This window comes from Brasilonema octagenarum UFV-OR1 (assembly GCF_963888615.1).
GTDB lineage: Bacteria > Cyanobacteriota > Cyanobacteriia > Cyanobacteriales > Nostocaceae > Brasilonema > Brasilonema sennae.
Genome location: NZ_CAWPKW010000050.1, coordinates 1 through 57,671 on the forward strand (window position 1 = coordinate 1; position 57,671 = coordinate 57,671).

General features: G+C 43.3%; 45 protein-coding genes (1 of these 45 running past the window's edge). 15 read left to right on the forward strand and 30 right to left on the reverse strand.

Annotated elements, in window-relative coordinates; translation table 11 throughout:
* The first annotated feature begins 224 nt into the window (after nt 1-224).
* From AC5590_RS03395 to AC5590_RS03410, 4 genes are all read left to right on the forward strand, one after another.
* Nucleotides 225-1,253: a hypothetical protein gene (locus tag AC5590_RS03395; RefSeq protein WP_169263028.1), complete on the forward strand. Its 1,029-nt coding sequence runs from the start codon at nt 225-227 to the stop codon at nt 1,251-1,253.
* Nucleotides 1,254-1,725: 472 nt separating this feature from the next.
* On the forward strand, nt 1,726-2,550 hold the full coding sequence (locus tag AC5590_RS03400; RefSeq protein WP_169263029.1) for a CheR family methyltransferase: 825 nt from the start codon (nt 1,726-1,728) through the stop codon (nt 2,548-2,550).
* A gap of 54 nt (nt 2,551-2,604) precedes the next feature.
* Nucleotides 2,605-3,189 carry a chemotaxis protein CheB gene (locus AC5590_RS03405; protein WP_169263030.1) on the forward strand — a complete coding sequence of 195 codons (585 nt, stop codon included), beginning with the start codon at nt 2,605-2,607 and terminating at the stop codon, nt 3,187-3,189.
* A gap of 164 nt (nt 3,190-3,353) precedes the next feature.
* Nucleotides 3,354-5,171: an ATP-binding response regulator gene (locus AC5590_RS03410; protein WP_169263104.1), complete on the forward strand. Its 1,818-nt coding sequence runs from the start codon at nt 3,354-3,356 to the stop codon at nt 5,169-5,171.
* On the opposite strand, the gene ald is transcribed toward AC5590_RS03410, so the two are convergent.
* The gene (ald, locus tag AC5590_RS03415; RefSeq protein WP_169263031.1) at nt 5,129-6,220 is read right to left on the reverse strand and encodes an alanine dehydrogenase; all 1,092 of its coding nucleotides are present in this window, start codon (nt 6,218-6,220) and stop codon (nt 5,129-5,131) included. The two genes, AC5590_RS03410 and ald, sit on opposite strands and share 43 nt — an antisense overlap.
* A 426-nt stretch (nt 6,221-6,646) precedes the next feature.
* Here ald and AC5590_RS03420 point away from each other — a divergent pair, with 426 nt between their 5' ends.
* The 3 genes from AC5590_RS03420 to AC5590_RS03430 all read left to right on the forward strand — a co-directional run bounded on the left by AC5590_RS03420 (nt 6,647) and on the right by AC5590_RS03430 (nt 8,617).
* Entirely contained in the window at nt 6,647-6,811 is a 165-nt protein-coding gene (locus tag AC5590_RS03420; RefSeq protein ID WP_171978102.1) for a CAB/ELIP/HLIP family chlorophyll-binding protein, read from the forward strand.
* 238 nt (nt 6,812-7,049) lie between these two features.
* Complete coding sequence (locus AC5590_RS03425) at nt 7,050-7,346, forward strand: hypothetical protein (protein WP_169263105.1); 297 nt, start codon at nt 7,050-7,052, stop codon at nt 7,344-7,346.
* A 161-nt stretch (nt 7,347-7,507) separates the two neighbouring features.
* Complete coding sequence (locus AC5590_RS03430) at nt 7,508-8,617, forward strand: WD40 repeat domain-containing protein (RefSeq protein ID WP_169263033.1); 1,110 nt, start codon at nt 7,508-7,510, stop codon at nt 8,615-8,617.
* A gap of 107 nt (nt 8,618-8,724) precedes the next feature.
* Here AC5590_RS03430 and AC5590_RS03435 read toward each other — a convergent pair whose 3' ends face one another.
* The 15 genes from AC5590_RS03435 to tyrA all read right to left on the reverse strand — a co-directional run bounded on the left by AC5590_RS03435 (nt 8,725) and on the right by tyrA (nt 26,723).
* Nucleotides 8,725-10,638 (reverse strand): RodZ family helix-turn-helix domain-containing protein, encoded by a 1,914-nt coding sequence (locus AC5590_RS03435; protein WP_169263034.1) that lies wholly within the window; start codon nt 10,636-10,638, stop codon nt 8,725-8,727.
* 192 nt (nt 10,639-10,830) lie between these two features.
* On the reverse strand, nt 10,831-11,361 hold the full coding sequence (locus AC5590_RS03440; protein WP_169263035.1) for a hypothetical protein: 531 nt from the start codon (nt 11,359-11,361) through the stop codon (nt 10,831-10,833).
* 190 nt (nt 11,362-11,551) lie between these two features.
* Nucleotides 11,552-12,283 carry a hypothetical protein gene (locus tag AC5590_RS03445; protein WP_169263036.1) on the reverse strand — a complete coding sequence of 244 codons (732 nt, stop codon included), beginning with the start codon at nt 12,281-12,283 and terminating at the stop codon, nt 11,552-11,554.
* Between the two features lie 493 nt (nt 12,284-12,776).
* Nucleotides 12,777-13,856, reverse strand: a complete 1,080-nt coding sequence (aroF, locus tag AC5590_RS03450) for a 3-deoxy-7-phosphoheptulonate synthase (RefSeq protein ID WP_169263037.1) — start codon at nt 13,854-13,856, stop codon at nt 12,777-12,779.
* A 207-nt stretch (nt 13,857-14,063) separates the two neighbouring features.
* Nucleotides 14,064-15,305, reverse strand: a complete 1,242-nt coding sequence (gene trpB, locus AC5590_RS03455) for a tryptophan synthase subunit beta (protein ID WP_171975391.1) — start codon at nt 15,303-15,305, stop codon at nt 14,064-14,066.
* A gap of 79 nt (nt 15,306-15,384) precedes the next feature.
* Nucleotides 15,385-16,212, reverse strand: a complete 828-nt coding sequence (gene trpA / locus AC5590_RS03460) for a tryptophan synthase subunit alpha (RefSeq protein WP_169263038.1) — start codon at nt 16,210-16,212, stop codon at nt 15,385-15,387.
* A 58-nt stretch (nt 16,213-16,270) separates the two neighbouring features.
* On the reverse strand, nt 16,271-17,230 hold the full coding sequence (locus AC5590_RS03465) for a zinc-binding dehydrogenase (RefSeq protein ID WP_169263039.1): 960 nt from the start codon (nt 17,228-17,230) through the stop codon (nt 16,271-16,273).
* 32 nt (nt 17,231-17,262) lie between these two features.
* Nucleotides 17,263-18,099, reverse strand: coding sequence for an indole-3-glycerol phosphate synthase TrpC (gene trpC / locus AC5590_RS03470; RefSeq protein ID WP_169263107.1), 837 nt, complete (start codon nt 18,097-18,099; stop codon nt 17,263-17,265).
* 28 nt (nt 18,100-18,127) lie between these two features.
* On the reverse strand, nt 18,128-20,326 hold the full coding sequence (locus AC5590_RS03475; RefSeq protein WP_169263040.1) for an anthranilate synthase: 2,199 nt from the start codon (nt 20,324-20,326) through the stop codon (nt 18,128-18,130).
* A 513-nt stretch (nt 20,327-20,839) separates the two neighbouring features.
* Nucleotides 20,840-22,210: an alkaline phosphatase family protein gene (locus AC5590_RS03480; RefSeq protein ID WP_169263041.1), complete on the reverse strand. Its 1,371-nt coding sequence runs from the start codon at nt 22,208-22,210 to the stop codon at nt 20,840-20,842.
* A 38-nt stretch (nt 22,211-22,248) separates the two neighbouring features.
* Nucleotides 22,249-23,502: a metabolite traffic protein EboE gene (eboE, locus tag AC5590_RS03485; protein ID WP_169263042.1), complete on the reverse strand. Its 1,254-nt coding sequence runs from the start codon at nt 23,500-23,502 to the stop codon at nt 22,249-22,251.
* 124 nt (nt 23,503-23,626) lie between these two features.
* Nucleotides 23,627-24,865: a 3-dehydroquinate synthase gene (locus AC5590_RS03490; RefSeq protein WP_169263043.1), complete on the reverse strand. Its 1,239-nt coding sequence runs from the start codon at nt 24,863-24,865 to the stop codon at nt 23,627-23,629.
* A complete protein-coding gene (locus tag AC5590_RS03495) occupies nt 24,859-25,338 on the reverse strand; it encodes a DsbA family protein (protein WP_169263027.1) in 480 nt (159 codons plus the stop codon). Before AC5590_RS03495 ends, AC5590_RS03490 begins: the two co-directional genes overlap by 7 nt.
* 4 nt (nt 25,339-25,342) lie before the next feature.
* Nucleotides 25,343-25,432, reverse strand: a complete 90-nt coding sequence (locus AC5590_RS03500) for a hypothetical protein (protein WP_256379334.1) — start codon at nt 25,430-25,432, stop codon at nt 25,343-25,345.
* Nucleotides 25,433-25,436: 4 nt separating this feature from the next.
* A complete protein-coding gene (gene tyrA, locus AC5590_RS03505) occupies nt 25,437-26,723 on the reverse strand; it encodes a bifunctional chorismate mutase/prephenate dehydrogenase (protein ID WP_248277117.1) in 1,287 nt (428 codons plus the stop codon).
* Between the two features lie 94 nt (nt 26,724-26,817).
* Here tyrA and AC5590_RS03510 point away from each other — a divergent pair, with 94 nt between their 5' ends.
* A complete protein-coding gene (locus AC5590_RS03510; RefSeq protein ID WP_282453038.1) occupies nt 26,818-26,946 on the forward strand; it encodes a hypothetical protein in 129 nt (42 codons plus the stop codon).
* Between the two features lie 13 nt (nt 26,947-26,959).
* On the opposite strand, the gene AC5590_RS03515 is transcribed toward AC5590_RS03510, so the two are convergent.
* From AC5590_RS03515 to scyA, 10 genes are all read right to left on the reverse strand, one after another.
* The gene (locus tag AC5590_RS03515) at nt 26,960-28,255 is read right to left on the reverse strand and encodes a glycosyltransferase family 4 protein (RefSeq protein ID WP_169263044.1); all 1,296 of its coding nucleotides are present in this window, start codon (nt 28,253-28,255) and stop codon (nt 26,960-26,962) included.
* Between the two features lie 169 nt (nt 28,256-28,424).
* Entirely contained in the window at nt 28,425-29,339 is a 915-nt protein-coding gene (gene eboC, locus AC5590_RS03520) for a UbiA-like protein EboC (protein ID WP_169263045.1), read from the reverse strand.
* A 33-nt stretch (nt 29,340-29,372) separates the two neighbouring features.
* Nucleotides 29,373-30,299: a TatD family hydrolase gene (locus AC5590_RS03525; RefSeq protein WP_248277118.1), complete on the reverse strand. Its 927-nt coding sequence runs from the start codon at nt 30,297-30,299 to the stop codon at nt 29,373-29,375.
* A 46-nt stretch (nt 30,300-30,345) separates the two neighbouring features.
* A complete protein-coding gene (locus AC5590_RS03530; protein WP_169263046.1) occupies nt 30,346-31,239 on the reverse strand; it encodes an EboA family metabolite traffic protein in 894 nt (297 codons plus the stop codon).
* Nucleotides 31,240-31,358: 119 nt separating this feature from the next.
* Nucleotides 31,359-32,558 carry a scytonemin biosynthesis PEP-CTERM protein ScyF gene (scyF, locus tag AC5590_RS03535; protein WP_169263047.1) on the reverse strand — a complete coding sequence of 400 codons (1,200 nt, stop codon included), beginning with the start codon at nt 32,556-32,558 and terminating at the stop codon, nt 31,359-31,361.
* Nucleotides 32,559-32,735: 177 nt separating this feature from the next.
* On the reverse strand, nt 32,736-34,100 hold the full coding sequence (locus tag AC5590_RS03540; protein ID WP_169263048.1) for a ScyD/ScyE family protein: 1,365 nt from the start codon (nt 34,098-34,100) through the stop codon (nt 32,736-32,738).
* 244 nt (nt 34,101-34,344) lie between these two features.
* Entirely contained in the window at nt 34,345-35,457 is a 1,113-nt protein-coding gene (locus AC5590_RS03545) for a ScyD/ScyE family protein (RefSeq protein ID WP_169263049.1), read from the reverse strand.
* Between the two features lie 167 nt (nt 35,458-35,624).
* Nucleotides 35,625-36,581, reverse strand: a complete 957-nt coding sequence (gene scyC / locus AC5590_RS03550) for a scytonemin biosynthesis cyclase/decarboxylase ScyC (protein ID WP_169263050.1) — start codon at nt 36,579-36,581, stop codon at nt 35,625-35,627.
* Between the two features lie 11 nt (nt 36,582-36,592).
* Entirely contained in the window at nt 36,593-37,651 is a 1,059-nt protein-coding gene (scyB, locus tag AC5590_RS03555; RefSeq protein WP_169263110.1) for a tryptophan dehydrogenase ScyB, read from the reverse strand.
* 252 nt (nt 37,652-37,903) lie between these two features.
* A complete protein-coding gene (gene scyA / locus AC5590_RS03560) occupies nt 37,904-39,775 on the reverse strand; it encodes a scytonemin biosynthesis protein ScyA (RefSeq protein ID WP_169263051.1) in 1,872 nt (623 codons plus the stop codon).
* 1,318 nt (nt 39,776-41,093) lie between these two features.
* Between scyA and AC5590_RS03565 the strand changes: the two genes are divergently transcribed.
* The 4 genes from AC5590_RS03565 to AC5590_RS03580 all read left to right on the forward strand — a co-directional run bounded on the left by AC5590_RS03565 (nt 41,094) and on the right by AC5590_RS03580 (nt 47,389).
* Entirely contained in the window at nt 41,094-43,070 is a 1,977-nt protein-coding gene (locus AC5590_RS03565; RefSeq protein ID WP_169263052.1) for a scytonemin biosynthesis sensor histidine kinase, read from the forward strand.
* A gap of 36 nt (nt 43,071-43,106) precedes the next feature.
* Nucleotides 43,107-43,958 carry a response regulator transcription factor gene (locus tag AC5590_RS03570; protein ID WP_169263053.1) on the forward strand — a complete coding sequence of 284 codons (852 nt, stop codon included), beginning with the start codon at nt 43,107-43,109 and terminating at the stop codon, nt 43,956-43,958.
* A gap of 486 nt (nt 43,959-44,444) precedes the next feature.
* The gene (locus AC5590_RS03575) at nt 44,445-47,006 is read left to right on the forward strand and encodes a phytase (protein WP_370460525.1); all 2,562 of its coding nucleotides are present in this window, start codon (nt 44,445-44,447) and stop codon (nt 47,004-47,006) included.
* 167 nt (nt 47,007-47,173) lie between these two features.
* Nucleotides 47,174-47,389, forward strand: coding sequence for a transposase (locus AC5590_RS03580; protein WP_169263055.1), 216 nt, complete (start codon nt 47,174-47,176; stop codon nt 47,387-47,389).
* A gap of 68 nt (nt 47,390-47,457) precedes the next feature.
* On the opposite strand, the gene crtR is transcribed toward AC5590_RS03580, so the two are convergent.
* Nucleotides 47,458-48,360, reverse strand: coding sequence for a beta-carotene hydroxylase (gene crtR / locus AC5590_RS03585; protein ID WP_169263056.1), 903 nt, complete (start codon nt 48,358-48,360; stop codon nt 47,458-47,460).
* A 286-nt stretch (nt 48,361-48,646) separates the two neighbouring features.
* Here crtR and pyk point away from each other — a divergent pair, with 286 nt between their 5' ends.
* On the forward strand, nt 48,647-50,413 hold the full coding sequence (gene pyk / locus AC5590_RS03590) for a pyruvate kinase (protein ID WP_169263057.1): 1,767 nt from the start codon (nt 48,647-48,649) through the stop codon (nt 50,411-50,413).
* Nucleotides 50,414-50,436: 23 nt separating this feature from the next.
* Here the strand turns inward: pyk and AC5590_RS03595 are convergent, their stop codons facing one another.
* A complete protein-coding gene (locus AC5590_RS03595) occupies nt 50,437-53,976 on the reverse strand; it encodes a WD40 domain-containing protein (protein ID WP_169263058.1) in 3,540 nt (1,179 codons plus the stop codon).
* A gap of 289 nt (nt 53,977-54,265) precedes the next feature.
* Here AC5590_RS03595 and AC5590_RS03600 point away from each other — a divergent pair, with 289 nt between their 5' ends.
* Together AC5590_RS03600 and AC5590_RS03605 are read left to right on the forward strand one after the other, a co-directional pair.
* Nucleotides 54,266-54,499, forward strand: coding sequence for a hypothetical protein (locus AC5590_RS03600; protein ID WP_169263059.1), 234 nt, complete (start codon nt 54,266-54,268; stop codon nt 54,497-54,499).
* The gene (locus AC5590_RS03605; RefSeq protein WP_169263060.1) at nt 54,492-54,665 is read left to right on the forward strand and encodes a hypothetical protein; all 174 of its coding nucleotides are present in this window, start codon (nt 54,492-54,494) and stop codon (nt 54,663-54,665) included. Before AC5590_RS03600 ends, AC5590_RS03605 begins: the two co-directional genes overlap by 8 nt.
* A gap of 51 nt (nt 54,666-54,716) precedes the next feature.
* Here AC5590_RS03605 and AC5590_RS03610 read toward each other — a convergent pair whose 3' ends face one another.
* Complete coding sequence (locus AC5590_RS03610; protein WP_169263061.1) at nt 54,717-56,150, reverse strand: AAA-like domain-containing protein; 1,434 nt, start codon at nt 56,148-56,150, stop codon at nt 54,717-54,719.
* A gap of 499 nt (nt 56,151-56,649) precedes the next feature.
* A protein-coding gene (locus AC5590_RS03615; protein WP_169263062.1) for a glycosyltransferase family 4 protein crosses the window boundary here: on the reverse strand, nt 56,650-57,671 show its 3' portion. Its footprint extends 73 nt past the window's final position; the window shows 1,022 of its 1,095 coding nt (coding positions 74-1,095); the start codon falls outside the window, past its right edge; the stop codon is at nt 56,650-56,652.

The window sequence follows — 57,671 nt, forward strand, 5'->3', positions numbered from 1 at the left end:
CCGTAGGTATCTGGCGTTGGGGTTCCCCCCGTTGTAGCACCTGGCGTGAGGGATGCCCGATAGGGCAGGGTGAGGTTTCGAGGAAATTTCGAGTCATGCGATGACTTGTGTGTACACCGTAGGCTCCTTGCTCCCTGTTCCCTGTTCCTTGATATAAATAATATTACTGACAAACATAGTTAAAAAAAGTAGTATAAAGTATTGCTACTTAGAAAGAACTGTGTATGAGAAATTTCTTCATGGCTGCTGCTGGAGGAGTGTTCCTTGCGTTTGCAGTAATAAGTCAAGCGTTGGGAGCAACAGTGACACCAAAACTGGGATCAGATTTCTCTAATTTTTATTCAATAACAGATCTCGGTTCTATCGAACAAATTCCACCTGCTTATGGTGGAATAACATTTCAACCAGGAGAACCCAATACACTGTTAGTCAGCGGTTTGGCTGATACCCCGGATGCAGGAATTTATGCAGTTGAAGTCAGCCGTGATAGTAACAACCACATCACTGGTTTTGGTATCCCATCCTTTTTGACACAAGCCCCCGGAATCAGCACAGGAGGAATTGATGCTGGTTTAGCTTATAGCCCCAAAGCTGATGTGTTGTTCTATACCTCCTATCCTGACAACAGCATTGGTCAAATAAAGCCTGGTAGCAGTAGTCCTAATAAACAAATTGATCTAAACACTCTTGGCTTTGCTGCTTCCACAGGTGCATTAAACTTTGTCCCTGAAGGATTTGCTGGAGCTGGTCGGCTTAAAATTACTTCTTATACGAGTAATATCTTTTATGACACAACTATCACTCCAGATAGCTCAGGTACATATGATATCGCTACGCCCACCAGAAGTGTTCAGCTTGATGGTGGACTGGATGGTTTTTTCTACGTAAAAGCAGGAAATCCTGGGTTTTTTGAAGATAGTCTGGTAATTGAAGAATATGATAACAGCAGCGTTTCTGCTTATACGATAGATGGAAATGGAGATGCGATCGCCAACACCCGTCGAAATTTTATCACCGGACTTGGCTTTCACTCGCCAACATCTCTAACTGGAGTGATGGGAGCAACTATTGATCCGGTGACGGGAGACTTTATATTCTCTACATTTTTTGAAGGAGACCCTTCAGCAAGTAAAATATATGCAGTGACAAGAGGAACCAAATCAACTTCAGTCCCTGAACCTCAAGGCGTAACTTTATTGGTGAGTATGTTCGTTTTAAGTTTAGGCTTACTCCGGGATAAAATAAAAAATTAAAAAAGAATTCACCAAGTCAGAATGGGCTGCGCTTTTGCACTCTACACGAGTCAGAATCCATTAAATGGGGATTGAAACCGCAGGGGAAACGCACCTTAAACCCCTTTACTCAATCGAGCATCCCACAGAATTCATGCCCTCATTCTGGGTTATGACTCCTGAGTTGTTTGTGTTAAATTTCAAATTCTTAACTGTGTCTTGAAATCTCACTGAACCAAAATCTAAAGCGCATAGTTATTTGCTATTCTGTTGATTTGATACACTTTTTTAGTTATTTATATATCGTGCTTTTTATATCATCATAATAATGATTTTAAAGAAAAGATATTCGATGTAAATCCTATAGAATTTTTACTCAGTTAGGTACACTATTATCAGTTATCAGTTATCAGTTACCAGTTACCAGTGATCAATTGTTCACTGTTAAGCGTTCCCTAGCTCAACTAGAACAAAGCAAACCGGATTCCTATATATGCTTAGAGAGCAGCTTGAAGATATTGAAATTCAATTGTTATTAGAAGGCATACATCGTTATTACGGATTTGATTTTAGGAATTATGCCTTAGCCTCACTCAAACGACGAATTTGGAAAATTATTCGAGCCGAAAGTTTAACCAGTATTTCTGGACTGCAAGAAAAAGTTCTCCATGATCCCGAATGTATGGAGAGATTTCTGTGTAGCCTCTCGGTTAATGTAACGACTATGTTTCGTGACCCCAACTTTTTTTTGATGTTTCGGAAAAAAGTTGTACCAATCTTACGAACTTATCCTTTCATTCGCGTTTGGCATGCGGGATGTTCTAGTGGTGAAGAAGTTTATTCTCTGGCAATTTTACTCCAGGAAGAGGGACTTTATCATCGTTGTAGATTGTATGCAACTGATATCAATGAGATGGTTTTAAAAAAAGCGAAAGCTGGAATTTATCCATTAGATGCAATGCAATATTATACTCAAAATTATTTGCAAGCAGGTGGAAAAAAAGCTTTCTCCGAATATTATACATCAGCCTATGAACATGCTATTTTTTCTTCGTATCTTAAAGAGAACATAATTTTTTCACAACATAATTTAGTCATAGATAATTCTTTCAACGAATTTAACATTATTTTATGTCGAAATGTATTAATTTACTTTAATACATTTTTACAACAACGAGTCTTTAATCTTTTTCATGAAAGCCTTGTTCAGTTCGGTATTTTGGGTTTAGGACGCCAGGAAACAATGAAGTTCACTCCGCATGAACAAGACTATGAGCAATTAGAAGGTGGAGAAAAGTTTTACCGTAGAATTCGATAGTTGTTGATAATTGCCATAAACTACTAATTATTAACGAGTTATCACTCACGACTCATGACAATTCAATTCATTGCTATTGGTACATCCTTAGGAGGGTTAGAAGCCCTTGAAGTTTTACTCGCTGGATTGCCAAAAAACTTCCCAGTACCTGTAGCTATTGTTCAGCATCGTCACAAATCTTCAGATGATAAATTGAGAGTCGCGTTACAGGAGTACAGTGCTTTAGTTGTCACCGAGCCGCAAGATAAAGAAGAAATTGTGCCTGGTTACATATATCTAGCTCCAGCAGATTATCATTTGATGATAGAAGTAACAAGTGATGCGGTTCGTGAGCCAAGCTTTTCCTTATGTGTGGATGCTGCTGTGACTTATGCACGCCCGTCAATAGATGTGCTATTTGAAACCGCAGCCGATACTTATGCCGAAAGGTTAATTGCAGTTCTCTTGACAGGAGCTAATCATGATGGAATGCAAGGGATGAGAAAAATTAAAGCACGGGGCGGCAAAACTGTGGTGCAGGAACCTTCAACAGCAGCTTGTCCAATAATGCCTGAAGCGGCGATCGCCGCTGGAGTTGCAGATAAAGTTCTACCTTTGGCAGATATTGCCCCTTACTTAGTTAAAATGTGTAATTTTTGAGAAAGTCCTTGGCTAATTCTTCATACAAAAAGCTCTTAACTGCAGTCAGAAGGAATAACTAAATTTCTAACTTAAGATAGTGTCAATAAAATAAGCGCAAACGTCACAGTCAATAGGAAGACGTGAAAACGTTTTCATCTATTTCCCAAAGCATACAGATAGAAATGCCATTTGAACCGAAAGTTAACGTTTTGTTGGTAGATGACCATCCAGAAAATTTATTAGCCTTAGAGGCGATTTTAGGTAGTCAGCGTCAAAATGTGGTGAGGGCTACATCCGGCGCACAAGCACTGCGATGTTTGCTTAATCAGGACTTCGCGGTGATTCTGCTGGATGTGCAAATGCCTGACATGGATGGGTTCGAGACAGCTGCCCTAATTCGACAGCGAGAGCGATCGCGCCATACACCAATTATTTTTTTGACTGCATTTAGCACGAGTGATAACATGGTGTTTAAAGGATATTCTGTTGGTGCTGTAGACTACCTGTTCAAACCCATTCATGCAGAAATTTTAAAATCCAAGGTAGCCGCATTTGTTGATCTGTTTCAAAAAACTGTCGAAGTCAAGCGACAAGCGGCACAATTGGCACAGATGAATACCGAACTGAGAAAGCGCGAAGAGATGTTTCGCTCTTTGAGTGCTTGCTCGCCTGTAGGCATTTTTCTCACAGATACATTAGGTAAATGCACTTATATTAATCCACGATATCAAGCTATCTATGGGATGACACTGGAGGAGAGTTTAGGCGAGGGTTGGACACAAACAATTCATCCTGAAGATAGAGGGCGAGTGATTGCTGATTGGTATAATATATCAGAGCGACGACAGGAATACACAGCAGAATTTCGCATACTCACCTCGACAGGAATTCAGCGTTGGGTTCATATGTCCTCGTCGGCGATGCTTTCGGATCAAAGCGAAGTTATTGGATATATCGGCACGATAGAAGATATTACAGAGCGCAAACAAGCACAAGAAGAACACATTAACTTCATCCGCGAACAAGCAGCCCGACAAGAAGCTGAAACAGCAAACCGCCTTAAAGATGAGTTTTTAGCGACTCTTTCCCATGAACTTCGTACACCTTTAACTTCAATATTAGGTTGGTCTAAACTGCTGCGTCAGCGAAAGATGGATGAAAAAGCCATTACACGCGCTCTAGAAACGATTGAACGCAACGCTACTTTGCAGGCACAACTTATAGACGATATTCTAGATGTCTCACGGATTATGCGTGGCAAACTAAAGCTCAATCTCTGTCAACTTAATTTAACATCTGTGATTGCAACTGTTGTAGATAGCGTACGCTTAGAAGCTGAGAAAAAAAATATTCAACTTGAGTATATTATTGAACACACTAACACACAGAACGAGGCAACAAGAAACACTATAGGAGATAGGGAAAATTTTCCCTCACTCTCTTCATCCCCAGAGGGGACTGCAAACTCCTCCACCTCTTTTGTCGTTTGTGGTGATCCAAACCGCTTACAGCAAATAGCTTGGAATTTACTGAGTAATGCCCTCAAGTTCACACCCAAAGACGGAAGAGTAGAGGTACGATTGTTACTCAGTGCTGAATCTTCCTCAGAAACACTTCAACCTCAGCAACACCACTCATCTGCGGCTAAAAGCTCCTTAGCACTTATTCGGGTGAGCGATACAGGTAGTGGTATCAGCCCAGATTTTCTTCCCTATGTTTTTGAGCGCTTTCGTCAAGCTGATGGTAGCATCACCAGACACCAAGGTGGATTGGGACTAGGACTAGCAATTGTACGTTCTCTGGTGGAAATGCATCGGGGAAGCGTTCATGCCGAAAGTCCAGGACTAGGACAAGGAGCCACTTTTACTGTGAAGCTACCGCTCATGGGTACTGGGAAAACGACAGAACAAGAGGAAGAAAAAGAAAATCAGGAGGGGACTACTAAACTCATAACCAACTACACGACTAAGTCAGAAAATACCTCTTGTAGTGCAGGGTGAACTAAGAGATGGTCTTGTACGTTCACACCTTTGGCTAATGCTTGGTTGTTTGTCAGTGCTTTTATCCCTGAATTTGCTAACTGCAAAACATAGGGTAAAGTGCTGTTATTTAATGCTTGGGTTGAAGTCCAAGGTACTGCCCCCGGCATGTTAGGAACACCATAATGCACCACACCCTCTTCGAGATAAACAGGATGAGTATGGGATGTGGGGTGTACAGTTTCCACGCAACCGCCTTGATCAACAGCAACATCGACTATCACAGAACCAGGATGCATTTGTTTTACTAAGTTGCGGGACACAAGGATGGGTGCTTTACGTCCTGGTATTAAAACAGCACCGATGAGCAAGTCGGCATCTTTGAGCGCAGCTTCAATATGGGCGGAGTTGCTGTAAAGCAGTTCGACTCTGGAACCAAACAAGGTTTCCAGATACGCGAGGCGCTCAACATTAACATCGAGAATTTGGACAGCAGCGCCCATACCCACAGCAATTTTCGCCGCTTCTGTACCAACAACACCGCCACCTAGAATCACGACTTTGCCTGGTTTAACTCCAGGTACACCGCCTAGCAAAACTCCTCTACCACCTTGCTGACGCTCTAGAAATCTTGCCCCAAATTGTACGGATAACCGACCTGCAATAATACTCATGGGACTCAGCAAAGGTAATTTGTTGTTCCCTGGTTGTTCTACAGTTTCATAGGCGATCGCCGTTACACCGCAATCAATCAGATGTTCGGTTAACTTTCGGTCAGCTGCTAAATGCAGATATGTAAACAAAATTTGCCCCTTCTGCAAAAACTTATACTCTGCAGACAATGGCTCTTTTACTTTGACAACAAGTTCGCACTTCCAAGCTTCGTCAGTGGTGGTGACTATTTTCGCGCCAGCGCTAATGTAGTCATCATCTGTAAATCCCGCCCCGATACCGGCTTGAGTCTCTACGAAAACTCTATGACCATTTTCTTGTAAGACTCGCACACTAGAAGGACTTAAGCCAACTCGAAACTCTAGGTCTTTTGTTTCTTTAGGAATACCAATTTCCATTTATCGCCTCTTATGAATTTTTGTATAGCTATAGTTTGTCAGTCTCATTCATTTTCTGTTGAATCAGAAACTACGAATTTTATAACTCGTATTGAAGTCGAAAGTATTGAAGTGCAAAGACTACACTCAGCTTTGAGAACACAGCGCTGTTTCACCCTCGAACAGAGGATACCTTTACAAGGGATTAACCTTTGGCACTCTACACTTGACTACTCTGGACAACTTAACTCTCTGTGATACCACCACTGTAGTTCAAACTTTTGCTCTTGACGATTACGAAACTGCTTCTACAATAAACTAAGATAAGAATCGTAAATAATTGTAAACAGTGACAATCCTGTAAAATAGCTCAGTTGTGTTGTTACTCAAATATCCAGTTTCAGATATCCACTTAAAAGTTCATTTGCCAAAAAGAGGTTTTCAATGATGATACAGCCAAGCGTAACTCCTAAGTTGGAAGAGCCGAAGTTCGGGTTTAATGAATATGCTGAGCGTTTGAATGGTCGAGCTGCAATGATTGGCTTCCTAATCATGGTGGTAATAGAATATGTTACCAACCAAGGAGTCTTATCATGGCTCGGTCTTAAGTAGGATTTTACCAACTTAGAAGTGACTCTTGTACCACAAAAATGACCAGAAGCTCAAACCAGCTGAATATCGCGGCTGGTTTTGACTTAATAAAACCTTTAATTGGGCGTTAATGGTAGTAGAACTGAACCGAACTATAATGAAATTGAGGCTCTATCACAAAAGCGTCAATCGCTAGCTTAGGTGCTCTCAAAAAATATAAATATATATGTAAAGGTGAACAGGAACAAAAAAGCTTGTGATGAATGCTGTATTTCCTCGTTTTTTGAAGTCAAGCTACCGTAAAGAACCAATTATCAGTGTATTGATTACAATGGGAGTCATAGATGCATTGATTGGTGGATTAGACGATAGGTGGTCGTTGTTTGCTTTTGGCTTAGGGACAACAGGAGTGGCGCTAGCCTACAAATGGTGGCGGATTCAACAACGCCGCCCCTTACCTGATGAACCTGTTGTACAACATTACCTGCCTGAGCGATCGTCAAGTCCTGCTTTACCGATGCTGAGTGTTTCTAAGAAAAAGCCACCATATCGGTAGATTTTGGCTCTGAAATTTGAGTCATGATATTTATTATTGATTGTTGCTAAAAACAAATAAATATGGTATGCTTTGCTACCTATGCGCCAGTATGATCATTGATGGGCGGAAGTTTACCGCCTGTCAATATGGTACAGGCTGTCTTGAGATATTTAAAATATATGAATAATCACAATAAATTCCTCTTGCAAATCCAAAATGCAAAGCTTTATGGGCGTATAAATGAATTTCAGTCTCAAATAACCAGTGCCAAGAATTTTGTGACACTCATGAGTGTAGCAGGTGCCGTTGCCATCACTTCGCTGATCCAAGTACCATCTGCAATCCCTGTTGAGTTTAAAGTGACACCAGTAGCTCAACCGACGACTAGTGTTGCGAATCCACAACTTCTTTACACATTCATACAGCATACCGGACCTATTAAATCTCTCGCCTTCACTCCAGATAGCCGAATTCTTCTTAGTGGTGGCAATGATAATGAAGGCATAATTCGCTTATGGGATACAATAACTGGCAGAAGGCTTGGAATTATTGATAGAGCACAAAAAGCTGCAGTAGAATCTATCGTGATTTCGCCAGATGGTCAAACTCTTGCCAGTTGCAGTGATGACAACACTATTAACCTTTGGAACCTCAAAAGCCGCAAATTTACTCGCTCCTTTGTGGAACATACAAGCAATGTACTATCTTTAGCTGTAACTCCAAATGGTAAAGTTCTTGTCAGTGGCGCATTAGATGGTATTCGGATGTGGGATTTGCTACAACAGCGCCCACTTGCGATTTTGACACGTTTTGATAACTCGATTAATACAGTGGCGATTAGTCCTGATGGTCAGACGCTGGCGAGTGGTGATAATATTGGCGTGATTAAGCTATGGGATTTGAGTAGTGGAAGATTAATCCGCACAATTCCAGGGGCGCATTATAATACAGTCACTAAAATAGTTTTTACTCCAGATGGAAGGACGTTTGTCAGTGCGAGTCGCGATCGCACAATTAAAGTCTGGAATGTTACCACTGGACAATCTGTTCGCACCCTGACAGGAGACAACAACTGGGTAAATGATATCGCCATCAACCCAAACGGACAAACTCTTGCCAGTGCTGCCAAAGATGGAATTAAGCTGTGGAATTTAACAACAGGCGAGTTGATAACCACACTTTATGGACATTCCGACTGGGCTAGCGTTGTAGCCTTTAGTCCTGATGGAACAAAGCTTGCTACTGGTGGATTTGATACAAGAGTTAATGTTTGGTTAGTTAGTCAGTAAATAACACAAAGGTTCAACCATCAAAACTCAAAAAAGCTTTGATGGTTGAACTTCGGGGCTACTTGTTGGCGATCGCTTCGTTACTGGATAGCGACAGATCGCGTTACTTAGGTGTTATTGGCACCAGAGTAGAAGAGTTGATTATATGTCTTGAGGCCAGATTCTCCAAGGTTACCTGTTAAGGGTTGGAAAGCATCCGCGAATTTGGTGAAGAGGGAATTAACTAGATTATCACCAGCGTCTTTGATTCCCATCGACAATACCAAATTATCTAACTTACCGAGAAACTCACCAGCCGCAGTGTTGGATTTGTCAATAATCACAGACCAATTGCCATCACCAATAACTAGGCTGTTGCTGGTGAAGACATGGTTACCAGTACCAATGATTGTGTTATTACTACCGAAGTCCCAGTTACCGTTACCAATGGTTGTGTTGTTATTTCCGAAATCCCAGTTACCATTACCAAGAGTTACGTTGTCACTGGTTGACTCCCAGTACCAGTTGCCATTACCAATGGTTCTGTTGTTTTGACTAGACTCTAAATGCCAGTTGCCATTACCAATTGTTGCGTTGTTTTTAGTGGAGTCCCAATTCCAGTTAGCATTACCTACGCTTACATTGGATTGTCCATAGTTCCAGTTGGCATTACCTATGACAGCGTTGTTACTACCAAAGTCCTTATTGCCATAACCAATGGGTATGCCACCTTCAGGAGTATTAAAAATGTTGTCAGTGCCACTGAAGGGCAACAGACCACCAAGGACAGTGTACAAGACATCGGTGGGTGGTTGAACAGCCTGAGATCCACCTTGAGTGGCACTACCAGCAAATACGTTGCTGTACGGATCACCATTACTAATGTTTTGAGTACCAGTATTAATACTAGTATTTGCACTCAGTATGTCATTTTTATAGAGCGTCAATAAATCGGAAGGTGATTTCAGAGGCGTATTGTTACCACTGAACAGTTTTTTACCTGTAGCGGAGTTGACTGTTTTGGTGAAGTTTAATAGGTCATCTTGGACAATCCTTAAGATGTCGGAGGGTGAGCTACTTCCGCCAGCGCCTTTTAAGTCCTGACCAAAGAGGACTTGCACAATATCTATAGATGGTTGCTGAGGTATACTGCCAGGAGCAATAGCTGTGTTATTAGTAGGTACAAGCGGGTTGCTACCACCAGCAACCGAGGTACCAGCACTAGCACCCGAAGTACCAGACGCACTTGGCAAGGTCTGACTGTAGACGGATGTCAGCAGACTCTCAGCTGATTTAGGTATAGGGAAATTTGTACCATAAGCCTGTTTCAAGTAATCCAGAGCTGGCGCACTGGTAGTACTGAAGGGATTGTTTCCACCAGCAAATGGGTTTCCACCACTGGAAGAAATAGTAATGCCACTCTGAGATATTTTGTAACTCAGTTTGTCGATGACTGAGTCAACCAACTGCTCGACAGTAAAATTTATCGCTTTTGAAAATCTTTCCGGTGTGTTTTCTTTACCGATGATCCATTGACCCTCACCAACAACTACGTTGCCAAGACTAGCGAAAGGTTGACCGCCACCACCAGCATACGGATTGTTTGCAGCACCAGCAAAGGTGTTGGTGCTGCCAGATCCTAAGCCGGTACTACTTGAGTTGCTAGTACCTAAGATGCTACCAAACGGGTTGCTGCTACCACCAACAGCGCTAGTACCTGAGCTGCTAGCAAACAAGTTGCTGCTGCTGGCTAAGGTGTCAGTACCACTTGCAGATGAGTTGCTGTTACTGATTGGAGCCAGACTGGTAGAAGTAGGAGCAGAAGTGCTTGCAGTAGGAGCAGAAGTGCTAGCAGAATAAGTGTCAACCGGTAGGGAAGTGTCAACCGGTAGGGAAGTGTCAACCACTAGGGAACTGCCACCACTAGTTAGGGAATCTGAAACTGGTGGTACACTACCAGTCGAGTAGTTGCTAACACCAGCTAGATCAGTAACTGAGGGAAAAACTGAATTGGTGTCAGGATTAAGGGTAGAAGTTGTCATAAAAAATAATCCTCCTAATTTTTAGGACTCAAACCTGGTAAAAAGTGGGAAATTAAATACATAAAGCCTGCCTTATTGCTTTAGTCTTTGGTTTTTTAAGTGCAGGCTATTTATTGGCTAGTAGATCTTGGAATGTTGTTGGGTTGATCCTTTTACCGGTCAACCCAACATTTTTGACTTCAAACTGGGACGTTAAACAATCGGAGGGGTAGTACTAGCGATCGCATTGTTTCCAGAGTTCAATGAATCAATAGCTTGACTCAAAGTTGTGATGTCATTCGCGAACAGTTGCAAGACTTCAGTTGATGATAGCGGAAGCTGACTGCCGACACCAGAATTCTGATTAGCAAGGTTGTCAGAGCTTAAGATATCAGCTTTTACCTGCTTCCAAATCTCAGAACGCAAAGGAAACACACTGCTACTATCAGTCACTGGACTGCTACCACTTAACACACTGCCACTACCAGTAACTATGTCGTTACCACTAGATGCACTGGCATTGCCATTTAAGAAGGGTGAGTCGCTGCCATAAACTGCATTCACCAAATCAACTACAGGTGCCAGAGGCTGATCGTCACTTGCATCGGCTTTGTCACTTCTATATTGGTTGACAATGTCAGTAAAGGTTGAGGTGTTTGTCCGGATCTTCTCCAAAAAATTGGATGATAACTGCGGAAAAACACTGTCACTACTAGCAGCAGAGTTAGTGTTAGAAGTTGCCATAACTAAAAATCCTCCTATCGTTAGAACAAAAATGTTGTTGAACTAGGAAAACTAAAGAAAGCAAGCTAGATCGGTCTCTAAGTTTCTTCTTTGGTTTCGTCACAGGAGATTAGTTTGGCTAGTAGGTCTTGGAATCATGTTGGGTTGCCTTAGGTATTGGTTAACCCAACAATTTTTTTAAGGTGAAACTCTAAGCAAACGGGATGGCACCACCACCAAACTGGTTGCCACCACCAAAGCTGCCGATGCTGCTAACATCAAAGCCGCCGCTGCCACCACCAAAGCCGCCGATGCTGTTAGGATCAAAGCCGCCAAACTGGTTGCCACCACCAAAGCCGCCAATGCTGCCACCACCGCCAGACGGGATGCTGTTAACATCAAAGCCGTCGGTGCTGCCGCCACCATTTACAGGTGATGTGCTACCCAAGCCGGAAACCTGGTTGACAACATTATTCGTCAGCTGCCATGACAACACATCTGTACTTTCGGTAGTAGGACCATTCGCCACGTATTGATCAATCAGGATTCTGTTCTGAAACGACAACGAATTGGTTGCGCTTGCAAAATCGATGCCACCTTGGCTGCCGCCACTGAACCCGCCAGCACTGCCACCAGAGGGAGCACCAGTCAACACGTCAGTGCCACCGCCACCAGAGGGAGCACTGCCACCACTAGTGCCAATAGCAGCCCAAGGGTTGCTACCACCAGTAAGCGGGCTACCAGAGGCATTCGGGTTACCAAAGTTAGTAAAGGGACTACCGCCACCAGCACCACTGGGAGCGCCACCGATGCTACCACCACCAGTAGCATTGCCAAAGCCTTGTAATACGTTCTCAGTAGAAGTGACTTCACTCAATCGACCCCAGGGAGATTGTTGCAGTACACTCCCGAGATCACCATTATTATTGTTATCAGTTGCCATTAAAGAGAATCCTCCTACTTATACGTTAAAAATTACGCAACCACAGGCATATAAAATCAGCAAAAAATAAGCCTGTTTTTTTAATTTTTTATTGCTCTGTTATTGCCAAAACTAGTAATTATTTATCTGGGCATTACAAATCAAGAATGGCTTTGTTTCGGAAATTCTCCAACGAATGTAGAGATCACTTAAGGAAAACTGTAATTAACGCTACTGTCTATACAAAAATAAGCAATTTTCATAAATTTATCAATCAAAATTCTTTTGATTGATTTGTCAATTTTTTAGATTTCTCTCTTTTCTTTTTCGTTTCATAAAATATAAAAAATATCAACAAAAAAATATATCGTTGGAAAGATGTTAAATACCAAAGATTAGATGTTTTTATGAGCAAGGTTAAAGGAAAAGAGGGAAAGGATGAATTTTTCCCTTTCCCCCTAACTCAAAAGTATTGGTACCTCTGTTACAAACACAAAATACTACACCCTACTTCCTACACCTGTCCTAAAGCTACTAAACTACGTTGATCGGGTATAGACCAACGATCAACGACTTTACCCAAAACTGACAATTCCTGAACCAATCTGTCAAACTTTTCAGGAGTCAGGGACTGAGGTCCGTCAGATAGAGCTTTAGCAGGATTTGGGTGAACTTCAATCATCAATGAATCTGCACCTGCTGCTAAAGCTGCCATTGCCATCGGTGTAACATACTCTGATTTTCCTGTACCATGACTAGGGTCAATCATGATGGGTAAATGTGTTAGCTGTCTCAACACAGGAATCACTGATAAATCTAGAGTGTTACGAACATATTTGGAATCAAAAGTTCTAATACCTCGTTCGCAAAGAATTACATTTGGGTTTCCTGCTGCCAGAATATATTCTGCTGCCATGAGCCACTCATCAATCGTGGCGGACATCCCGCGTTTGATCAGCACAGGCTTATCTTGAGCGCCCACTTTCTTTAGCAAGGAAAAGTTTTGCATGTTTCTGGCTCCTATCTGAATCACGTCAGCAACCCTAGCCAGTGCTGGTAAATCAGCAGCATCCATAAGTTCTGTGATGATCCCCAAACCAGTAGCTTCACGAGCTGCTGCTAACAAATCTAGAGCACTCTCACCATGTCCTTGAAATGCATAAGGCGAGGAGCGAGGTTTGTAAGCCCCGCCACGCAGAAACTTGGCTCCAGCCGCCTTAACGCGCTTTGCCGTTTCCACAATCATTTCTTCATTTTCAACAGAGCAAGGTCCAGCAACCAACACAACGGGATGTTCTTCACCGATGTGGACAGGACCATTTGGTGTGGGAACAACAACCTCACTGGCTTCTCCATGACGGAATTCTCGACTGACGCGCTTGAAAGGTTTCTGAATTCGTAGTACTTGCTCAATCCAAGGACTGTTATTCTGTATCTGCATTGGATCTAGGGTGGCAGTTTCACCAATTAAGCCTAAAACCACTTTGTTTTGTCCGACGCTTTTTTCTACAGTGACGCCCCAAGTGTTATGCAATTCTTGGCTGATGCGAGTAACTTCATCAGCAGGTGTACCATTTTTGACGACAATGATCATGGATTTTGGTTCTCTACTTTTTTTATATAAAGTAATAAGAGTTGCTACTGAAAAATAACCGCGTCTGGGATTTAGAACTTACGCACGAGTTACGAAAGAATAAGACTGTGAGATTGCTTGCTTGCTTCGCAACGGGTGCAACTACGTTTCCCTTACGTAAGTCCTGAAATTGTTATTTATCAATAGTCCCTAATATTTGGACAAAGACTAAGAATTCAGGATTTTAGCAACAGTTTGCACATCCTTGTCGCCTCTGCCTGAGCAGTTTATGACAATCCGAGGACTACCATCTAACTGAGGACACAGCTTTGCTAAATAGGCGATCGCATGAGCGGTTTCCAAAGCTGGAATAATCCCTTCTAGTTGAGACAAAAGCTGCAACGCCTCCAAAGCTTCAGAATCGCTGACGCTGTAGTACTCCGCGCGACCAAGTTCCTTGAGATAGCTATGCTCAGGACCAACGCCTGGATAGTCCAAACCAGCACTAATCGAATGTGCTTCGATAACCTGACCATCATCATCTTGCAGTACATAGCTCATAGCGCCGTGCAACACGCCGATTCGTCCCAGTGTTAAAGTTGCTGCGTGCTTCTGGGTGTCAACACCTTCACCCGCTGCTTCAACTCCAATCAGGCGTACAGATGGCTCATCGACAAACTCATGGAACAGCCCAATCGCGTTGGAACCACCGCCAACACAAGCCAAGAGAATATCAGGTATTCCTCCCCATTTTTCTTGAGACTGAGCGCGAGTTTCTTTGCCAATCACAGCGTGGAAATCGCGTACTATCATCGGGTACGGATGGGGACCTGCAACAGAACCGAGGATGTAGTGAGTCGTTTCCACGTTTGTCACCCAGTCCCGAATCGCCTCGGAGGTTGCATCTTTGAGTGTTCCAGTACCCGCCTCCACTGGACGGACTTCAGCCCCCATCAGTTTCATCCGAAACACATTCAGGGCTTGGCGTTGCATATCCTGGACGCCCATGTAAATCACGCATTGTAGACCAAAGCGAGCGCACACGGTCGCAGTTGCTACCCCATGTTGACCAGCTCCGGTTTCAGCGATAATGCGCTGCTTACCCATGCGCTTTGCCAGCAACACCTGACCTAAAGCGTTATTAATTTTGTGAGCGCCTGTATGATTTAAATCTTCCCGCTTGAGATAGATTTGTGGTCCTGTGCCATCACTGTGAGCGTAGTGTGTAGTGAGACGCTCGGCAAAATATAAGGGAGTGGAGCGTCCCACATAGTCTTTGAGTAAATTTTGTAACTCTGCTTGGAAGCTTGGCTCGTTGCAGTATTGCTCATATGCTGTTTCCAATTCACTTAATGCGGGCATTAAGGTTTCAGGAACATACTTACCGCCGAACTTTCCGAATCTCCCCAAGGAGTCGGGTCTTGCAGTCGCCAATTCAACTTTATTATTGATATCTGAGATGCTAACCACTGGATATAACCTCTTACGTTCTAGTAACTTTTCACGAGTCTTAACAATAGTTAACAGTTATCAACTGCTCGATAACTGTTCACTGTATTGAACCTACTGTTTGAAGAGACGGTTGGGCAATTGCGGCTTTCAATTCTTGACAAAGTTGTTCAACAGCTTGCAGTCCTTCTGTGGGACTACCATTTGCTAATCTTTGAACAAATGCACTACCAACAATGACACCATCTGCGCCCCAATCGCTTACCTGACGCGCCTGTTCTGGTCCAGAGATGCCAAAGCCAACACCAATCGGTTTATCAGTTATGCTTCGCATCTGGCTTAGTAAGGTTTTGACGCGATCTTGTAGTTGGGAGCGAACACCAGTCACACCAGTCACACTCACAAGGTAGATAAATCCTTGGGATTGCTTGGCGATCGCCTCAATCCGCTCTTGAGAACTGGTAGGAGCGACAAGTAAAATCACTTCTATGCCAAATTCTGCGCCTGTGTTAATTAGATATTCTGCTTCTTCTAAAGGCAAGTCTGGTACGACTAATCCCCGTACTCCAACCTTAGCGAGTTGCGCCAGAAACGACTCAACACCCCGATTGAGAATCGGGTTGTAGTAAGTGAATAAAATGATCGGTGCTTGCAAGCTTGGACTCACATCGGCAACAATCTCTAACACATGCTCTAACTTAGTTCCCTTGTGCAACGCACGAGTAGCAGCCGCTTGGATCACAGGACCATCTGCTAGTGGATCAGAGTAAGGAACACCGAGTTCAATAAAGTCAGCACCATTGCTGTCTAAGATGCGTAAAGCTTCTTTTGTGGTTTGTAAGTCAGGATCTCCAGCTGTTATGAAGGGAATTAAAGCGCGCTGATTGCGGTCTCTTAAAGATTGAAAACGTTGGGAAATGGAACTCATCAGAATAATGCACCTACGTAATGAGTATTGGTTTAGTAGTCAGTGTTGCGCTCGCCTACTACGAGTCAGCAACTTGCACAACAATCTTACCGCGTACACCTTCGCCCCCTTGCTCAAATCTTTGATGAGCTTGGGCAATTTGACTTAGAGGAAACGTCATTCCAACCACAGGTTTAATTTGACCCCGTTCAATGAGCTTTCTCAAAGCTTCGAGTTTCGGGCGGGCATTTTCTAAGTGTACAAAGTGAACTGTAATATTTTTGAAAATAGCTGGGTTAAGGTCACCCTGTACGCCTGTGACTGTCACAGCGCGACCCTCAACTTTGGTTACTGTTAGGCTTTGGGCTAAAACTTCGCCTGGTACGGTAGAAAAAGTCACATCAACTCCTTCACCACCCGTTTCTTTCAAGATAATGTCGATAAAGTTTTCATTGCGGTAGTCAATAACTCTATCTGCACCGATAGACTTCACCAAATCAAAATCATAACTGCCGCAGGTTGTGTAAACATAAGCACCTGCTGCTTTGGCAATTTGGATAGCGAAGCAGCCTACACCCCCTCCACCACCATGAATCAGTATGGTTTCGCCTACTTTAAGACTTGCTCTATCGAACAAAGCAGCCCATGCTGTACCGCCCGCCACCGGGACACTAGCCGCTTCTGTATGCAATAAATTTGCGGGTTTTTTGGTAAGAATCGACTCATTAGTGACATGATATTCAGTATTTGCACCCTGACCATCCATAAGTCCTATGGCGTAATAGACTTCGTCACCGACCTGAAAATCTCTGACGTTTTCTCCAGTCGCCTCAACGACTCCTGAAACGTCGTAGCCGAGAATTGCGGGTAGTTTTATCATAGGTCCAAACAGTCCTTGGCGTAGTCCACAATCAGCAGGATTAACTGATGTTGCATAAACCTTGACCAAAACTTCGTTTTTACCTGGTATCGGCTTATCCACCTCGCGCTGAGCAAAAACTTCTGGACCTCCGAAGCCTGTTATCACCATAGCTTTCATGCCCGTTTTTCCTTTGTCACTACTGTGACGTGCTAGGAGTTGAGCAGACTACGCACAGCCTGCTGTAGATCAGCTTGTTTGACTAACGACTCTCCTACCAAAACGGCACGAACACCCGCTTGGGCAACAAATGATAAATCAGCAGGAGTATATAAACCAGACTCACTGACTATGGTAATACCAAAGCTTTGCAATTTTGAGCGTCGCTGTTCTACAAGTTGCTGAGTGAGTCTGATATCCACTGTAAAATCTTCTAGATTGCGATTATTGATCCCTACTAAGCGCAGATCGTCAAGTTTTAGGACTCGATCCAGTTCAGCTAAGGTATGAACTTCTACCAAAGCTTTCATTCCTAAATCGTGAATGACGCGCAAAAAGTCTTGAAGTGCTTCATCGCTAAGGATGGCAGCAATCAGCAGTACAGCGTCTGCGCCTGCAACCCGTGCATAATAGATTTGGTAGATATCGATGATAAACTCTTTACACAGTAGTGGGAGTGCAACTTGCTGTCTGATATTACGCAGGTTATCAAAACTGCCTTGAAAGAACTTAGAGTCAGTCAAAACAGATAGACAAGCTGCACCACCTTGCTCATAAGCTTGGGCGATCGCCACTGGATCAAAGTCAGCCCGGAGAACTCCACGACTCGGCGAAGCTTTCTTAACCTCTGCAATCAGGCTAGGTTGATGGGGATTTTGCTTTAAAGCCGTTAGGAAATCTCGTACACTCGGAGCAGCATTTAACTGCTGTTGCAAGGTCGCTAGTGGCAGTTCTTGCCGCATTTGTGCGACCTCTTGCTTCTTGTACGACACAATCTCTTCGAGAATGTGGCGTGGACGGACATTTGTAGTAGCAACTGAGTTACTCATATGCTGCTTACCAGATGAGGGAGTAATTTTAACCAATGACTATTGACTCTTGAGTTTGGGTGTATGCACGCACTACGTTTTGAATGATTGCCAGACCAAGTTCTCCTGCCAGAGTCATAATGGATTCTGGATGAAATTGCACAGCTGCTATAGGAAGTGTTTGATGCTCTATTGCCATGATCACATGGTCATTAGAAATGGCTGTTACGTTCAGTTGTGCTGGCAATTTTTCCGGTAAGGCAAACAAGGAATGGTATCTACCTACAGAAAATGATTCTGGCAAACCCTTGAACAGGACAGAATTTGAATCGTTGACAAAAATCCGTGAAGACTTGCCATGTTGAGGATAGTTGAGAACTCCCAGTTCTCCACCAAACGATTCAACAATGCCTTGCAGTCCTAGACAGACTCCAAAAAGCGGAATTTGCCGACGTAAGCAAGCCTGGACAGTTTCTGGAACACGAAAATCATTCGGTCTACCAGGACCAGGAGATAGAACAACTAAGTCTGGACGTTCTGTGTCAAACAGCGATTCTGAGAAACCATGACGTAGTGTTGTGACTGTTGCACCCGTTTGGCGGATGTAATTTGCGAGTGTGTGAACAAATGAATCTTCGTAGTCGATGAGTAAGATGCGCTTACTAGGTTCAACATCTTGGATGCAGGCGCTCAATTTTGTTAGCTGAGATTCTTCTGATTTTTTTTCCTGCTTCGCGCGACGAATTGTCTCAAATAAAGCCGCAGCTTTAGTCATTGTTTCTTGTTCTTCTGCTGATGGCAAGGAGTCATAAAGAATTGTAGCGCCAACTCTCACCTCGGCGATTGAGTCTTTTAACCTAATTGTCCGCAAAATCAATCCGGTGTTAAAATCGCCGTTGAAGTTTAAGTAACCAACAGCTCCACCATACCAACGTCGAGCACTCCGCTCATGGTTTTCGATAAACTGGATTGCTGAGCGTTTGGGTGCGCCTGTGACTGTGACTGCCCAAGTATGGCTCAAAAAGGCATCCAAAGCATCAAATTCTGGTCTTAATAATCCCTCTACATGATCCACTGTGTGAATCAAGTGGCTATACAATTCTATTTGACGACGACCAATCACTTGTACTGAGCCTGGTTCGCAAATCCGTGATTTGTCATTACGATCCACGTCTGTACACATGGTCAGTTCAGCTTCTTCCTTACCAGAGTTGAGGAGTTGACGAATCTGCTCAGCATCATCTATAGCATCTTGTCCTCGGGTAATTGTCCCACTGATTGGGCAAGTCTCTACACGCCTACCTTCGACTCGCACAAACATTTCTGGAGATGCACCGATCAGATACTCTCCACCTAAGTTAAATATAAACCCATAGGGACTGGGATTGATTTGCTGTAGTGTTTGGAATAGTTTGCTCGGTGGTTCTTCACAGGATTCAAAAAAGCTTTGGCTGGGAACAACTTCAAATAAGTCTCCCCGACGAAAGTAATCTAGTGCGACTTTTACTTGATTTGCATACTCTCCTGATTTATGGTCAGAAGCTAGAACGGGAACATGCTGCTCTCCTTTATAATCAACCGAGTCACCTGTTCGTGGAAGATTTTTGGTACTGCCATGCGCTGTTTCAAAGTCGTACTGTATACGGTATGAACGTTGCGAGTAGTAGTCAACAATCAGTAGTTCATCTGGTAGATACAGTACTAAATCCCGTTGATCTGTGGGACGCTCTAAACGCCTGGGAATGGGTTCAAACTGGAATACCAAATCATATCCAAATGCTCCATACAGTCCTAAATGCTCGTCTTCATCACTAGAGAAAGTATGGAGGATATCGCGGATAAGTGTAAATGCAGAAGGTTGCTTACTGCGCTCTTCTTCTACAAATAGTTGCAGCGCTGGCTTGACAAAACCCTTGATGTGATCATTCTCTAATTCAACCTCTTGAAGTTGAGAATGCGCCGACAATCGCGTAAAAAGAACTGGTAGAAGCACTTTGCCTCTATTGTTGAGCGCTCTTAGCGTGAAAGTGTTCTCACGTGTTGTCACCTCCAGTGGTGGATTGACAAATCCAATCGCCCACCTTTTATATCTCCCTGGATACTCGTAGCTACTTTTGAGCAAACCTCCACGCTGAGAGTCCAGGTGAAACAAAATTTCGTCCAGAGTTGTGTCCGTTTGTACTTCACTGATTGAGCGAAATATATTTATACCGCCAACAGTTGTATAGGAGTGAGAATCAACAATCATGCGCTATTTCTCTGAAGTAGTCATCAGTCAAAAGTCAAAAGTCCAAATTTTGACTGATGACTTATGGCTATTGTGTATTGAAGCTATGTCAATGAGCTATTTTAATGCTACAAAAATAAGACAAAATCTGAAGAGCAAAAAATAGCATAGACAACTTGTCCCTAAGTGTATGTTATTGTATTTCTCTATTCAAATAAAAAATAATCAAAAGAAAACGAACAGAGAAACCTGTTACAATACGAAATTAAATTTTATTAGGTAACAAGCTTATACTGTCAACTTTTTAGTGGTAACTACCTAGTGTCAACAGTCAAAACCTCAAGCAAAGTTTTAGATTTGAATGCTACTTGGTATGAGATTAGCCTATCTAAATGTTTAGGGATGAGATATGAACAATTTTTGGATAGATGTGTCAAATTTTTGGCTTATACTATCGTTAATAGATTTAATTGCTAAAAGTATAAAAGTGTATTCTGTCGCTTCTACCCAAAGTTAGAAAAATTTTGAAAGTTTTTATTGAAGGTGTTTAAGAATTAAGTGACAAACATCTCTGGCGGCTATTGATTCAGACTCCAGCAAGTCAGTTTGGCGAGTCATAAATAATGGTCTATTGGCAGGAGGAGCAGTTACACTACCATGAGAACCACGCACTAGAGTAGCTTCTAAGGGAATAACATCCATTAAGTAGCGAAAACCAAGCTGTTTTTTCAGCAGTTTTAAACCAATTTTGAACTGGGGAAATTTGATATCCGGATCAATGAATAATTCCACAGGATCATAACCAGGCTTACGATGAATATCAACTGTTCTGGCAAAATCAGGGGCACGATTGTCATCAAGCCAGTAGTAGTATGTAAACCAAGCGTCTGAGTTTGCGATCGCCACTAATTCTCCTGACCTTGAGTGATTCAAACCGTAAGCTGGCTTTTCGTCTTCGCCTAAAACTTGAGCAACACCCTGGGTGTCTTCTAAGAGCGATCGCACTTTAGGAATATAAAACGGGTCATTCACATAAACATGAGCAATTTGATGGTCTGCTACGGCAAAAGCCTTACTTGATCCGGGGTCAAGCAGTTCTCGCCCCAATTCCTCACGCACGGTTAGCAAACCATTTTCCCGCAGTATCCGATTGAGGTGGACGGGTTGGGATACGGGTGTAATACCGTATTCTGACAAAACAATAACTTGAGCACCTCGATTTTCGTAGTACTGAATCAAATCGCCGCAAACAGCGTCAATTTCTTGTAAATCCTTAGTAACTCGGTTGTCCTCAGGACCAAACTTTTGCAAGCAATAGTCCAGATGAGGCAGGTAAATTAGAGTCAACGTTGGGTTGCAGCGTTCTTCTACCCACTTGGCGCTGTTAGCGATCCACTGAGTAGAAGCAATGGATGTGTTGGGACCCCAGAAATTGAACAGAGGAAACTGACCTAGTTCAGCTTGGAGTTGCGCTCGCCATTCTTGAGGCTGTGTATAAATATCGGGAATTTTTCTACCATCAGCTGGATACATTGGTCGGGGAGTCACTGCATAGTCCCCCGATGAGTACATGTTGTACCACCAAAACAAATTGGCGCAGGTAAAAGATGGATCTAATGAGCGTGCTATGTCCCACACTTTAGGAGTCTGAACGAGTTTGTTAGACTGTCGCCAAAATTTCACTTCACACTCATCGCGAAAGTACCATCCATTGGCGACAATGCCATGTTCATTCGGCATTTTGCCTGTGAGATAAGTTGCTTGAGCGGTGCAGGTGACAGCAGGTAACACGGGGGCGATCGCACTGACTTTCCCAGAAGCCGCCCAACGTGACAGCGAGGGTGTATTCTCTCCCAGTAGACTAGGCGTTAATCCTACTACGTTGAGAACAACAGTTTTATTCATAGTTCTGATGGAAATAACTTTATAATTCAGTCGCAAGCTTAACAGCTGATCAAATCTAAAGGACTGCTATTTACTAACATTTTTGATAACACCCACTCATACTCTCGTTGAATTGATGCTAGTAAATCTAGTTTCATCTCAGTCGGCAGCACTTCCCAAGTATAAGTTTCAATTTCCAGGTGGCTACAGGCATGATTCATTTGCAGCAAGTCTAACACGGTAGAAATGTCGTCTTGAGTAGATTGGAACAGATGGTAATCGTGGATAAAAATTGGGACATGAAAGTGAATCCGCCATTCACGGTCTGTGGTATTCTCTAAATCTGGTAAAGCCTTTTCCAAATCTGTATAATGACGTAAGCGTCCTGTGCTTTCGCGGGCTATTACTTGATGTAAGTACGTAGACTCAGCAAAAGGAAGTAACCGCTTTTTCACTAGAGAGCGCTGTTCTATATCGTTGGGTATGTTCACTTGCAACGCAGCACTGATTTGAATTTTACCAACTTGAATTCCTGCTGCTTGAAATTGCTTGAAAACCGAGACTGGGTTTTCATACTCCACAGCAAAGTGGCACGTATCATAACAAACACGAACGTGTTCTAGTATGAGAGCTTCAGCTGCTTCTAAAGAAATCCCCAGATGCTTTGCTAAATATTCTCCACCAATAGGCAACAAGTGCCTCTGAAAATAATCAACCACTTCAGCCGCATTTTCTATCAATCCATCTGGTTCTGGTTCCAAATCTATGTGCAGGAGTTTTCCTGTTTCGGTTCGGATGCGTGCCATTTGTGCCACAACCTGTGCTAAGTTGAGGCTGGCGCTGCTTGTCAAGGATGTCAGGAAAAGTTGATTTCCCTCGAACCAAGGTTTATATGACAATGGTAGTGTAGAAATGCTACCCTCCATATCGGCGGGCAAGAGTTGTGCCAGGATATTTACCAGTCGAAGGGTATACTCCAATCGCTCCTGCTTAGACCAGTCTGGTGCATAAACTTGGTCTTTGACAACCTGCCTATGAAATCCACCGAAGGGAAAACCATTTAAGGTAAACACGTATAAGTCAAGTTCTGTTAACCATGACTGAAACTCGGCTAAGGCGTTTCCTTGTAGCAGTTCTCTGGTTGCGACATCCGCCAAGCGCAATCCAATACCATAGGGTTTTTCTGGGGCTAGCCGTGCTTTGAGTGCAGGAATGTATTGCTTTAAGTTGGCAAAGACTTTGCTCCATTCTTCACCAGGATGAATATTCGTGCAGTAGGTTAGGTGAAAGTTGTGATTTGTTTCTATTTTCATATCTCTCAAGAAACACAGGGAACAGGGAACGCTTAACAGGGAATAGAGAATAGGCAACAGGCAACAGGGTGAATGGTGTTTGTTTCATATGTTGCTAGTGGTTTTCTACCAAACCGTGAGAGGCTTACATCACACATTCCCAACCTGAGGCTGGTAAGGAAGAATTGTAAAACTCACCCAACAACCAAGTTGCTTGCCGAAATAGAGAAATATCTACCTCGTGAACCTCTATACCCTTACCAAGACCTTGCAATAGCGTGAGGGTTAATTCACCGCCCAGGTGTTCGCGAAACTCACTCAACCCCCGGAATAAGCAACGCGGATGTTCCAGTTCTGTTATTTTTTCAGACAGTTCTGGTACGTACAATACAAAGTTTAATGACAACAAAGTATTTAATATCCGCTGCCACTCTAACCGAGACAGCAGCCCTATCAGGTAAGAATAAGTACTGTCTAAAGCAATGCCGATCGCCACTGCTTCCCCATGACGTAATCTATGGTTTGTCAGCTGCTCAAGTTTATGTGCTGCCCAATGACCAAAATCCAATGGACGAGATGAACCCACTTCAAAGGGATCACCATTGTTAGCAATATGATCCATATGCAATTGAGCACAACGGTAGATGAGTTGTTGCATGGAGTTCATGTCTCGACAGATGAGCGCGTCAGCGTGGGTACTGATGTACTCAAAGAAGTCAGCATCCTTGATCAGCGCGACTTTTACTGCTTCTGCGATTCCAGAACGCCAGTCACGGTCATTTAGGGAAGTTAAGAAGCTAAAATCATTTAAAACTGCATAGGGTGGGGCGAAAGTGCCAAGAAAATTCTTTTTGCCAAAGGCGTTAATTCCGTTCTTGACTCCTACAGCAGAATCATTTTGTGCCAACACTGTTGTCGGAATACGAATCAGACGAATTCCTCGATGTGCTGTTGCTGCTGCATATCCAACTAAGTCTAATACAGCACCACCACCAATTCCTAATATGTAGGAGTGGCGGCAAAGCCCCACTTCATCTATGATTTGGTGAATTTTTGAGAGTTCATTTGGATCGTTTTTGGCTGCTTCTCCTCCTGTGATGATGATGGGATCGGCAACAAGTTTAAGTCTATCTGGATGGCGATCGCAATAAGCAGCAATTTGCTTGAGTAGCGTCCGTCGAGACTCCAACAATCCTGAATCTACAACTGCTAAGACTTTTTTTGGTCCTACTTCCCCATTGGCAGCAATCACTTGTGCCAGCAGGGAATTTTTCAGATCAAACACATTATTGGTGAAGTGCACCTTGTACTGGAAGGTGACTGAGAAACTTTGCCGGATGGGTTGCAAATTAAGTGTAGCCTTTTGCTTGATGTCAATTACCATATTTTTGGGGATATTTCTAGAAGCGCGGCACGATTTAAAGCTTGAAGGAACATCTGGCTTGAGTGTGAATTGTTAAGCTTGACTTTGTCGTTGATAACGTAAAAAGGTACGCTAGTGATGCCATTCAATCGAGCAAATGTTGATTCGGCTAGAACTCTATCGGCAATAGCGTTATCGTTCAATTGCAGTCGTAACTTAGTAGAATCCATACCAACTTTTGTGCCGATAGCAACAATCACCTCAAGTTCACCGAGGTTCAAACCCTCTTCAAAGTAAGCCTTGTAAACTGCTTGCACAACATCGTTTTTGATGTCATCTGGTGCTAGGGCAATCAATTGATGGCAAAGGATAGTGTTGACAGCTAAATGAATCTTGTTAAAATCTAATTTGACTCCCGCTGCATGACCAACGTTTTGCACGTGGTCAAATAGGCTCTCTATTGCTTGCGGTTCTATACCTTTTCTCTGTTGCATATAGCTACGAAATTCGTAACCAGCAGAAGGTAATGGAGTTGTCTAGAAGAAATGGGTGCCACCGAATTTTAACCGTTTGTTGATATTGTGCCAAAGCATCAAAAAGATGCTTCTGACCGATTCGGCACCACGGGCATACCGTGAGACAGCGCTGCAGGAGGGTTTCCCTCCGTAGGCGACTGCGAACCCGAAGGGTATCGTGATAGATGTCGATCAGCATAGTTTTCGTGACTCAGGTTGGCAGAAGTAATGCTTTGTTCGTGAAAAAAGCTTTGAGCAGTTTCAAATTCCTGGATGATTGCAGTTCGATCTTTCTGTGCGACTAAGCTTGCCAAGCGCTGATAAGTATCGGCTAATTTAGCAATGGCATGACATCTATCTTGTGTAGCCAGCATAATGTCTACACATAAGTGTGGGCTTTGAGTAAACAAACGCTTAATGATGTCTATTTCTTGACGGTAGCTTGGACTTGACATGCACAAACTGCGCTCTATGTCAATTTCTTCTTGTGCTAAGAAAACACCAACGCTAAATCTGGAGAAGTGCCTTGTTGCCTGAATAATCACCATCATGTAGTCATGTTCTTCAGGTGTTGAGACTATGACTTCTCCACCCTGACTTTTGATAAAGTCTAATAACCACTCAAATGAATCGTCCTGGCGACCTGGACAAGCCACTACCTTTTGTTCGGCAAAGGATTTGACATTTGGGCCAAACATGGGATGTAATCCCATAACCGGACCACGATGGTATTCAAGCATCGCTGACATCGGCTCAGTTTTGAGACTTGTGATGTCACAAAGTGCTGTGGTTGGTGCAAGATATTGGGCCGCACGCTTTATAACATCTGTTGTCCATTGAATTGGAACACAGACGATCACAAGTTCAGCACAACAGAGGAGCTTATCTGCATATTCCCAGTCTTCATTTTCGAGAATACTGACATTGTGACCAGCTGCTGTCAGTTGCTGGGTAAAGAATCTACCCATTCTGCCACGTCCACCGATGATGGTGATTTTCCGGGGTGTTATCTGTGTAGACGAATATGAGGCAACAGTGGAAAGGGCTGCATAACAACTGTTAACTAAATTAAGCCAAACTGATTCAGGAACACCAGCTTGGGCAAGTGAGGAGGCGAGAGTTGCCAGTTGTTCTTGTATAAGTGAAATTTCTGATGCTGTTAAAAGTGTATGGCGTTCGCGTAGCGCGCCCTGTTGCCCAACCGCACGGAGTGCGGTTACCTCAAAGTTCGGCTTTGAGGAAGCCTGTTCTGGAAGAACAGGCGCTTGCACATACGGGCGATCGCCATTGCTCCCAAGGGCAAGGCTTGCTGTGTGAGTATCGCGCAGCAGATCATACAGGCTTTGATCTGTTTGCTTAAACAATTCTTGGGTAATAGGTTTTTAGAACAAATCAATAGATGCAAAAAACACAAAGACGCTCTAACGTCAAGAGTGACTGATGACTAATCAAAAGTAGGTGCTACCACGGGAAACACCGTCCTCGGGTATGGGCAAAGCGCACGCCGCAAGGCTAACACCAGTCGCCGTAAAAGCACCCAAACAAGGACTGCGCCGTGCTGGATTCACTCCTGGGCACAATGCCTAGTAATGTCAATAAGTTAAATATCAATAATCGATTCGCTAGAGGTCAATTTTGGTAACATACCTAAAGAAGGTGATTCGCAGCTTGTAGCAACAACTTCGCTAAATAGGGCTTCGTACTCAGCTAAGGCTTGCTCAAACGAATAGTGTTCTACAGCAAACAGCCTTCCAAAGTAACCCAGCTTTGCAGCTTTTTTTCGATTGTGATACAAATCCACGATTCCTTCTGCTAGCGCTTCTGGTGATTCTGGTGCGACAACTATGCCGCCGCCACTATTACGCACTGCCCGTGCTGCTGTACCAGAGACGGGAACAGAGGCGACAATCGGACGACCACTAGCCAACAACAGTGGGATTTTGGAAGGCATATTGAAGGAGATGACATTGCGCTTTTGCACCACCAAACCCACATCTGCCGCTGCTAGCATTTCGGGTAATTTTTCTCGCGGCATCAAAGGTACAAGCAACACGTTGTCAGCCCCACATTTTTGACAATATGCCTCCAATCTTTTCAATGCTTTTTCTTCCCCAGCAATAACAAACACGATTTGTGGTATGTGACGCAGCCTAGATGCAGCTTCGATGACTGTTTCCAATCCTTGTGTTAAGGCAATGTTGCCGGAGTAAAGCACAACAAATTTATCTTGGAGTTGATTAGCGATGCGAAATGGGTTGCTCTTTTTTGGTAAGGGGCGGCTAAAATTCACATTCACCCAATTAGGAATGCAAACAATTTTTTGAGATGGGACTCCCTTGTCAACTAAATTCTCAACAAATCCATCGGCAATCACGCTAATAGTGTGTGCGCTACGATATGCAAATTGTTCGATCGCCCTCAATGCACGAATCATCAATTTGTTTTTAATCAGCCCCATGCGCACAGCGGCTTCTGGTAATATATCTTGTACATTTAGTATGACTGGACAGTTATGTAACCAACCAAGTAGGGTTGCTGGTAAGGAGACCAATAGTGGTGGTACTGTCAGGAGAATGACATCAGCTTGCCAACCGTTGAGAGCTTGTGGCAAGCTTGTAAACACAAAGCTCAACTCCAAGAGCAATCTATCTATCAGGTTTGGTTTAGATTTAATCCGTAAATAACTACGCTGGATGGTCACGCCGTTTTTTTGTTCGGTCATGTACCACTTGCCTCGATACTCTTGGTAGATCTCCCGTTGGGGATAGTTAGGCATTCCTGTAATCACTCGCACTTGGTGACCTTGCTTTACCAGTCCTTCTGCCAGTTCGGTCATTAAAGGGGCAATTCCGATTGGCTCTGGATGATAGTTGTAAGAATAAATGATAATCCGCATTATCCGTTTCTTTGTTGGGTAAGGTCAAATCGAAGGTGTGAGTTTTGTCGTTTTCTTACAAGATGCACGGTGAGTCGCGGTATGAGGCTAAGCTGAGTAGTATTAATCCAGCATATTCTCTAATGTTTACTCCTGATATAAGCTCTAAGATAGAATTTTAACGTGTGCCTCAAGTAACAGCAAACATTTGTGACAAAGCCATTGAAATTGGTAACAGACTCAGAACCAGTAATCCATATGGCAAGCTAGCAAAACCAGCAGCGACTGCGGCGTCTAAAACTATGAGTGACAAGACTCCTGCACGCACTGCTGTGCGGATGTTTTCTGGAGAAGGTTTGCTCACTGCCTTGATAAAAGGTAGTAACACTCGCACAGCTAGCAACACAATAAATGGCAAAACTGCAAGCAGGTGATAATTCTCTAAAAAACTCAATCCTAACAGTCCAGCTAGAACTGTGCTAATTAGCACAAGTGTGAACACACCCGTAGTACTCTTACCTCCATGAACTTCACCTCGACTAAGAGTTGTTACCGCAGCGATGTAAACAATGGGAATCAGCGCTAAAAACCAGTAGTTTGATACCATTGGTGAAACTGCGCTCACACCAAGCATGAGGTTGCCACCGCGACAAACCCCCATGTTGAGCGGCCCAAAAATCGGGTGATGTTTGCTATATGCATCGTAGAGGATCGCAGCAGCAGCAATGCCACAAGCCAGAGTAGCACTCAACCAGGTAACTTGAGAGGCTGCTAGTATGCCAATACTCAAAAGTAAACTTCCTAGAATAGATGCTGTCAATTGAGATGCTCTACCGCTGGGAATAGGTCGTTCAGGTCTTTCTACAGTGTCTATTTCAGCATCAAAGACATCATTAAAAACAATACCACCCCCATATAAACCTGTTGTTGCTAGAAGCAACCATGCAAGTGATATCAAATCAGAGGAAGATGGGGCAATAAAGACAATGCATCCGGAGGCTGCGAAGCCAGCTAGAATATCTGCCCACGCGGTAACGATGTTAGCAGGTCGTAGTAACTGGAGATATGCCCAAAAGCGAGAAGAATTTAAGGTTGCAGCGTTCATAGCAAGCAGGTGGAGGAGGAAAAGATTGACTTTTTACTCGATCAATGCATACTCACGAGTCGGAGACTCAACGACGGGTTTTTGTCCCCGAAGTACCGAGTTACCACTAAATAGCTGTCGCTGGTCGATGGGGGATGGGTTGAGCCAGTCTGACTCCTGCATTTGACCGCTTTGGCTGTAAGCAGCAAGTGCATTTTCATAACAGACAGCTCGTATATGCGCTTCTATAATTCCCCTTTCTCGCATGAGGTGGGCAGTCTTAGGAACTGCGAGTGGATCGCTGACACCCCAATCAGCACTGCTGTCTACGATGATGCGATCACATCCGTACTGGCGTACAACCTCAACCATGCGGGCATTCCCCATTTTGGTATTGGGGTAAATTGTAAAAGCTGCCCAAAAGCCCCGATCTAAAACTTCCTGCACAGTTTCTTCGTTGTTGTGATCCACAATCACTTTTGATGGATCTAAGCCATGCTCGATACAAACATCCATACTGTGACTGGTGCCTGCTTTTTTATTACGGTGAGGTGTGTGAATCATCACCAGCATATCTAGTTCTCTTGCGAGTTCTAGCTGCAAGCGAAAGTATTTGTCTTCTTGTGGAGTCATGTCATCGTAACCAATCTCACCAATGGCTACAACTCCTTCTTTGCAAGCGTATAAAGGCAAAAGTTCCATGACTTGCTCTGCCAACAATTCATTATTGGCTTCTTTGGAGTTCAAGCCAATCGTACAGTAGTGTTTAATACCAAATTGCGCCGCACGGAATCGCTCCCACCCCACTAAGCTGCTAAAGTAATCTTGGAATGAACCAACGCTGGTACGAGGTTGTCCAAACCAGAAAGCAGGTTCAATAACAGCGACAATGCCAGAGTCCCGCATGTTTTGGTAATCGTCGGTTGTGCGGGAACTCATGTGAATGTGAGGATCTATATACATCATGGGAGTAGTGTTCATTTTTACAAAAATAGTTATAAACTTGTAGTAAGCGCTAGAGCGGTGACTACGAAATAATTAAGCTCTTCCAAGTCAAATGCCCTGCTTGAATTTCGGCTTGTATGTTTGGATAACGGGCAAGGAGTGTTTGAGCAGCTGGTAAAGGACACTCAGCAATGGCGATCGCCGCCCCTGCTTGTTGAACCGGATCGGGGTCTTGTATTGCTCGCTCCAAATCAGCTAACATTGCATTGTCGGCAAATCGCCCCACCAGTCGCCAGAGTTCAGGAGATACTGTACGCTTTGCTGCCCAACGTTCATGGGCATAATCAACTAGCATTCTAGCTAGTTCTGGATTTGCACGCTGGTCAAGCCCTTGAATCAGATGTAAAGGGCTGCCCACGAATAGGGCTTTCAACACCATCTGATTCCAAGCAAGGTCACCCAAATACTGTGCTGGATAGGAATTTCCCAAAGCCACAGCGTTGAAGACTGCGGTCATATTACTGCGAACTCCCTCAGCGGCACGATTACGAAATTTTTCTGGGTAACGCAAAAGTGGTAATGCTTGGTAAAGTGCGACTAACTCTCCTACATCAGCAGCTGTAAAAACTCGCTCTAAGGTTTCTAAATACTTCTGCTCATTATCCTGTGGTAAAGCCAGTACCAGTAAGATGCGAGCAGCTTGATCTACACTCCAATGACTGGGAAACCAACCTGTCCGGGCAGAACAGGCTGCTTCTAGTTCTGTTTTTGTCAGCTGTAAATCATTTTTGCCTGTATAACGAGGCACAGCGCTAAAAGCACTAAAAAATACTAACGTATTGACGGCGGTTTTGATTTGCTCTATCTTCTGTTCTAGCCAGGTAAGAGCTTGACTATTAAGGCGTTGCTTCAACCAATTATGCAGTAATTCATTAGCACTAATTGTTGTTTTTTCTAAATAACTTGCAAAAACCATTACTTTATAAGTATTTAGTTATGTAAAAGAACCAGAATTTTTAGGAATACGTTCCCAAGCTGTAGCCTGGGAACGAGGCGAAAAAAATTAAGGTTGAAGAAGTACAAAATTCGGAGTGTCTAAACAGCAGCTTTTTCTGGTTCCTCTAAACTGAGGGTTGCTTTTTGCTGCTTTTTCCGCAATGTGCTGGCAGTAGCGCCAATTCCCAACAAGCCTAAACCTAATAGTGAAGCAGGTTCAGGTACTTTGGTTGCGCCATCCTTAACGACGTTCAACACTTGAACGCGACCTTGGAAGAAATCGCCTACATACAGCTTGTTATCTTTGAGGGTTGTGCCACCTGTCCAATTAAATCTGCCTGGAGTCAGGTCGAGGGGATTGCCGAATGGAGGATCGGTTAATCCTGGAGGCGGGACTGGGTTGCCTGATGCATCGAGGGCTGGTTGACCGTAGGAAGTCAGGAACTTACCGTTTTTATCGAAAACCTGAACACGGCTATTGATAGAATCAGCTACATAGACATTCTCTTGGTCGTCCACTTCGATGCCAATTGGCTGAAGAAGCTGTCCAGGTCCGCTACCTACGGAACCAAATGCGTACAGAGGTTTACCATTTGGATCGAGTACCTGAACGCGGTTGTTATATTGGTCAGCTACATAGATATTTCCACTAACTGGGGAAATTCTCGTACCGGCTACACCTTGGAATTCTCCAAGTCCAGTGCCAGTGGTGCCACCAATGACACCAATTTGCTGTCCGTCTGGTGTGAATTTAAGGATCCTTTCACCGTTAAAATCACCAACGTACACGTTGCCAGCTTTGTCAAATGTCACACCAGATGGTCCAAAGAAAAGCCTACCTGGTACCAGAGGGGTAAATTCTCCATTTGCAAAGGATCTTATAAAGTTACCCTGAGAATCGAATTGATTGATGCGGTTGTTGTAAACATCACCTGCATACAAATCCCCTGTGACTGGATTAAAGTCTACAGTTGTTGGCTCGTCAAACTGTCCGGGTCCTGTGCCACCAGAGCCAATTGCTCCAATATACTCACCACTAGGACTAAATTTTTCAATTTTGTTACCGAGGTTGTAGTTAGGAGTACCATCCGGGTTAACACCGCGACCGTTACTTACAAGGGTATTCCCTTGATCATCCACCGCTATACCTTGGGGAACAAACAGCTGCCCAGGACCGAAACCAGGACTACCAATAGAGCGATCGTACTGTAAGCTTAACGCCATAGCTTGGGCTGCAGCAGCCGCTACGAGAAAGCCGGCACCGATGAAGGCAAGTGACAAATTCTTGACTAATCCCATAGTGAATCTTCTGTGTTATGAGTTATACTTTTACCTAGGTTTATGTCGTTCCCGGATCTAGTCTGGGAACTTCATTCAATATTGTGTTGCTGTCTTTCAAAAAGACAGCTTTCTATTTGAAGTAGTAGCCTATTTCTTGGGGATTCTTTGGCATAATTCCAAGAAACAAACAAGAAATTAGATAGTTTCTACCTTATGCAACAGATCTTCTTGGCGCTTGCGCTTCATTGCTTTTACGCCTACAGCAGTAGCCAGTAATAAACCAATCACAGAAGCGGGTTCAGGAACTTTTGTCGCACCACCAGAAGATCTAGGATCAATCTTGATCAGTTGTCCTCCTCGTTCCCCTGCTACGAGTCTGGCACGATTTGAGATGTATAAATCGCCATCAGGACCGAAAACTAATCCAGAAGCTGCTTCTAGTCCATCACCACTCCAAATAGTTTGGCGAGTTCCATCCTTAGCTATTTTGATTACAGAACCACTGATATCACCAGTGATAACACCACCCTGTTGAATGCCCTTCCATTCTGACTGATTGATGTGTTGCAATGCATACAAATTGCCCTCAGAGTCGTATGTCACGCCAGTCAGCTGTGTAAAGCCATCAGCAAGGACTTGTGTTTGCAAAGTATCGGGGTCAACTTTAAGGATACGTGCTTCATTTTCTGGATAAGGAAAATAAGTGTATTCGCTTAGGGTTAAGCTGCCATCAGGAGCAACTGCGATACCTGTAGGCACTGATTGGTTTGATACCGGAAGACCATTGGAAGCACGACTATAACCTGGGGGTAGTGGTGCGCCTCCTGTTGGGTCTGTTGTCCCCTCAGGAAGAGTTGGGAATTGGTCTGTACTTAGTGATATTACTTTTTGAGGTATGGCTGCTACGTTCTTAATACCGCTGCCGTCTAGTCCTACAGAATAGATCGAGTTGCCACCCCCATCAACGACGTAAGCAGTATCACCCTTAATTGCAAAAGCATAGGGGTTGTTAATCAAATCTGTGCCATCAGGATTATATTTAGCTTCGTAAGCTGCAAAATCGGCAAGACTTGTCAACGAACCGGTGTTTAAATCTACTTTGTATAATTGTCCAAGTAAAGGGCTTTGTAACTTGGTGTCGCGCGAGTTCGGATCGCCAGCTAAGCCATACAAAAGATAAGCGTTGCCTTTGGAATCAAATTTGAAGTCGGCAGGACCGGCAGCTTGTTCGCCAGAGGGGACTAACGCTATGGACGGAAGATTTGAGAGCACAGTTGTTTTTGTACCGTCCTTAGCAATTTTGACAACGCTACCAGTATTACCAGAACATAAAGGAATATATTGCGCGCTGGGTGATGGTATGCAGTTTACTCCGCCGTTTCCATCGCCCCCTCTACCACTCTCTGTTAGGTAAATACTGCCGTCAGGAGCAAAGTCAAGATTCCGTGGGTTATTAAGACCGTCAGCTACTACTGACAGCGATGCTGCTCGCGCAGCTTGTGTTCCACAAGTAGCAGCGACACAAACAGAGAAAAGAAGAGCAAATGACTTGAATTTCATACTTGTAAAAATGGAGTTGTGAAATGTCGTAGGGTGTTAGAGATGAACAGTCCCAATAAGTGGGATGTGAAAATCAAGCATCTGCCGCAATAGTCCCTACCGATAGAGAGGAACTGGCGTTGCTCCGGCTTGAAATTTTTACCAAAGTGGTAGGAGCCTCGCTCTTGTGTTGTGTAGAGGCTCTTATAAGTTGGTTATGACTCTATAGCATGTTCATTCAACAGACATTGAATGAACACAATGATCAATGATGATCAATTCTTATGATTTGCCCTTTTCCTGGCAAACTGCCTCGATTGATTAGATAAAGCGCACCCTCAGGACCAATAGTCAGTGCACTAGGAGCCTCTAATCCATCACCACTGAGAATAGTTGTGCGAGTCCCATCAGGAGTGATTTTGATCAGACTTCCATCCAGCTTTCCTTTCCAGCCTGACTGATTCATGTGCTGCAATGCATACAAGTTGCCTTGATCATCGAAAGCCAGATCAATCAGTTGCGTAAAGCCATCAGCATAGACTGATAGTTGACCATCAGCATCCACTCGGTAGATTTTTGCTTCACCTTCTGGAAAAGGAAAACCAGTGAATGTAGTGACGTAATAAGCACCATCTGGACCTTTGGCGATTCCTGTAGGTACAGATTGAATCGTTATTTGGGATGGTGTTGCATTACGGTAAGCACTGGGAGGTGGCACGTGTCCCCGGTCAAAATTTTGGGAGTTAGAACCAGGGAATATTGGATTAGTAACAGGTTGGTGGGGAAGTACAGCGATTGCGTCCAAATGACTTCCATCGGTGCCTACACTCAGCAAATCGTTTGCACCCGGATCAACAATAACAATCTTGTCGCCATCTATTAGAAAAGCCAGAGGATTACTGACGACATCGCCTCCATCAGGGTTATGAGTCAGTTCGTAGTTGGCTATATCGGCAACAGTAGTCCACGAATTCGTATCGAAATCGGGAGTGATAATTTTTCCTAAGTCGGAATCACTAAATGTGCTGTCGCGTAGGGCTGGATTTGCAGCGTACCCGACCAGAACATAAGGCTTACCTGTAGTATCAAACTTTATATCGTGAGGACCGGCGGCTCCAGTGCCATCTGCAAATGCCAGGGAAGGGAGTCCAGTGACTATACGTTTTATTGTATCATTCTCTACTTTTAATATAGCACCTGTTGTGCCATAAAGTAAAGAACCTTGACCACTTGGTGATGGAACGTTAGCGCCATCTCCCCCCGTACCAGCCTCTGTAATATAGAGACTACCGTCAGAACCAAAGCTTAGACCTTTGGGATTATCAAGACCGTCGGCAAGTACCGTAAAAGACGTAACAGTAATTTGTTCCAGTTTCATGTGTCACAACACAGGTCGGCTTTAAATTTTCTATGTAGAAGCTCGCATTGTTAACAACAAGCACTGACAGCGTTTTCACCCTGACTATATAAATTTATTTTTTTATTAATTAATTATTCATTGTTAGTAGTTAGTTGTTTTATTAACCACTAACTACTAATAAGTCACTACTTAGCCTGCGGCATATAGCTCAAACCTTGAGCTAATGTATCAAGGTTGCCAGCTTTGCCTTCCAAGATACGCTTGATATTCAAGCTCTCAGAGCCAAAGTCTTCGATTTGGAGTTTACCGTGAGGCAATTGCTCACCTGTCTTCCAGAATGTAATCCGATGCTGGATGAAACCAGGAGCCTCCGGATCACCGAAAGCATGGGAGGTTGGGATCAGCAGCACCGGAGAGCGTTGATAAAATCCGTAGTCTGGATAGAAGAATTCGTGTTCCAGCAAGTACGATTCGTTAACAGGTTGCAGCCGCTGAGTCACTTTGACCTTTTGGTCATATTCATCGCGGAACTCTCCAGACTGACCAGAAATTTCGCCATCTGCTCGCAGTAGGTGTGCCCAATCATCCATGTTTTTGAGGTCTGACAAATACTCAATCCCCATCTCTATTGGGGCATTAACATAGACGGTGTCGGTATCAACGTAATAACGCCCTTTTGCGGCGGCGCTAAGACCAGCTTTGCGTTCCAAATTACCTTTGAGAGAACGACACTCGGAAGTGTGTACCGTGTGAATTCCCTCCATGATCAAGGGACTGCGCCGCTTGGGATCGACGAAACTGATCCAGTGTAAGTACACGCCCTTTTCATCCGTTCCCGGTTCAACGTACTCGGCAGGAAAAAGCAGGACAGGATAAACCTGATAATATTTCTGATACTCTAACCCGCAGTGCCATTCAATGCCGTAAAAATCTGGATGATCGAGTCTTTTGACGTGATAGTAGAGCTTTTTCTGATAACCAGACGCAGTTCCGAGCCAGGTATCTTCGTCAACTTGCTCTTCCATGCGGCTATAAAGCGTCCACTCATTTAAATTTTTGAGACTGCAAAGGTATTCATAGGCAGTCTCTGGAGTGGTCGCAATATATGCTGATGTTGCAAATGTATTTCTTTCCGTTACCATTTGTGACTCCTTTACGCCACAGCCATAGTTTTTAGATATTTAGCTTTCAGGATTCTGTCTTCTGCCAACTGCTTAGAAGCATCGTTGGTAGTGATACCCTGCTTTTGTGCTATATCAAAAATTTCAGTTAGCGTATCGTAAATATTAGTTACTTGTTGTAAGGCTCTTTGTTCGTTGTAGCCAATCATTTCGTTGTAGACGTTTATTAGCCCTCCAGCATTAATAACATAGTCTGGACAATAAAGAATTTCTTTTGCCGCCAGCATTTGACCGTGGAGTACTTCAACTCCTAACTGATTGTTGGCACAACCAGCAACAATTGAAGCTTTGATGTCAGGAATCGTTTCACTATTAAGAATTCCGCCTAAAGCACAAGGAGAAAATACATCGACATCTAGAGAGTAAATTTCATCTGGCTCTACAACAGTAGCACCAAAAAGATGTTTGACTTGCTCTGTTTTCTGTGTACTTATATCGCTAACAAATAGTTTTGCCCCATGTTCATGCAAATGTTGGCAAAGATTTTGACCAACATTTCCCAAACCTTGAACTGCGACCCTCAAGCCTTTGAGGTTTTGAGTTTGCAAACGAAACTCAACAGCGGCTTTTATTCCCAGGAAAACTCCCCATGCTGTCACCGGAGCAGGTCCTCCAGACCTTTCTTCTACCCCCACAACATATTGAGTTTCTTGGTTGATAATTCTGACATCTTCGGGGGTCAAATTCACATCTTGACCTGTAATAAATCGTCCTTTTAGACTTTCTACAAAACGTCCGTAGGCTCTAAACAGATCTTCTGTCTTATTTTCTGGATTAGCAATAATAACAGCTTTGCCTCCACCAACCGGAATGTTAGCACAAGCAGCCTTGTAAGTCATACCACGGCTTAGACGAAGAGCATCTTTTAACGCAGCAGCCTCACTGGCATAAGGCCACAATCGTGTCGCCCCCATTGCAGGTCCTAAACTCGTATCATGAATGGCAATAATTGCCTTAATATCTGGGTCTTTCCCATGACAGAACAAAATCTGCTCATGACCCATTTGTGTAACAGTTTCAAAAAGATTCACCACTATCTCCTCGCTCACCTATATATCACCTATGTGTTTGTAGTAAACAGTCTTTGCTATTACCACAAATGACAGCACATTGCAAGTAAATGAAGTACAGTACTGAGGTCTAAAAGGCAGACACAAAGCCCTTTTTACTTTGGTAGCTGAGCTTTGTCGTATGCGCAAAGCGCACGCTAAGAGCGAACGCTTAGCGTCTCCGGAGGAGATAGCTCTGACTTGTGACTCCTGACTCAGGAATTGCTGCTGTAATTAGGCATTGGGAAATGATACTTGTGGAAATAACACCTGCAATTCGGTCTTTTGGGCTGGAGTTGACTTGATTCCTTGTAACGCCAGACCTACGTTGCGTCCTTTGGAGGGTGCGCGTCTATCTGGGTTAATCACGACATCGACAACGATTGGACCAGTGGCTGCCATTGCTTGCTCTAAGGCTGAGAAAACATCCATTTCTTTGCTGATGCGGATTCCTTCGGCTCCCATACCGCGAGCTATCACAGCAAAATTTGCTTGCGGAATTGATGCATCAGCACCTTTGAGTCCCAACATTTCCATGCCTTGGTGGCTCATGTTGTAGCGAGCATCGTTGAGAACAATCCAGACGGCAGGAATTTGGTATTTCACAGCTGTGCTGATTTCATTATTCATAAGCATTGCTCCATCTCCAACGATGGCGACTGCTTTGCTATTGCGTGCGGCTGCTGCTCCGATAACTCCCGCTGCAGCATGACCCATAGCCCCAACTCCGGTACTGATGCGGTAACGATTTGCGCTTGCAAATTGCAGTAAATGTGTTGACCAAAGAAACGAGTTACCACACTCCGCCATCACTATGGCATCGCTGTTATCGATGATTACCTTTTGAATCGCTTCCATCAACACCTCTGGTCTGACTGGAGAGTCTGAACCTGGTTGAATTGTCTGACCTTCAGGACGAGGTAACAAAGATGTAACTGGCGTACTGGTTACAAACTCATCGTCAAATTGCAACAGCGCTTGTAAAAATGCTTTGATGTCTGATTGGACAGCAAAGGTTTCCGCTTCTGGATACGCGACTCCTGGAACTGTTGGGTCGATATCGACGTGCACGAATCCTCCTGGGGGAACCAGTGCTTGATTCCAGAAGCAAGTCGGTTCGCTCAAACGCGTTCCCAGCACAAGTGTTCGTAAAGGTGTTTGCTGTTGCATGTAGGTCATAACGGAACCATGACCTCCCAAGCCTGTAACCCCAACAAATTGAGGATGATCCTCGGGAAAAATACCTTTCCCACGGGGTGAACACATAACTGCTGCCCCGGTTAGCTCGGCGAATTGGAGAATTTCTTCTGCTGCACCACGGGCACCAAAACCTACCCAAATGGCAAACGGTCCTTCTGATAGCAATTGTGTACATTTAACAATTGTTTCTTGATGTGGCACTACCAAAGAACAATTAATTCCTTGGAACAAAAGCGTCCTATCAAGCGGACTTGTTTGCACAGCGGTGGGAATGCTCAAATGGGCGACAAAGCCTCCTGGTTGTGACATACCCAGAGCCAGTTTGCGAAAAATCTGTGGCAGTTGTGCAGCACTCTCCACAGTAGTAGCATAGTTAAACAGCGCTCCTGAGGTAAAAATTCCCTCAGTTGGCAGAGTGTCGCTGCTGGTTTCCTGTATTGCCCACCGTCCGCGCTGTGGTGAGGAGGTGCAAGCTGACAGCAAAATGACTTTCGCACCCTCACCTCTAGCAGCAAATAATCCAGTCAGAGCATTGGTTATGCCTGGTCCTGCAGTAGTAAATACTACGGTGGGACGACCACTAGCAAAGTACGCTTCAGTTGCTGCAAAAGCAGCTCCAGCCTCATGACGACAGTTCATCACTTGTAAGAGGCTATTGGATAGCGATCCCCAAAGACCTGCCATCGCACCCCCATTGACACCAAAGGCGCAGCTGACTCCCAAATCTTCCATCATGTTGGCGATCGCATCTGAAACTGTCAGCGATCGCTTTTGTAAAACTTCTGCACTTTTGGAGTGACCATTGGAATTACCATTTGTCTGCTCTTTGGGAGAGTCAATTGGTTGGTACACCTCGTGTTGGTGAGTGTCGGCTTGAGAATTTGTCTGAGTAAAATTTTGACTCATTGTGTCTACATGTTCCCTGATTGTTGGAGAGGCTACCAATTTGCTTTCTCAGGCTGCACTTGCACACACAGCCTAGCCTTAAGTATCCCTCATGTCCCTATTTTTTCTACATTTTCACGACCCAGTTTGACGAACCCTGGCAAAGACGAGTTGTCGTTTTTTCGTCAGTAAAAAACTTGTTGCGAAGAAGTTAAACAATTGAGGCTGTGCTTATGGAAACAAGACTACAAAAGCTAGATACTTTACTGCAATGAAAAATCTTTTGATTAGGTTGTCAGATTTTTCGTTTGTACTAAATATGATATGTATAACTATCGAAACGACTTTTCTCTACCTTTTGGTAGTTTACAGTATGTTATTTTGTTAAATCTTTTACATGTGCTAATTATTACCCAAAAATCAAGTGATCTGAGAAAAACTCAGGATAAGCGGTGGATAAAATCACCACAAAAAAGAGTTGCTGTTTTTCTTAAGAAAAATTTAATGTTTTGGCTGTTCCTACTCGATATTTGAAATAAATTGTAGTCATTTTGCCACCAAACTTTCTTTAATTAGAAATTTACTGATCAAAAACACTCATTTCGGTTGTACTATAATCTGTCTCAAGATAGATGAGTATTGGTAGATACATATTTTTGACTTTTTATGGTATATCTTTTGACAGATGATATTATAAAATATTTTGTAGTTGAATTCATAAAAGAGTAAATCAAAACAAATTAAGTTGACTAAAAGCAATTCAGCCATGAAAATTTAGAAATTTGTTTGCTCTTTATTCAGATGAACCAATTTAGACGGTTTGAGAGAAAGAATTTACCACTTCAAGCGAGGTATCGCACTTCTCTATCGGAGGTTCAGCCAACTTCGTCGGTAATTTCTTAGCTGAAGACCACTTACTTGTACAAACGTGCTTTTAAGTACATAACTTAATACTGGTTTAGGAGCAATCGACTGATTTTTGCAACTAATGAGCCAACAGAAATCCTTAAGCTAATAGCACTCTTGGCTAGTTACAAGATTAAAAAGCAAATGTTAAACAGAAAACAAAAAGTAATAACTAATACGTAATATAGAGCAAGTTAGTTTTTGTAAGCGTATTTAACATATCGTTTCAAGTTGTGTCAAGTAAGTAGTTATATTTCATACAAACAAAAATTAATAATCATAACTTTATTGTAAATTTATATTAATTTTTCAAAAGATTTGATAAAGTTATGTAGTCCAGAAGATAAAACGTAACAGCAAATTTATGAAATTTCGATTTAGAAGTCTATAAACCCTTAAAGTTCAAAATTATACAGTGGGGTAGCAAAGGGTGATGAGTTTTGGTGGGTCTATGTTATTTGATAGTGATTATCAATTAGTAATCGAACCTGAAGAGGAATTGAAGCTGGCACAATTTCTTATTAATCAAGTTGCAGATGCTGCTTTTTACGTGGGGTTGAATGCACAAATTATCTACGTCAATGATGCCATGTGCCGTATAAGTGAGTATTCCCGTGAGGAACTACTCCGAATGAAAGTGGAAGATATAGATGTAGATTTTTCGGCACAAGATTGGTCAGAAAAATGGGCAGCACTCAAGCAACAAGGTTCTCTCACCTTTAAATCTAGATATCAAACAAAAACAAGTCGAGTCTTTCTAGTAGAAATCAACCTTACTTATATAGAGTATCAAGGCAAAGAATTTGCCTGTGCCTTTGCTCGTAGTAGTAGTAATGAATTAGTAGGCTTTAACGTACAACAGTATCTTGACAGAACCTCTGATCCAAAACAAGAGTTCGAGCAAGAAGTTATTGAATATCAAAGAACACAAACCGAACTAAAAACATCTCTTTCCCTACTTAGTTCAACGTTGGAATCCACTGCAAATGGCATACTTGCAGTCAACATTGAAGGAGAAATCCTTTGCTACAATCAGAAATTTATGGAGATGTGGCAACTTTGTCCAAACTCAGTGAGCCTGTCTAAGAAATGTCACCGAGCAAAAAGCTTTTTTGAGAACAAAGTTAAATATCCAGAGATTTTTATTCAGGCTGTTTGGGAAATGCCTATTCAATCAGATAAAGAAAGCTATGACTTGGTGGAATTGAAGGATGGCAGAGTCTTCGCACATTACTCTGAGCCACAACGGCTTGGAGACAAAATTATCGGTAGAGTATGGAGTATCTGGGACGTAACTGAGTCTCTAAAAACACAAGAAGCGCTTAAACTCAATGAAGCCAGATTTCGTACTTTGGCAGAAACTACAGAAGCGAGTATTTTTCTAATTAGCGACGGGCGCATTTGCTACGCCAATTCTGCAGCAGAGATCCTCACTGGCTATCCAAAAAAAGAATTGTTCAATAACTTTGATATCAACCGACTTATTACAAGCAAAAAGCTTAGGCAGGTTCACAAGCAGAATGGAGCAGGCTACAGTGAATATCAGGAGATGCAGATTAGAACCAAAAATGGTGTGGAGCGCTGGCTAGCCTGTACAGTGGGAGTACTGGATGGAGTGCTGGATTTCGCAAATAAGTCAGTCGAATTACTGACAGCGATTGATATTACAGATTATAAGCAGGCAGAATCAGAGCTTCATCAAGCTCTTGAGCAAGCAAAACGACTAAGTGAACTCAGAGAACGCTTTGTCTCTATGTTTTGCCATCAATTCCGCACTCCGCTCAACATTGTCTCATTTTCTGCTGATTTACTCAGGCGTCATATTCACCAATGGACTGAAGAAAAAAATCGTTCGTATCTGGATTTGATTCAAGTTGCTGTTCAGCAAATTAGTGAATTATTAGATGAAATTCTATTATACGGTCAGGCGGAATCTGCAAGACTGGAGTGTCAGCCAAGACAACTCAACCTGGAGAGGTTTTGCACAGATATCGTAGCACAGCTACAGATAGCAAACGGTAACCAAAAAGCTATTAAATTTCTTAGGCAAGGTGACTGTTCTACTGGTTATTTAGATCCAAAACTGCTACACCATATATTAACTAACTTACTCTCGAATGCTATCAAGTATTCACCAAGTAATAGCGCGGTGACTTTTAGACTTTGCTGTGAAAAAGAAAAAACAATTTTTCAGATTAAAGATTCAGGTATTGGTATTCCGGTAGTAGATCAACAACAAATATTCGAGCCATTTTATCGTGGCAGCAATATTGACAGTATACCTGGAACTGGATTGGGCTTATCGATTGTAAAAACTCTCCTAGATCTACATGGCGGTGAAATCACCGTGGAAAGTGTGGTTGGTTTTGGCACGACTTTTACTGTCAATCTACCATCGCTTAGCTCTTAACTCTTAGCTAAAAGACATCAAATCTACCAATTGGACATGATAAACAAATCGCCAAAAAAAATACTAATTATTGAAGATAATGCCATGAGCCGTAAAATGTTTTTAGACGGTCTTGAGGCGGAAGGTTTCGACACGATAGATGCTGAAAATGGTACTACTGGCATCCAAAAAGCACAAGAGCATCTACCTGATTTAGTGATTTGCGATATTATGATGCCGGATATGGATGGCTTTGAGGTTCTCAGAACGCTCCGTCAAGATCCTGTGACTGCAATTATACCCTTTATTTTTCTCACTGGTAGCGCCGGTAACGAATCTCTTCGCAAAGGCATGGAATTGGGAGCAGATGACTATATTACCAAGCCTTGTACAGTACAGCAGTTACTGAAAGCCATAGCAGTCAGATTAGAAAAGCAGACAAAACTTATGGAGCACTGGTACACTGTTTGCTGCCAGAATTTTTCAGCACCAGTCGTAACAGACACAACTTCATCAGTGGACTCAGAATCTATCTTTCCTTCCATACCGCAACTCAAACAAGTTTTCGACTATATAGAGGCAAATTATGACCAAGGTATCACTTTGTGTGACGTAGCTGAAGCAGTTGGTTACTCTTCGGCTTACTTGACTAACAGAGTTGGAAAAATTACAGGAGAAACAGTCAACAACTGGATTGTCAAGCGCCGGATGTCAGCAGCACGTTCTTTACTCCAAGATACTAACCAAACAATCGAGCAAATTGCTTTAGCACTCGGCTATCAAAATGCGTGTCATTTTTCCCGCCAGTTTCGTCAACATCACGGTATCCCTCCTCAAACTTGGAGAAAAGAGCATCAACTGATTTGCAATAGCAAAGTCGAAGATTATAAAACTTCACTAAATCTATAGGACTCTGATTTCATTTTTGAAAACATACTGAGACTGAAAAGCCCCTTTTCTCAAGGTTTTATCTGAAATTTTATTCATAAATCAGGCAGGGTTCCTATATAACACTTGTAAATCATAACCCTACCTTGCCGGCTACGCATCAACGTGAAAAACAAAACAAGATCCTCCACAACTCTTAGAAGTGGGGGATGTGTGTTTTTCATCTCGGCAGAGATAAGCATAGCTTCCACATTCCGCTGGTTAATTAACAAAAGAAGTAAAGATCGTTACAAGTTTACTGATGTCTTAACCTTTTGCTATCTACTTCTTAATGTAACTAAGATAATTTGATGGTGCTGAATAGAAATTAATACAAATAGCGATGGTAATAATTTGAGAATCTGCCCTTCTTTATAGAAGGAATGCGCAATTTTGTTATTTGTAAATCGCTAATTGTCCCAAATCTAAAGCTTGTCTTTGCAGTTGATGCTTATTCAGACGAATATTATGGTAACCACTAACACAGTCCCCTTTTCACAGTTCAATGCTTCTTCTAACAACAGCGCGGAAGGTGAGTTAGTCACCGATCCACTGTTCCCACTGGTGGGTACTTACGACTCTAGCTTACCTGGTGGTTTACCGAGTTCTGACCATCGCTTGGTATGGGCTGATTTACAGGTACCACCCACAGAACCAGGTAAGACAATTCCAAATGTAGACTTTTTAGGACAAACAATCTTCCCCACCAGCTTTGTCCCCAATGGTACTGCTGGAACCGTGGATGGAAAAGAAACTCCCGTTGGCGGACTGTCGGGAGTTACATACGATGCAGCAAATAATCGCTTCTATACTATCTCAGATGACCGCTCCCAAATTGCTCCCGCCCGCTTCTATACATTTACCCTACAAACTCCGTCTCCTCAAAAAACTGACTTGAGTGTCAGATTCACAGATGTGACTACCCTCAAGGATGAGAATGGAAAAGAGTTCCTACTCAACAGTCTTGATCCTGAAGGCATTGCTTTAACCAAAAATAATACGGTATTCATTTCTTCTGAAGGAGAGGTGAATATCAGTGCAGGTCGAGTGACAAATCCTTTCGTCAATGAATTTTCTTTAACCACAGGACAGCAAGTACGTTCTTTACCTGTTCCCAGCAAGTTTCTTCCCGTCGTGCAAGATACTAATGGAAACGGTGTTGTCGATGCTGGTGATACTCAACTATCAGGTGTTCGCAACAACTTGGCATTTGAGAGTCTCACCATTACGCCTAACCAAAAGACCTTATACACAGCAACAGAAAACGCTCTGTTCCAAGATGGTCTTACTGCTACACTCACCGATGGAAGCCGTTCTCGTATTCTGCAATATAACTTGGTAAGCGGACAGCCAGAAAAGGAATATCTTTATAATACTGATGCTATCGCCACTTCACCAAACCCCACCACTGGTTCAGGTGATAATGGCTTAGTAGATTTACTCGCACTTGATAACCGAGGTACACTACTAGCATTAGAGCGCTCTTTCTCTGCAGGGGTTGGAAATACCATCAAAATCTACGAAGTCAGCTTGCAAGGAGCAACTGATATCAAGTCTTACGATTCTCTTAATAATCTCAGTGCTGAACAACTAGCAGATATTAAACCTGCCGAGAAGCGTTTACTGTTAAACCTGAACTCACTCAACTTACCTACAGGTACAGATAATATTGAAGGCATTGCCTTTGGTTCAAAACTGGATGATGGTCGTCAGTCGATCGTTTTGGTGAGTGACAACAACTTTAGCCAGACTCAATTTACTCAAATTCTCGCTTTGGATGCAGACTTAGTTCCTACTGTAGCACCTACTGTAGAAACCCGTCCTGACTTGTTGAATGACCCAAATTTACCACGTGACCAACGCGCCGATGCGGATGACCCCGCTATCTACGTAAATTCCTCTAATCCAGAACAAAGCTTAGTACTCACAGCAGTCAAAAATGCAGGTTTACGAGTTTATGACTTGTCTGGTAACCTGTTACAAGAATTTAACCCAGGTAATATCCGTTACAACAATATTGACCTGCAATATGGCTTTAAGTTAGGCGGTGATTCTGTTGATATTGCCGTGGCCACAGACCGAAACAACGATAAACTGGCTATCTTCAAAATCAATCCCTCTGCCAAAGCCTCCGGTCAATACCTGGAAGATATCACAGATAGTAGCATTGGTACTTTATTCCAATCCTTACCCTTTGAACCTCCCTACTCACCATCATCGCGGAGTGCTTATGGTATAGCTTTGTACCATAGTCCAGTAACAGATGATTACTACGTCTTTGCCAATCGCAGAGAAACTGGAGATGTTGGACAGTACAAATTGATTGACGCAGGTAATGGTAAGATTGGTGCTGAGAGAGTACGTAATTTTACAGTACCCACGACGGCTGGACGTGATGCCCAACTTGAGGGAACCGTGGCAGACCAAGAACTTGGCTTCCTCTACATTGGTCAGGAAGATGTAGGAATTTGGAAGTATCAAGCAGAACCAAACGGCGGGGCAACTGGTACGTTGATTGATAAAGTTAAAGACTTAGGCGGCAGCTATGTGGAAGACGATGTGGAAGGACTTTCCATCTATTATGGTAAAGATGGCACAGGTTACCTGCTAGCTTCTAGCCAAGGTGACAGCACCTTTGCAGTTTATAATCGTCAGGGTCAAAATGACTTCGTGGGTCGTTTTGGTGTTGGTAACAATGGAACAATTGACAGCGTTCAAGAGTCAGATGGTGCGGATGTTACCAACGTACCATTGGGTGCCAACTTCCCCTATGGTGTGTTTATTACTCAGGATGGCAGAAATCTTCCTGCGAAGGTTGTCGATGGTGAAAACGTCAACACCAACTTTAAGTTTGTGCCTTGGGAGAACATTGCTTACGCCTTCCCCAACCCATTGACAATTGACATCAGCAGCTACAACCCCCGCACTCCTAATACTAACCTCTTCAATAGTGGTGCTGGCAGCGATATTATCCAATCATCTTCTGTTCTTGGGGTCGGTAACAACTTGACTGGTGATGTGACTTTGTGAGTACTTTTATGGTGCGGAGCTTACGGCGAAGAAGCTAACACAAAAAACGCGATTCTGGATTTTCATCAACTTTTGGTTGATGAACAAGTAGAATCAGCGTGATTATAGCCGTTTTCACTTGAGTGAAATATAGTGTGAGTAAATCCACTATATCAACGTGTATCGAAATGAAAACTTACTCTACCGAACTACGCCAAAAAATTATTGATGCTTACAACAATGAAGAAGGCTCTCAACGACAACTAGCAAAACGGTTTAGTGTAAGTTTAAGTTTCGTTCAGAGTGTGCTGAGGCGATTTCGCTTTTGTGACACAGTTGAAGCAAAGCTGCACTCAGGAGGTCACAAAACAATTCAAAGTTCAAAGTTCAAAATTCAAAATTAAGAATCTTTTTTTTGAATTTTGAATTTTGCATTTTGAATTTAAGCTCGAAGAGCGCGTGACCTACTTAATTACTCCTTTTTTGTTGATTTGTGGTGATGAAACCGAATTCCTAAAAAAATGTCATAAACAAATTCAAAAAAGTCTTTCTTTTGTAAAAGACCTATAGATTGATAGCAGCCTTTTTGATCTAAAAGAGGCTTCATGAGATAATATGTGGGCTGGTAATTATACCAGGGAATGGAAGGCCATAAATGATGAATTAAATGGTAATTCTGACCCATAATCAGGAGATTGAGAATTGGATGGGGATAGACGCGAGCATTTTTCCAGCGATCGCGTTCAGCAAAGGGACGATGAGGAAAATAATCAAAAAATAAACCGAGTGCTATCCCCACGATAAATGCTGGAATGAACCAAAAATTGAGAATGTAACCCAAAAAGTGATACTGAACTGAGATATAAACGATTGAAATCACAATCAAGCGACTGATAAACCATTCCAGTAGCTCATATTTACGCCAAAGTTGCCGTTTAAAGAAAAATACCTCGTGGTATAAAAAGCGAACCGCAATCAGCCAAAGTGGACCACCTGTGGAAACATAATGATCTGGGTCGTCTTCGGGATGGTTCACATGACCATGATGCTGCAAATGTACTCGTGTAAATACAGGAAAAGCAAAAGCTAGCATCAAAGCACTGCCATGTCCTAACATGGCGTTAATGACTCGGTTACGATGAGCAGACTGATGGCAGGCGTCGTGAATCACCGTTCCTGCAAGGTGCAAAGCAAGAGTGTTTGCACAAAAGCATAACCAGTGTGGCCATTGCCAGATCCAGTAACCAAAATTGGATAATACAAGAATTGCCACAGCTACTAAAAACATCAGCAGCGTCGGATTAAAATCACCCGGAGGCGCTAAAAATTCCTTTGGCGGAACTGTCAGTGGCTTCTTTGCCTCCGACGTCAGCATTATGAACCTCCTTGTTGCTTTAACGAGAGATAGTATTTAGATAATGCCACTTTTTTATAAGGAAAGTGAAGTTTTGCAATGCAAAATGACGGATAATAAATTTGCGTGTGGTGGGAAACAATGGAGTACTACGCTCGTAAGTATCGAGTATTGATCAAATCAACTGCAAGCCCACATTCCCCGACAGGTGAATGTGCGACAATTATTGATTGACTCACCAACAACAGACAACTGGTGCTCTTTGATTTAGGATAATTCCCAGAGTAGCTCCCTTGATTTAGCTTTTATGCAATTAAAAGATTCTGTACGCCGAACAAAAATTGTTGCTACGATTGGACCCGCCACCAGCAGCCCAGAAATGCTCAAAGCTATTATTGAAGCTGGTGCGACAACGTTGCGACTAAACTTCTCTCACGGTAGTCATGCTGATCATCAGCGTAATATTCGCCTCATTCGGCAAACCGCCTTTGAACTGAATCAACCGGTAGCTATCCTTCAAGACTTGCAAGGACCAAAAATTCGCTTAGGAAAGTTTGAAAACGGATCTATAGTGGTGGTGAAGGGCGATCGCTTCACCTTAACCAATCGTCCGGTTGTTGGTACACAAGATATTAGCTGCGTCACGTACGATTATTTAGCAGACGAAGTCCCCGCAGGAGCAAGAATTCTCCTTGATGATGGGCGTGTAGAAATGTTGGTAGAAGAGATTAACCGCGAAAAAGGAGATTTGCACTGTCGCGTTACTGTAGGAGGGGTACTTTCAAACAATAAAGGGGTGAACTTTCCCGGAGTTTACCTATCTGTCAAAGCAATGACCGAAAAAGACCGAGAAGATCTCATGTTCGGTTTGGATCAGGGTGTGGACTGGGTGGCACTTTCCTTTGTCCGCAATCCCCTAGACATGATAGAAATTAAAGAACTCATTTCCAGTACGGGCAAACAAGTACCAGTCATTGCCAAAATTGAGAAGCACGAAGCCATAGAACAAATGGAAGCTGTTCTGAGTTTGTGCGATGGCGTTATGGTGGCAAGAGGTGACTTGGGCGTAGAATTACCCGCAGAGGATGTTCCAGTACTACAAAAGCGGCTGATTGCAACCGCTAATCGCTTGGGAATTCCGATCATCACCGCCACCCAGATGTTAGACAGCATGGTTAACAACCCCCGTCCAACTCGTGCGGAAGTGTCCGATGTGGCAAATGCAATTTTAGACGGTACAGATGCGGTGATGCTCTCGAATGAAACCGCTGTCGGTAATTTCCCAGTAGAAGCTGTAGCAACGATGGCACGAATTGCCGAACGGATGGAACAAGAGGTGTGGCTGAACACAAACGCTAGTCAGGCGAAAGACACCAAACATTCCATCCCTAACGCCATCAGCCAAGCTGTCGGTCAAATTGCAGAACAGCTTGGAGCCGCAGCAATTATGACTCTGACCCAATCAGGAGCAACAGCGCGCAATGTCTCCAAATTTCGTCCCAAAACACCTATTCTAGCAGTAACACCTCATGTGAATGTCGCCCGACAGTTGCAACTTGTGTGGGGAGTCAAGCCGTTGTTGATGTTAGAACTCCCTTCCACAGGTCAGACATTCCAAGCAGCTATTAACGTTGCTCAAGAAAGAGAACTCTTGTCTGAGGGAGATTTGGTCGTGATGACTGCTGGGACTCTCCAAGGGATTTCTGGATCTACAGATTTGATTAAGGTTGAAGTTGTGACGGCGGTACTCGGTCAGGGGATTGGACTGGGACAAGGTTCTGTCAGTGGTCGCGCCCGGGTCGTCCATACTGGCATTGATGCTAGTAACTTTAATTACGGAGATATTTTGGTTGCCTCAGGTACGAGTGCTGATTTTGTTGAGGCTATTCGCAAAGCTGGCGGTATTATTACTGAGGAAGAAAGTCTCACTAGTCACGCAGCAGTCATTGGCTTACGTCTTGGTGTGCCAGTGATCGTCGGTGTGAAAAAGGCAACTCAAGTGATTCGGGATGGTACGATTTTAACGATGGATATGCAACGCGGTTTGGTTTACTCGGGTGCAATGGGGCAATAAACCGCCATAGGAAATATCAAGTATCATTTGCACAGAAAGCGATCCTTCTGGATCGCAGCTTTGCTAACGCCGTCCTCCACTGCTGTGTGAGTTTTCAAATAATCCCGCACCCACTCACAGCCGTATTTCACTAAATCCCTGTGGAGAATCTGTTGTAAATCCCACACAATCACCGTTTGGTCATAGCTGCCAGATGCCAAGGTTTTGCCATCCGGACTGAAAACAAGAGTTCCCACACCTCCGTTGTGCCCACTGAGGGTTGCAAGCAAAGTGCCCTTTAGTGTCCAAATCTTGATCGTGTTGTCCAAAACGCCTGCGGCAATTGTTTGCCCATCCGGACTGAAGGCAACTTTCGTTAAGCCAACGCTTGCCCCTTCAAAACCTTGAACGAGTTTACCGTTGCGATTCCACAGCAGGAGTTGACGATCGCGTCCGGCAGAGACGATATGTTGGCTATCGGGGCTGATAGCAACCCCCCAAATGGCACTCTTGTGTCTTTTGAGGGTTTTGTCAAGCTGGAGGGCTTGGTGGTTAACATCTTTCCAAGTCCATAGCTTGATTGTACCGTCAGCGCTGGCGGAGGCAATGAACTGACCATCCGGACTAAAAGCAAGATCCCAAATGCGCGCAGAATGTGCCTGGATTGTTTGACTCAGTTGAAAGTTAAAAGAAGCGTTACTTTGCCAGAGTTTGATGGTACCGTCCTCACCTCCCGACACTAGAAATTGCCCATTAGGGCTATACGCTAGTGATAAGATTGCATTATTGTGACCGCGCAGAATCGCAGTTTTGTTATTCGCAAGGTTGAGGAGTTTTATATCGCTACCGGCAGTTGCTAATGCAAGAGTCTGCCCATCTGGACTTAAGGCAGCATCATAAAACTGACTCGTATCTAGCACAACGGTCTTAACTAAAGAGCCATCTGCTCGCCATAACTTAATTTCTTGCCCCGCAACACTAGCAAGGAGAGACTCATTGGATCGGGTGCCCGGAGCATAAACAACTCGCCAAACCACATCTTGATGACCGTACAGGCGATGTAAAAAAGGCGAGTCTTTCCAGAGCTTGACTGTACCGTCCTCGCTGCCAGAGACAATCATCTGACCATCAGAACTGAGTGCAATTGGCTGAATCGGCGAGCGATGCCCGAGTAAGGTTCTTCGCAAAGTGCCGTCTGGCCACCAAAGTTTCACGGTTTTATCAGCACTTGCTGAGGCAATAGTCTGCCCCTGAGGGCTAAACACCACTTGATAAACCTCTGCTGTGTGCCCCACAAAAGTTTTGAGTAACTTTCCTTCCCGGCTCCACAGCCTGACAAGCTTGTCACCGCTGCCAGTGACCAGGGTTTGCCCATCGGGGCTGAAGGCTATCGCCCAAACTGATGCCTTGCTTACTGGTATGGTTCGGATCAGGTTACCCTCTCGGCTCCAGAACTTAATGGTACCATCCACACTACAAGATGCCATAATCTCTCCATCGGGACTAAACGCTAATCTCCAAGCGGCTGCCTTATGTCCCTTTAGCGTTTTGATCAAGGTGCCATCTAACTTCCACAACTTTATTGTTTGATCCCCACTGGCAGATGCAATTATCTGTCCATCCGGGCTAAATGATACTTGCCAAACAGTAGCCGTGTGTCCTTTCATTGTTGCCAATGGGGTACCATCCACAGACCAAAGTCGTACCACGCCATCTAGCCCAGCCGCAGCAACCCGTTGGCTATCCGGGCTGAATTGAACACCATATATGGTAGCATTGTGGGGTAAGATGTGAACTAGGGTTCCATCACGTTTCCAAAGCCGAACGGTTCGGTCTATACCACCGGTAGCAATCCACTTTCCATCCTTGCTCAGGTCAACGCCTAAGGCACCTCCCTCGTGCGCTACTATACTATTTACCTCATCTGCACCATAGATTGCTTGTTCTAGCACGTTGCGCGTTTGCTGATCTAGCGCCGATTTTGTTGATGGATCGAGTAGCCAGAGGCGTTGAAATTTTGTGCGTGCTTGAATCGCTTGCACCAACGCATCAAGATGCTGGTTTGAGGTAAAGTTTGCGTTGGAGGCAACGGCAGTTACCCGAACTTCATTTAAAGCAGATTCACGGTAGGCAATAAGCGTTATTACTCCTAACACCGTAGAAACTATCAGAGCTAGACTCACTACTGCCAGTAATTGCCTCTGACGACGGGCACTTTTTCGCTCACTCGCTAATCGTGCTTCTGCTTCTCTCAACCGCTCAGCTTTCAGTCTTTGCTCAGTTTCCCGACGTTCCAGTTCCTGGCTGGCGGCTAAAAATCGATAGTCCAAATCGCTGAGGCTTTTGCGCCCAATCCAGTCTAAAACTTCTTGTAACGCTCGCCCCCGCAGCAGACGTGATTCATCTTGATAACCAGATGCTACCCATGCATTGAATGCTTGAGAGTAAGGACGCAGATTGTCTAACTGCCTTACGACCCATTCAGAATCGAAGACACTGCGGTAGATGGGATTTTTTATTTTCAGATAGCCGTTGTGTTTCTCGACTAATCCGGATAGTAAAAGTTCTGTCTGTTCTCGACTATCATCGGTAAGTACGCCAGATGTTTGATTCTCTTGTGCTTGCAACACGTGCTGATATAAACCCAATAACCGTCCTGCCCGTTGTTCGTTGAAAAGGAGGCGATCGCGAATCGTGCGCAGGTGTTCCGGTTCGTCTTTTGATTCCCAGTGTTGGATGATGTGCGATCGCACTAATTTTTCTACCCAATCTGCCGCACTTGCTGGCGGTAAATCAATTATTCTGCTTGATGTATCTAATGCTGTTCGGACAATCAACTGACAAAGCTTTTGAGTCAGAAACGGTTGTCCCCCACTCCAGTAAATAATCTCTCGCAGCACGGCTTCGCTTTGGCTGACGACTTCCTCTAACCCTTTGAGCAATGGTGTTGCTTCATGTGGTTGAAAGCCACACAACTCAATCGCTGTCCCAATGTTAAACGGTGTCCGGCGTTTGTCGGCAATCAGATCAGATGGACTGGCTACTCCAAACAGTGCAAATCCCAAGCGTTGGAATTTCGAGTCATGTGCCTGCTGATTATAGCAATGACGAATCCAAGCAAAAAAGTCACTGACAGGAAAACTCAAACTCAAGAAACTGTCAATTTCATCAATAAAGATGAGAATCCGTTCGTTTTGAACATTTGGCAGCAAAACTTCTTCAACAAACTGGTCTAGTTTTTGCACTGGGGAAATACCCGCGCAGCTTTCCCACCATTGCTTAAAGTTGACGTGTTCTGCCAGATTTAAGTCGTAAAACAAGCCGACGATGATACCTTTGTACCATTGTTCCAGTGTGGTATTTTCGCTACCCAATCGGGTGACATCCAAGTAAGCACAGCTATGCCCTTCTTTTCTGAGGCGAGAACTTGTGCGTTGTAATAAGGATGACTTGCCCATCTGGCGAGAATTTAAGACATAACAAAAATCGCCAGCTTTCAGGCTGGCATAAAGTTTTTCGTCTGCTTGACGGATAACGTAGTTAGGATCGTCACTGCGGAGACTGCCACCAACCTGGTATCTCATCTCAAAGTGTGATTGCAAAATCGTAATTTAACACAAGTATTAGGAATTTGTAGATATATCTGACTTAATAATTTATCACTTTTATAACTACATGATTTGCCTGTTTGTAGCTTAACTGTCTTAACTGTCTTAACTGTCTTAACTGTAGGTTATTAAAATCTTTTTAATTATCTGCTTAACTGTCTTATGTGTCCTTGTGTTTCCACTATAAAAGCGAGATTCTGTATATACGGAGTTAAGGCAACTTCTACTCACAGCTTTGTACAACTAATGTTTCACCACAGAAACATTGTCGGGTATAGAAACACTGATTGAGGTTAGTGAAAGCGATCGCTCGTTTAGCTCTTATGAGCTGAAGCAATCAAAGACAACTCAGACAACTAATAGCAAAAGAGATGAAAATCTGAAGAAAAAAGCCATAGTTCTAGACATAACCGGAGGTTTAATTAAAGTAGGATTTGCTGGAGAGAATGCACCTAGTGTGGTCTTTCCTACTCTTATAGGTTGTCCTAAGTATGTTTGAGCGGTTGCTTGACCGACTGGAGAAGACAGTACGCTCCCTTGCGCCCTCAGGAATCACAGTTAAAGTCGTCGCCCCTCCCCAGAGGAAAGATTTCGCTTGGATTGGCGGCTCAATGCTAGCATCTTTAACGACGTTTGAAGCCATGTGGTTCACTAAGGAAGAGTAATCATCCATTAGGATGCTCCCTGATAACTGATAATTGATAACTGTTAACTGGTTAAATTCGAGTTGTCGCTGTCACTAATTGTTTTTCAAAGTAAGCACGGTAGAGTTCGCAACGCGGGAGAATGTGATCGCCCTCTAAGCGAATTAATCCCAAACTTTCAAGTTTATAAGTTTCAATAGGATTAACATAAATAGCTTGCTTTGCCGTTACTAGTTCAGCATAAGTCTTAGCCAACTCAGGATTTTCTTGTAGTTTTATCCAGTGTCGCCATAAATGATAACGGTAAATGCCACCGTTGGCTTGAGCTTCCTCTATCAGTTCTTCTAAAGTCATTTCCTGACAACGAATATAATACAGAGCAAGCTGAATGAGTGCCGGATGACCTCCCACAAGTGATATTAGTGAGCCAGATTCTTTACCAGTACTCCAGTCTAGCCCATATGCTTTAGCTAACTCTTTTACCTGCGGGTGAGTAAATTCCACAAGACGAATGGGTAGTCCAATATTAAATGGAGAGCGGTTGATATCCAGGGTGACATACTCTTGTGTAGAGTAAACCACTACTAACCTCAACTTTTGCCAATTGAGATTTTGTCGTGCTTCCTCGCACCACGAACGCAACAACGCAAAAAACTCGTCACAAATCTGAGGATGTTCAAAAAAGCGGTCAACTTCGTTAAATACCAAAACCACTGGACTTTGACTTTGTTTGAGCAAATAATTTTGGAAGTAAAAGCTGCTATTCAACTTACAACCAACTTCCTCATCCCATCTGTCATTCAAGTTGGGATCCATGCCTAATTCTGTTGCTACTCGCCAGCAAAGACAACGTAACAGCTTATTTAAGTCAGTCAGACAGTCGGAATCAATTTGGTTGCAATTCAGATTCACTGTGCGATACCCAAGCTTATGTGCAAAGGCTAATAGCCGCAGCACGAGAGAACTCTTACCCATCTGTCTGGCGGCGCGAATCCGAATCACGCAGCCCGGTTGAGTGATTTCCTGATAAACTAGTTCCTCTATTGGGGGACGTTCGATATACAAAGGAGAATCCAAAGGGACAGAACCATCCGGGTATGACCAAAGATTTTTAAGTTGCTCACGCCCAAACTTAACAAATGAGTCTATGGATAAAGACTGGGACGATCTTAGGTCCAGTGTATCTGACGAGAGCGAAAGCGCTTGCGAAGTTTCACTGCTGTCGTGTTCATTTTCATTCAGAATTGTATAGTCTTGCTCATGTAATTCCAGGTTAAAAGCGCTAAAGCATAGTTTTAGAGTTTTTTGGTCTACACCTGTGTGCAAAGACCACAATCGGCTTAGTGTTTTGGTAGAAACATTCATGCGATCGCTCAGTTCGTCTAAAGTTAGGTGATCGCCGTGATTCTCCACCCTTTCTACAGCCATAATGGCTTCTTGTAGCCGATTCAGTCCAGCAGGAGTCAGCAAAATTCCGCGTTTTCTATGAGTCTTAGATTGCTTCATGTCAGTAATTCTCCCCCTTTTTTATACATTCGGAGAATATTTTTACGCCTGTTGTGAACTTTAAGCAAAATCATATATTAGGGGAAGACACACTGTATGTTTGTCATTTTTATGGCCTTGTTGCAAAGCTATCTCAAAATCAGGGTTAGAAATTATTTTCTGACCACAATTCAAAAACAAGCTTATTAACTGGCTATTTTTTATTTTCTTGAGTATCTTCTCATTTTTTAACCAGTTCTTAAAATGTTACTAAACTATTTTAGTTTGTATTTTTTTATACTTTTCTTTAAAATACTATTAAGCAGCTATTAAACTCTTGATGAAGTGATTTCATTTCATCGGATTTTGTCAAAAATTAGGCTCATAACCAGCCAAAAGGTATATCTGGTAAGGGTAAAATTGATGATTTGCTTGTCCTGCAAACACTGATTTTGAGGCGTTTTTATCTATATTGATGTATTTAGGACTTAGGCATTAACAAAAAGTTGACCAATGGGTTTTAAAGGTAGCGTGATAAAACTTCGACAGTAGCAAGTCCTGTTTTTTCCCAACTGAATTGACTAGCCCTATTGATGCTTTGAGTTGAAAGATGTTGACGTAATACCGAATCAGTTGCAATTGTTTCCATAGCTTGAGTCATTTCCTCAATATTATAAGGATTGATGAGAAGACCAGCGTCACCAGCCACTTCTGGTAAAGATGAGAGATTGGAGGTGATCACAGGAGTACCGCAAGCCATTGCTTCGAGAACTGGGAAACCAAAACCATCCCAAAGACTAGGAAAGACGAGGGCGATCGCACCACTAATAATTTTGGGTAATTCACTGTAGGGAACATAGTTGAGGAATTGAACTTTATCGGTGATCTTCAATTCCTGAACTTGGGTTTGCAACAAAGGAGTAAAGCGTTTATCTTGTGGTCCTGCTAACCACAATTCATAGTCTCGATTGTGAGATAATGCTGCAAAGGCGGTAATAAGTTTGTGCAGATTCTTATAGGGATCGTGTCGCCCAATGTAGAGAAAATAGGGTTTTGTAGGTTGGGTATCTTGTCCGCTATGATCTAAATGAGTTGGGCGAAAATGATTGGCGTCGTGCGCAAGAGGAATAGCAGTTATTTTGCTGGCGCTGATGTGATAGAAGTCGGTGATATCTTTTGCTGTAGCGTGAGAGTTGCAGATAATATGTTGCGCTTGGGCGAGAACTTGAGGAATGTAGTACCGCGAGTATTGTGTTAACGGTGACAAAAGTTTGGGAAAGCGCAACGGGATTAAGTCGTGAACCATCACGATAAAACGACAATTCTTATAAAGGGGCGCTTCTGGAAGCGGAGAAAAGATAAGTTGGGATTTCAGCTTTTTATAGATTTTTGGCAGTTTAAATTGTGTCCACACAAGGCGATCAAAATGTCCTTTTGTTCCTTGTGCAGGAGTTAGATTATCTGGTATAGAATAACAGTTAAATTCAGGGTAATTTTGAGCAGTTAAGAGGGTGGGGTTAAGAGTTTTTAAAAAAGGAAAAA

What these genes read in the sequence shown, in the direction of transcription:
- AC5590_RS03395 (WP_169263028.1), top strand. Translation starts at nt 225, where the DNA reads ATGAGAAATTTCTTCATGGCTGCTGCTGGAGGAGTGTTCCTTGCGTTT.
- AC5590_RS03400 (WP_169263029.1), top strand. Translation starts at nt 1,726, where the DNA reads ATGCTTAGAGAGCAGCTTGAAGATATTGAAATTCAATTGTTATTAGAA.
- AC5590_RS03405 (WP_169263030.1), top strand. Translation starts at nt 2,605, where the DNA reads ATGACAATTCAATTCATTGCTATTGGTACATCCTTAGGAGGGTTAGAA.
- AC5590_RS03410 (WP_169263104.1), top strand. Translation starts at nt 3,354, where the DNA reads ATGCCATTTGAACCGAAAGTTAACGTTTTGTTGGTAGATGACCATCCA.
- ald (WP_169263031.1), bottom strand. Translation starts at nt 6,220, where the DNA reads ATGGAAATTGGTATTCCTAAAGAAACAAAAGACCTAGAGTTTCGAGTT.
- AC5590_RS03420 (WP_171978102.1), top strand. Translation starts at nt 6,647, where the DNA reads ATGATACAGCCAAGCGTAACTCCTAAGTTGGAAGAGCCGAAGTTCGGG.
- AC5590_RS03425 (WP_169263105.1), top strand. Translation starts at nt 7,050, where the DNA reads ATGAATGCTGTATTTCCTCGTTTTTTGAAGTCAAGCTACCGTAAAGAA.
- AC5590_RS03430 (WP_169263033.1), top strand. Translation starts at nt 7,508, where the DNA reads ATGAATAATCACAATAAATTCCTCTTGCAAATCCAAAATGCAAAGCTT.
- AC5590_RS03435 (WP_169263034.1), bottom strand. Translation starts at nt 10,638, where the DNA reads ATGACAACTTCTACCCTTAATCCTGACACCAATTCAGTTTTTCCCTCA.
- AC5590_RS03440 (WP_169263035.1), bottom strand. Translation starts at nt 11,361, where the DNA reads ATGGCAACTTCTAACACTAACTCTGCTGCTAGTAGTGACAGTGTTTTT.
- AC5590_RS03445 (WP_169263036.1), bottom strand. Translation starts at nt 12,283, where the DNA reads ATGGCAACTGATAACAATAATAATGGTGATCTCGGGAGTGTACTGCAA.
- aroF (WP_169263037.1), bottom strand. Translation starts at nt 13,856, where the DNA reads ATGATCATTGTCGTCAAAAATGGTACACCTGCTGATGAAGTTACTCGC.
- trpA (WP_169263038.1), bottom strand. Translation starts at nt 16,212, where the DNA reads ATGAGTTCCATTTCCCAACGTTTTCAATCTTTAAGAGACCGCAATCAG.
- AC5590_RS03465 (WP_169263039.1), bottom strand. Translation starts at nt 17,230, where the DNA reads ATGAAAGCTATGGTGATAACAGGCTTCGGAGGTCCAGAAGTTTTTGCT.
- trpC (WP_169263107.1), bottom strand. Translation starts at nt 18,099, where the DNA reads ATGAGTAACTCAGTTGCTACTACAAATGTCCGTCCACGCCACATTCTC.
- AC5590_RS03475 (WP_169263040.1), bottom strand. Translation starts at nt 20,326, where the DNA reads ATGATTGTTGATTCTCACTCCTATACAACTGTTGGCGGTATAAATATA.
- AC5590_RS03480 (WP_169263041.1), bottom strand. Translation starts at nt 22,210, where the DNA reads ATGAATAAAACTGTTGTTCTCAACGTAGTAGGATTAACGCCTAGTCTA.
- eboE (WP_169263042.1), bottom strand. Translation starts at nt 23,502, where the DNA reads ATGAAAATAGAAACAAATCACAACTTTCACCTAACCTACTGCACGAAT.
- AC5590_RS03490 (WP_169263043.1), bottom strand. Translation starts at nt 24,865, where the DNA reads ATGGTAATTGACATCAAGCAAAAGGCTACACTTAATTTGCAACCCATC.
- AC5590_RS03495 (WP_169263027.1), bottom strand. Translation starts at nt 25,338, where the DNA reads ATGCAACAGAGAAAAGGTATAGAACCGCAAGCAATAGAGAGCCTATTT.
- AC5590_RS03515 (WP_169263044.1), bottom strand. Translation starts at nt 28,255, where the DNA reads ATGCGGATTATCATTTATTCTTACAACTATCATCCAGAGCCAATCGGA.
- eboC (WP_169263045.1), bottom strand. Translation starts at nt 29,339, where the DNA reads ATGAACGCTGCAACCTTAAATTCTTCTCGCTTTTGGGCATATCTCCAG.
- AC5590_RS03525 (WP_248277118.1), bottom strand. Translation starts at nt 30,299, where the DNA reads ATGAACACTACTCCCATGATGTATATAGATCCTCACATTCACATGAGT.
- AC5590_RS03530 (WP_169263046.1), bottom strand. Translation starts at nt 31,239, where the DNA reads ATGGTTTTTGCAAGTTATTTAGAAAAAACAACAATTAGTGCTAATGAA.
- scyF (WP_169263047.1), bottom strand. Translation starts at nt 32,558, where the DNA reads ATGGGATTAGTCAAGAATTTGTCACTTGCCTTCATCGGTGCCGGCTTT.
- AC5590_RS03540 (WP_169263048.1), bottom strand. Translation starts at nt 34,100, where the DNA reads ATGAAATTCAAGTCATTTGCTCTTCTTTTCTCTGTTTGTGTCGCTGCT.
- AC5590_RS03545 (WP_169263049.1), bottom strand. Translation starts at nt 35,457, where the DNA reads ATGAAACTGGAACAAATTACTGTTACGTCTTTTACGGTACTTGCCGAC.
- scyC (WP_169263050.1), bottom strand. Translation starts at nt 36,581, where the DNA reads ATGGTAACGGAAAGAAATACATTTGCAACATCAGCATATATTGCGACC.
- scyA (WP_169263051.1), bottom strand. Translation starts at nt 39,775, where the DNA reads ATGAGTCAAAATTTTACTCAGACAAATTCTCAAGCCGACACTCACCAA.
- AC5590_RS03565 (WP_169263052.1), top strand. Translation starts at nt 41,094, where the DNA reads ATGAGTTTTGGTGGGTCTATGTTATTTGATAGTGATTATCAATTAGTA.
- AC5590_RS03570 (WP_169263053.1), top strand. Translation starts at nt 43,107, where the DNA reads ATGATAAACAAATCGCCAAAAAAAATACTAATTATTGAAGATAATGCC.
- AC5590_RS03575 (WP_370460525.1), top strand. Translation starts at nt 44,445, where the DNA reads ATGGTAACCACTAACACAGTCCCCTTTTCACAGTTCAATGCTTCTTCT.
- AC5590_RS03580 (WP_169263055.1), top strand. Translation starts at nt 47,174, where the DNA reads ATGAAAACTTACTCTACCGAACTACGCCAAAAAATTATTGATGCTTAC.
- crtR (WP_169263056.1), bottom strand. Translation starts at nt 48,360, where the DNA reads ATGCTGACGTCGGAGGCAAAGAAGCCACTGACAGTTCCGCCAAAGGAA.
- pyk (WP_169263057.1), top strand. Translation starts at nt 48,647, where the DNA reads ATGCAATTAAAAGATTCTGTACGCCGAACAAAAATTGTTGCTACGATT.
- AC5590_RS03595 (WP_169263058.1), bottom strand. Translation starts at nt 53,976, where the DNA reads ATGAGATACCAGGTTGGTGGCAGTCTCCGCAGTGACGATCCTAACTAC.
- AC5590_RS03605 (WP_169263060.1), top strand. Translation starts at nt 54,492, where the DNA reads ATGTTTGAGCGGTTGCTTGACCGACTGGAGAAGACAGTACGCTCCCTT.
- AC5590_RS03610 (WP_169263061.1), bottom strand. Translation starts at nt 56,150, where the DNA reads ATGAAGCAATCTAAGACTCATAGAAAACGCGGAATTTTGCTGACTCCT.